Genomic DNA, 57671 nt, shown 5'->3' on the forward strand with positions numbered 1-57671 from the left:
ATGGCGGCATGGATAGTGGTAGTACTGCCCTGCTCTACGCCAAAAGCTCTATCGAGTACGCAAATCACAGGCACCAGGCAATTGGTGGTGCAGGAACCTGCCGCCACTATCCTGTCTGTTTCTGTGATTTCTGCTTCGTTAATACCGTAAACCACGGTGCGGTCGACATCAGATTCCGCTGGCTGGGAAAACAGCAACCTTTTGGCTCCGGCCTGAAGATGCAGCTCCGCCGTCGCTCTGTCTGAGTAGGCGCCGGAGCACTCCAGTACCAGATCAATATCCAGCTCTTTCCACGGCAGCTCTGCGGGGTCTGCATGGCGCAGCACCCGAACAGGGTCGCCGTTGATGATCAGGTCCTGCCCCTCCACCGCAATGCTTCCGGAGAACCGGCCGTGGGTGGAGTCGTAACGGGTCAGATGTGCAATCGTGTCGATATCAGAAAGCTCGTTAATCGCGACCACCTGCAGGTGATCGCGAAAACCGTTTTCGTACAGAGCACGCAACACACACTGGCCAATACGGCCGTACCCGTTGATGGCAATACGAAAAGGCGCGGAGGCTGTCATCAGGCGCCCAGCAGTTCCGCAGCCACTTCGAGAACGTTCTCGACGGTAAAGCCAAACTCTTTGAACAGTTCGCCGGCTGGTGCCGATTCACCGAAGGTGGTCATGCCCACAACGCGACCGTCGAGGCCGACGTACTTGTACCAGTAATCAGCAATCGCCGCTTCGACAGCAATGCGGTTGGTGACTTCCAGCGGCAACACCTGCTGCTTGTACTCGGCGCTCTGGGCATCGAATACGTCGGTAGACGGCATAGAAACAACGCGCACTTTCTTGCCCTGCTCCCGCAGTTTGGCGGCAGTGTCCTGAGCCAGGCCAACTTCAGAGCCGGTTGCAATCAGGATAAGGTCTGGAGTGCCTTCGCTGTCGGTCAGCACGTAGCCACCTTTGGCAACATCGGCCAATTGCTGTGCATCACGCACCTGAGCCGGCAAATTCTGACGGGAGAAGATCAAGGCACTCGGGCCATCTGTGCGCTCCAGGGCGGCTTTCCAGGCCACCGCAGATTCCACTGCGTCGGCCGGGCGCCAGGTGCTCATGTTCGGCGTGGTGCGCAAGCTGGCAAGCTGTTCGACCGGCTGGTGCGTCGGGCCGTCTTCGCCAAGGCCAATTGAATCGTGAGTAAACACATAAATGGCGCGCTGCTTCATCAGTGCGGCCATGCGCACGGCGTTGCGGCAGTATTCCATGAAGATCAGGAAGGTCGCGCCATAGGGCACGAAACCGCCGTGAAGGGCGATGCCGTTCATGATGGCGGCCATACCGAATTCGCGCACACCATAATTGATGTAATTGCCGCTGGCGTCTTCTTTGGTGACGGTGTTGCAGCCGCCCCAGACGGTCAGGTTGGAACCGGCCAGGTCGGCAGAACCGCCGAGCAATTCCGGCAGCATCGGGCCGTAGCTGTTCAGGCTGTTCTGGGATGCCTTGCGGCTGGCAATGGTCTCGCTTTTGTCCTGACACTCCTGAATGTAAGCCTGGGCTTTTTCGGAGAAGTCGGCAGGCAGGTCACCGGCCATGCGGCGCTTCAGCTCGGCGGCCAGTTCAGGCTCGGCTTTTTCATAGGCGGCAAAGGTTTCGTTCCAGGCGCTTTCGGCTTGCGCACCTTTCTCCTTGGCATCCCAGGCCTTGTAGATGTCGGCCGGAATCTCGAACGGACCATGTTCCCAACCCAGCGCTTCGCGGGTCAATGCAATTTCATCGTCGCCCAGAGGTGCGCCGTGGGAAGACTCACTGCCCTGCTTGTTGGGTGAGCCAAAACCAATCACGGTTTTGCAGCAGATCAGCGTTGGCCTGTCGGTGGTAGTGCGAGCCACTTCCAGCGCAGAGCTGATGGCGCCGGCATCGTGGCCGTCAACACCGGCAAGCACCTGCCAACCATAGGCAGCAAAACGCTGCGGGGTGTTATCAGTAAACCAGCCGTCTACCTTGCCATCAATGGAGATGCCATTGTCGTCGTAGATACAGATCAGCTTGCCCAGGCCCTGGGTGCCAGCCAACGAGGCAACTTCGTGGGAAATACCTTCCATCAGGCAGCCATCGCCTACAAAGGTATAGGTGTAGTGGTCAACAACCTTATGCCCGGGACGATTGAACTGCGCCGCCAGAGTTTTCTCGGCCAGTGCAAAACCAACGGCGTTTGCCAGACCCTGCCCCAGCGGGCCTGTGGTGGTTTCTACACCCGGAGTGTAACCGTATTCAGGGTGGCCCGGGGTTTTTGAATGCAGCTGGCGGAAGTTCTTGATGTCATCAATGGAAACGTCATAACCGCTCAGGTGAAGCAATGAATACTGCAGCATGGAACCGTGGCCATTGGAAAGCACAAAACGGTCGCGGTTGGCCCACTGCGGGTTGGCCGGGTTGTGGCTCAGGTATTCATTCCACAGCACCTCGGCGATGTCCGCCATGCCCATGGGCGCACCCGGGTGGCCGGATTTGGCTTTCTGAACCGCATCCATGCTCAGCGCGCGAACGGCGTTGGCGAGATCTTTACGAGAGGGCATTGACGTTTCTCCAGTGTCTTTTCAAGGAATTAGGAAGGTAATCCAGCGCTTTCAACGGGGCCAAAAAAAGCCGATCAAAAATATGGCGCGTATTTTCGCCGATTAGGGTGTGCCGGGGCAAATCGGCATGCAGCTTCTGTGTGAATATCCTGTCGGTGATTCCCGAAAGAGATTGATTTCAAAGAATGATAAATCTATATCAAAAAACTTTGATATGGCTATTGATTGAACACCTCAACCCACTTACACTCCGCAACCATGACAAGCTTCAATGCACACGCTAACCAAATATCCTCCGTGGATGTCCTTGCCCCGATCTTCAAGGCAAGCGGCGACCCGTTGCGCCTGGAAATATTGCGTGTGCTGCGCCGCGATACATTCGGTGTACTGGAACTGAGCCAGCTGTTCGATATGCGCCAATCCGGCATGAGCCATCACCTGAAGGTGATGCATAAGGCCGGGCTGGTAGAGCCGCAGCGTGAAGGTAATGCGATTTTTTATCGTCGTCCTCTGCACCTGGACAATGACAAGCCAACCGACCTGACCATTCGCCAGATTTTTGAAGCAGTTGACCGCGCACCTTTGCCCATACAACTGCAGGAAAAAATTGAATCCATCCGCAACCAGCGCGCGGACCAGTCACAGGCATTTTTTTCCCGGCACTCAGAGCAGTTCCGGGAGCAGCAGGAACTGATTGCCGCATTCGATCTGTATGCGGCGCCCGTGGCAGACATGATTCGTAAGCGCTCCCGCAAACGCCAATGGCAAACCGCGCTGGAAATTGGCCCGGGCGAAGGCGGCTTTCTGCCGGTGCTGTCGGAGTTGTGCGAACACGTTGTGGCGCTGGATAACAGCAGGGACATGCTCGCCAAGGCAACGCGTACCTGCATTGACGAGCGTCTTAACAATGTTGATCTGATAGAAGGAATAACCGACACATTGCTGGCCCGGGGCGATGCGTTTGACCTTGTTGTGGCCAATATGGTGTTGCACCACGTACCTAGCCCGGCGGACATTTTTCTGGATGCTGCGGCGCTGATGAACAACGGCGGCTGCCTGGTTGTCAGCGACCTGTGCAGGCACGACCAGAACTGGGCAAAAGACAACTGCGGCGATCTCTGGCTTGGCTTCGAACCGGAAGAGCTGACCGCCTGGGCGGTGGCAGCCGGCCTGAAGGCAGGAGAGCAACTGTTTATCGGTTTACGTAACGGGTTCCAGATTCAGGTTAGAGAATTCTGGAAAACCCAGTTGCCGCTGAGATGACCAAACCCTGATATGCCGGCCCTTGCAGGGCATATCAAAAATATTTGATATTGAAGTAAGTATTAACACCTACACGATAACCGACACGATTTCAAAACGCTCACAGAGGAGCAAACCTATGTCTGACTACAGCATCTTCACCTCCGAATCGGTTTCCGAAGGCCATCCGGATAAACTGGCTGACCAGATCTCCGACGCCGTTCTGGACTCCATTCTGACGAGCGACCCACACGCCCGGGTAGCCTGCGAAACCATGGTGAAAACCGGTGTAGCCATTGTAGGTGGTGAAGTAACAACCAGCGCCTGGGTAGATCTGGAAGACCTGGTACGCGGCGTGATCAAAGATATTGGTTACACCTCTTCGGATGTCGGCTTTGACGGCGACACCTGCGGCATTATCAACATCATCGGTAAACAGTCGGTAGATATTGCCCAGGGCGTTGACCGCCAGAAACCGGAAGACCAGGGCGCCGGTGACCAGGGCCTGATGTTCGGTTACGCCAGCAACGAAACCGAAGTACTGATGCCCGCGCCGATTACCTTTGCCCACCGTCTGGTAGAGCGCCAGGCCGAAGCTCGCAAAAACGGCATTCTGCCGTGGTTGCGCCCGGACGCGAAGAGCCAGGTAACCTGCCGCTATGAGGATGGCAAGGTTGTCGGTATCGACGCTGTTGTACTCTCCACCCAGCACGATCCAGACGTTTCGCAGGCAGATCTGCAGGAAGCGATCATGGAACTGGTGGTGAAAAACGTATTGCCGGCTGAGCTTCTGCACAAAGGCACGCAATACCACATCAACCCCACCGGTAAATTCGTTATCGGCGGACCGGTTGGCGACTGCGGCCTTACTGGCCGCAAAATCATTGTCGACACATACGGCGGCATGGCGCGCCACGGCGGCGGCGCCTTCTCCGGCAAAGACCCCTCAAAGGTTGACCGCTCGGCTGCCTACGCTGGCCGTTACGTTGCCAAAAACATTGTTGCTGCCGGCCTGGCCGACAAGTGCGAGATTCAGGTCTCTTACGCGATCGGGGTAGCACAGCCTACCTCCATCTCGGTGAACACATTCGGCACCGGCAAGATCAGCGATCAGAAGATCGTCGAGCTGGTGCGTCAGCACTTCGACCTGCGTCCCTATGCGATCACCAACATGCTCGACCTGCTGCACCCGATGTACCGGGCAACGGCGGCCTACGGCCACTTTGGTCGCGAGCCACAAGAGATAACTGTTGGCGGCGACACTTTCACCACGTTCCCGTGGGAAAAGACTGACCGTGCAGCCGCGCTTAAAGACGCTGCTGGTATCTAAATATTTTTCGGGCGTATTGATGACTTCAAACGCTTAAACAGAACTGAACGGAGAACACCGGAATGAGCAACTTCGAAGATTTCAAAGTACGCGATATCGACCTGGCAGGCTGGGGCCGCAAAGAAATCAACATCGCCGAAGGCGAAATGCCCGCCCTGATGGCACTGCGCGAGAAATACAAAGCAGAGCAGCCGCTGAAAGGCGCCAATATTATGGGCTGCATCCACATGACTATTCAGACCGCCGTTCTGATCGAAACTCTGATCGAACTGGGCGCCAACGTACGCTGGTCATCCTGTAACATCTTTTCCACACAGGATCAGGCTGCCGCCGCTATCGCAGCCAAGAACATCCCGGTATTTGCCTGGAAAGGCGAAACCGACGAAGAATACGACTGGTGCCTCGAACGCACCGTAGGCGCAGACGTAGAAGGCTGGGAACCCAACATGATCCTGGACGACGGCGGCGACCTCACCGCCCTGCTCCATGAAAAGTATCCGGAAGTATTGGCCAACTGCCACGGCGTTACCGAAGAAACCACCACCGGCGTGCACCGTCTGCAGGAAATGTTGCGCGATGGCGCGTTGAAAGTTCCGGCCATCAACGTAAACGATGCCGTAACCAAGGCAAAGAACGACAACAAATACGGTTGCCGCCACAGCCTTAACGATGCCATCAAGCGTGGAACCGACCACCTGATGTCCGGCAAAAAAGCGCTGGTAATTGGCTACGGCGATGTGGGCAAAGGCTCTGCAGCTTCCCTGCGCCAGGAAGGCATGATTGTAAAAGTCACTGAAGCTGATCCCATCTGCGCCATGCAGGCCTGCATGGACGGTTTTGAAGTGGTCTCCCCATACATCAATGGCGTGAACACCGGCACCGAAGCAGGTGTAGACCGCGCCCTGCTGCAGAACACCGACATACTGGTCACCACCACCGGCAACATGAACGTGTGTGACGCACACATGCTCAAGGCGCTAAAGAACGGTGCTGTTGTTTGCAACATCGGCCACTTCGACAACGAAATCGATACCGCCTTTATGCGCAAGAACTGGGAATGGGACGAAGTCAAGCCCCAGGTTCACGTGATCTATCGTGACAAGGCCACCAACGACCACCTGATCCTGCTCTCCGAAGGCCGTCTGGTGAACCTGGGCAACGCCACTGGTCACCCGTCACGGATTATGGACGGCTCCTTTGCTAACCAGGTTCTGGCACAGATGTATCTGTTTGAGCGCAAATTTGCAGACCTGCCGGAGGATGCACGCGCCAAGGGTGTGTATGTTCAGGTTCTGCCGAAGCACCTGGATGAGGAAGTTGCCCGTGCCATGGTAGAAGGTTTTGGTGGCGTGATCACCAAGATGACTCCGGAGCAGGCGCAATACATTGGAGTACCGGTCGAAGGCCCGTACAAGCCAGAAAGCTACAAGTACTGATCGGAAAAACAAGATGCAATCCCAGAAACAGTTCAAACGCCGCTTCAGCTTCGAGTTTTTCCCGCCCAAGACCGACCAGGGCAAGGAAAAGCTCCAGGTGGTGCGCGATCAGCTTGCCGAGGTAAATCCGGATTTTTTCTCGGTCACCTTCGGTGCGGGCGGTTCCACCCGGGATCGCACTATTGAAACCGTGCTCAACCTGCACCAGCAGGGCATTTCCACAGCACCACACCTCTCCTGCGTCGGTGGTACGCGGGCGGAGATTGCAGAGCTGCTGGATGTGTATAAAGAGAATGGCATCAACCGCATTGTCGCCCTTCGGGGTGACATGCCCTCAGGCATGGGCGCATCGGGTGAGATGCGTTACGCCAACGAGCTGGTTGCGTTCATCCGTGAACACAGTGGCGATCACTTCAACCTGGAAGTGGCGGCCTACCCCGAGTTTCACCCGCAGGCCCGCAACGCTGAAGAAGATCTGAAAAACTTCGCCCGTAAAGTGGAGGCTGGTGCCAATAGCGCCATTACCCAGTACTTCTTTAATCCGGAGAGCTACTTTTACTTCATCGACCGGCTGGAAAAGCTTGGAGTAACCATTCCGGTGGTGCCTGGCATCATGCCCATCGTGAACTTCTCCAGCCTGGTGCGGTTCTCCGACATGTGCGGTGCGGAAATACCGCGCTGGATTCGCAAGCAGCTTGAAGCTTATGGCGACGACACCGCAAGCATCCGCAAGTTCGGCGAAGAAGTAGTCACGGATATGTGTGAAAAGCTGTTGAAAGCCGGGGCTCCGGGGTTGCACTTCTATACCCTGAACCAAGCTGAGCCTAGTATCAGTATCTGGAAAAATCTCGGTATCAGCGATCGTGAAAAAATCGCATTCTAATGCGACGCTCCGGGAGCCAAGCATTTGATTTTGTGTGCGCTCCCGAGTAATAGTCTAAAGTGTACGTGATGCAGTTCCACTAATGCTCCTCGGGGATCACGGTCATCAGCAGTGAATTCCCCGGCTTGCCTTACCGGGCAAACGGAGCTTCATAAGAAAGAAAAGGAGAAAGCATGAGCACGAAATGGCTGAAAACACTGGGCACCGGCCTGGCACTCACCGTAGCTGCCGGAACCGTCAGCGCTGAAACTCTGCGGGTGGCGACAGACCCCAGCTTTGTTCCCTTCGAGATGCTGGACCAGGAAACCGGTGAAATGATCGGGTTCGACATGGAAATCATTGCCGAAGTCGCTCAGCGCGCAGGCTTTGATTACAAGCTTAACACCATGGACTTCAACGGCATTATACCGGCCCTGCAAACTGGCAACGTCGATATTGCCATTGCCGGCATCACCATTACCGAAGAGCGTGAAAAGATCGTTGATTTTTCCGACCCGTACTATGATTCCGGTCTGCGAATTCTGGTCCGCAACAACAACGATGACGTTACCGAACTATCCAACCTTGAGGGCCTGAAGATCGGTTCCAAGATTGGCAGCACCAGTTACGATTTCCTCAAGAAAAACCTTGATGAAAACGACGGTGTAACCCCGTATCCGGGCAGCTCGGATATGTATATGGCTCTGATGTCCGGTGCAGTAGACGCCGTGTTCTACGATGCTCCGAACGTTGGCTACTTCGCCCGCACCAAGGGTGAAGGCAAAGTCAAAACCGTTGGCAAACTTTACGAAGGCCAGCAGTACGGCATCGCGCTTAAAAACGGCAGCGAGTGGGTTGACGAGGTGAACGAAGCCCTCGCCGCAATGAAAGAAGATGGAACCTACAAAACCATCTACGAAAAGTGGTTTGGCCCGATGCCTGATGGCATGTAAAGGCTGAGAGGGCCGCCAGGTCCTTTCTTTTTTGTAGCGCCGGGGCTATTTGCCCCGGCGACTTCTGACCCCAACTCCTGCGGAGACGCACACTGTGGAATCCCAGTTCCAATTTGACTGGCAAGCAGCCATCGACTCTATCCCCTTCCTGATCAAGGGGATTCCCTACACCCTGATGATCTCATTTGGCGGCCTGATGATCGGTTTCGCTTTGGGCATCATTTTTGGTCTGCTGAGCATCAACAAACAATGGTTTCTGAAATGGCCCGCAACGGCCTATATCGAAATCTTCCGTGGCACCCCAATTCTCGTTCAGGTTCTGTTTATTTTTTACGGCCTGCCTGATCTGATTGGCGGCCCTATCGATCCTCTTACCGCGGGTATCGCCGCGATTGCGCTGAACTCGGGCGCTTACATCTCCGAAGTGGTACGTGGCGGCGTTCAGTCCATCGACAAGGGCCAGGCAGAAGCCGGGCTTTCATTAGGTCTCTCTCGCAATCAGACATTCTGGTCCATCATTTGGCCGCAGGCCTTCCGGCGCATGATTCCGCCACTTGGTAACCAGGCTATTGTCAGTATCAAGGACACCTCCCTGTTCTCGGTCATTGGCGTCGGCGAACTCGTGCGTCAGGGCCAGGTTTACATCGCCAGCACCTTCACCGCCTTTGAGGTGTATTTTGTGGTCGCGATTATGTACCTGGCCATCACCCTCTCACTGTCCCTGATTCTCCGCCTTGTTGAGCGGCGCGGACTGGCCTCTGTCTGAAGGAACCTGACCCATGACTCATATTGTAAAAATGAAGGGCATGAACAAGTACTTCGGCAAACTGCATGTCCTTAAAGATATCGATTTATCCGTAGAACAGGGCGAAGTGGTGGTTATTATCGGCGCCAGTGGTTCCGGTAAATCGACCCTGATCCGCTGCGTGAATGGCCTGGAGGAATTCGAATCCGGGCACTTGGAAGTAGAAGGTCAGGCTCTGGCACCGAAAGGCGGCAACCAGCAAGCCCTCTCGGAAATCCGAAAAGAAGTGGGCATGGTGTTCCAGCAGTTCAACCTGTTCCCTCACCTTACGGTGAAAAAGAACATCATGCTGGCGCCCCAGAAAGTCAAAAACACACCGCAAACGGTTGCGAACGCCACCGCTGAACGCCTTCTGGAACGAGTAGGTATCGGCAGCCAGGCCGACAAATACCCCAGCCATCTCTCCGGCGGCCAACAGCAACGCGTTGCCATTGCCCGTGCATTGGCCATGGAACCGCGCCTGATGCTGTTCGATGAACCCACCTCGGCGCTGGATCCGGAAATGATCGGTGAAGTGCTCGACGTAATGCGTGAACTGGCAAAAGAAGGCATGACAATGATGGTCGTCACCCACGAAATGGGCTTCGCCCGTGAAGTGGCCGACAGGGTAATCTACATCCACGAAGGCCAGATTGTGGAACAAGGCAAACCGGACGACGTGTTCGACAACCCTCAAAATGAACGCACTCAGGCGTTTCTCTCGCGGGTGCTGGCACACTGACAGCTTAACGGGCTTTGCATGCCGTTGCCTTAACCGAGCCCCTGTGAACTTATATAGCTCACAGGGGCTTTGTTTTTCACGCCCTATACCTGCCAGACAGAGCGCGACGTCGAGGACGCGGCACTTGGCGATTTATTGATCACACCGCCTTTTGATGCTATAAAAGATGCAGCTCGTCATCAAAATAGAAATCAGGAGAAGGCATGCGCACCACCGTGACAATCGACGAAGAGCTATACCAACAAGCACTGGACATGGCTGATCCAGCCATGGATAAGGCGGAACTCTTTCGGGAAGCAATCAAAACGTTTGTAAGAGTCCGCGCTGCCAAGCGCTTGGCAGCGTTGGGTGGCTCTACCCCCGACATGGAGACAATCCCCCGCCGCCATGAGGACGCCCCAGCGCAATGAATGTACTGGTTGATACATCAGTTTGGGTGGATCATTTCCGCAATCACAACACGGCGCTCACCAATCTATTGCTTTCTGACAGAGCACTAACCCATCCGATGGTGGTCGCCGAACTCGCCTGCGGCACACCACCTGCGCCACGTAAACAAACCTTGGGTGATATCAGTTTGCTTCAGCCGGCGACGCAGGCAAGCCTGGACGAAATCAGAGAGTTGATTGAGCGGGAAAAACTCTACGGCCTCGGCTGTGGCTTGATAGATATCGCGCTGTTGGCGTCCACACTGATCACACCCGATGCCCGGCTGTGGACCTTTGACAAACGACTGGCAAGCTTGGCGTTACGATTTGATGTGAGCTTTTGAGTCAGAAATGGCTGAATCGACGACCTGTCATTGATGAATAATCAAAACCCCTGTACAAAATTCGCCGCCGCTTTGTAGGTATGGCAAGCTCGGATTTCGTCATTCAAAATTCACAGAAAGGCCAACCGAAAAAAACACAATGCCGGAAAGCAAGAATACAATGTGCGGCAAAGTCGCCCACAACTTGAGGCTCAATGGAAGTGGCTCGAATTCATCACCGTAGCGTGCAGAGAGCTTTGAACCATATTTCGGGATTCTCCTATACGCAAAAAAAGCAAACACATGAAGCGACCGCATCCATCGCCCAATAGGTCCACCGCCGAAAGATGTTCTTACAGAATCAATCAGCTTTCCTGCCGTTCCAATTCGCAATTCCACATCGGCAATTTTGGGGAACGCAATCGTTACAATAAATATCACGGAGAGCAGTCCCATTGGCAGCGATATCATCAATGCATACTCCCAAAAGGTAACTGCGCTATTCTCCATCAGTAACGACCTTCCTCATCAAATTACCGGCGTTTCTCCCGGCCGTCCCGCCTAACTGTCCACCAACCGCCGAGCCAATTCCACCCACAATAATCACGCAGGCGACACCTCCTATCCCCGCAGAAGCTACACCAAGCAAGCCACAGCTGATTGCTGCGGTGGACCCTAACGCGCCCCCGAGTGCACTCCCTGAAAAACGTCCATACTCTTGATATCTAGCGACTTCACATTGCTCTTGGCTTCCAAATGTACAAACCTGCTCAAGCCTCTGATCCATAGCCCAATAGTCAAGCCCAAGAGCCACATAACCAGCGCCCTGTGCATATTTCGCAGCATTTGCCAGCTTCGCATAATGCGTTCCATAACCCGGAATCCCGCCAACTCCCGAAGCCTTCCACTCATGAACAATGCTCTTGGAAGATAACCCCAATGCCCGCTTGAGTTTCGCATTATCATCCAGCGACATCCCTTTCCTTGCCACTTTACCAAGCGCAAAATCCAGCTTGGTAAACAGTCGTTGCCGTCGCTCAAAAAACTCCGGGTGGCTAAGTGTTCCATGCTTCCGGAAGGTATCCTGATGGAGAGCTTCCAGCTCCTTCAACGTAGCGTTAATACTTTTGATCTGCTGGACAATCATGGTGGCCCCAACGCCAAGCCCCGTTGCGGCATTAGATGTCATCATTTCCAGCAGGTCGTAGTGGTCGACAACGAACTGCGCTTCATGCTCGCTGAGCTGCCGGACTTGCTGATTGACCTGTTGGGCTACCTGCATCAGGTCGTTTTCTTTACTGGTGCACTCCAAGCTGTTCGGATCTGCGATCACAATCATTTCGCCGGGCAATGCTCGGCTTCCCAAGCCTGGATTCAGGCGCTCGAAGTTATCCGGTTTGGCTGACGCATCGCCATAGAGCAACGTGAGTAATTCGTTTTTGCTCAGGGGCTGACGAGCAACGTGGAATCCCGGTCCGCTCAACGTCTGATCCAGCTTTTCTACAGGCTCGCCTGAAGCGTCCTCGACGGAACTCAAGCTCGCAAGAGAGACTGGTGGTTGCTGAAGCGCCGCTGGCTGGCTAAGAGCTTCCTGCGTTTCGGCAGCAGATGTTTGCTCCTGCCTGGACGAAGCCTGTCCAACTGCAGAAGCACTGCTGGCAGGTGATGCCATCGGCGACATTCCCGAAAACGCCACCGGCGAATGCGTATCACCAATAACTACAGACCCCGAACCAATTGTCACACCCCCACAGGAAATCGCGCTACCAGTCACTGCGGCCGGTACGCCATTAATCATCACGGTGCCAGAACCGGCTGCAATCACTCGTGGGTGCGAAGAATGCTTGGGTTTGGAGTGAGGCGCCAAAGGATCGCCCACGCGGGCTACAGGCTTGCCATCAATCAGTACATCGGGGGAGCCGGCAATCACCGGCGTAGGCGGGAAACCTTCGTGATCGGAGCCCAGGTCTCCGAGAAGCACTACTGCTTTACTCATGTCGCATCCTTTGCGTCGTGTTCTTCCTTGAAACCAAACCGCACATCTTCGAGCCAGCCAGGCTCTGTCGGTATGAGAAAGCATCTTATACCGAAGACGCGCAGAGGCCAAACCAGGCAAAACCTCAGTGGTCTGGCTGTGCCCGGCATCACAGTAGCCAGTCACCGCTGTTAACTGTATTATCAAAATAGGTTAACAGCCAATCTTTTTCATCACAGAACCAACGTCTTACCGGAGCTCCATTATGCGTAATGCCGACCTGGTCGCCCGCGGCCTCAAATCCGTGTGGCATCCCTGCACCCAGATGAAAGACCACGAAACTCTCCCTCTGGTCCCCATCAGGCGAGGCGAAGGCGTATGGCTGGAGGATTTTGAAAACAACCGGTTTATCGATGCCGTCAGCTCCTGGTGGGTAAACCTCTTCGGCCACGCCAACCCCAGAATCAACGCTGCGATCCAGAAGCAGATCGGCGAGCTGGAGCACGTCATTCTGGCCGGGTTCACCCACGAACCCGTGGTCAATTTGTCCGAGCGGCTCATCGAAGTGACTCCTGAAGGCCTCAACAAGTGCTTCTATGCCGACAATGGCTCGTCTGCAATTGAGGCAGCGCTCAAAATGAGCTTCCATTACTGGAAGAACGAGGGCAAACCCGGCAAAAAGAACTTCGTGAACCTGAGCAACAGTTACCACGGCGAAACACTGGGTGCGCTGGCATTGGGCGATGTCGCTTTATATAAAGACACCTATCAACCATTGCTTATGGAAGTGCTAACCGCACCCTCGCCGGACGCCTACAACAAAGAAGAAGGTGAAACCGACGAGGCTTATGCCCTGCGCCAGTTCGAGGCCATGGAAACACTGTTGGCAGAAAAACATGAAGAAATCTGCGCCGTTGTTGTGGAGCCGCTGATCCAGTGCGCCGGTGGCATGCGCATGCACCACCCTATTTACCATACCAAGCTGCGCGAAGCCTGTGATCGCTATGGCGTGCATCTGATTGCCGATGAAATAGCGGTCGGCTTTGGCCGCACCGGCACCCTGTTTGCCTGCGAGCAGTCGGGGATCACTCCGGATTTCATGTGTCTTTCCAAGGGGCTGACCGCCGGCTACCTGCCGTTATCCGTGGTGCTGACCACCGATAAGGTCTACAACGCCTTCTATGATGATTATGAAACCCTGAAAGCCTTTCTGCACAGCCACAGCTACACCGGCAACCCAATCGGCTGCGCCGTGGCGCTGGCGACTTTAGACATCTTCCGGGACGATAATGTTATTGAGAACAACCTCCGGCTTTCGGCCTGCATGGCTGAATCCGTCGGTCACCTTGCCGATCACCCAAATGTCGGGGATATCCGCCAGCATGGCATGACGCTCGCCGTGGAAATGGTGAAGAACAAAGCCTCAAAAACGCCTTTTCCCTGGCAGGAGCGCCGGGGTGTTCGCGTTTATCAGCACTCTCTCACGCGTCAGGCCTTGCTTCGACCCCTGGGTAATGTGGTTTACTTCATGCCGCCTTACGTCATCACCGAAGATCAGATTCGCCATCTGGCCCAGGTCGCGACCGAAGGCATCAACATAGCCGTTCGGGACTGATCAAGGTAAACACGCATGCGCATCCCAAGAATTTATACCGATTCGCCACTGAGCGAAGGAGCTCAGGCTGAGCTGGACGAAAACGCCGCCCAGCATGTTGGCCGGGTATTGCGCATGCAGCCAGGACAGGAGCTGAGACTGTTTAACGGCGACGGCAAGGACTACCCGGCCACCATTACTGAATCAGGCAAGAAGCGCGTGGAAGTTCTGGTGGGAGTGCCCGAGGCCAACAATACGGAATCGCCGCTGAAAATCATCCTTGGCCAGGCTCTGTCCAAAGGCGATCGCATGGATTACGCCGTGCAGAAAGCGGTGGAAATGGGCGTCAGCTGCATAGTGCCGATCACCACCGAGCGCTGTGAGGTAAAACTCAAAGGCGACCGCGAAGACAAGCGCTTGCGCCATTGGCAATCAATTGCAGTGAGCGCTGCAGAACAATGTGGCCGCGCCCGGGTGCCTGAAATCCTGCCGGTTATGACCATGAATCAATGGCTGAAACACAGCCACAACTGCGACCTGCGCCTGGTGCTACATCACCGCACAAAGCAATCACTGGAATCAATGGCCAAACCCGACAACATAGCCCTGATGATCGGACCGGAAGGCGGCCTGACCGCAGATGAAATTGCACAGGCAGAGAAAGACGGATTCATGCCTGTGGCACTCGGGCCCCGTGTTCTCAGGACAGAAACCGCGCCAGTCGCAGCCATAGCGCTTTGTCACTGGCTCTGGGGAGACATAGGTTACTAGGCCATATTGCCGGTTTGGAAGGGACTTGCGAGTCATTGACAGAGGCCAGCCTTCCGAACATGCTCCATCCCGCAGACCTAATCAAAAAAGTGAGTGCGAGCCCGGATGACAAGCCTGTTTAGCAACCCAGAATTCTGGCAATACCTCAGCATCCCCGTTATTGCGGCACTCATTGGCTGGACCACCAACTGGCTCGCCATCAAAATGACCTTCTTCCCCCTGGAGTTCGTTGGCAAGCCGCCGCTGTTAGGCTGGCAGGGCATCATTCCATCAAAAGCCCGGAAAATGGCTGCTATCAGCGTCGACGCAACTATTTCCAAAATCGGTACCGTGCGGGAGATTTTCCAGCAGATCGACCCCAGAGTCCTCGCCACTCATATTGTCCATTCTGTTGACCCCCGCATTGAAGAATACGTGGACGAAATCATGCTCAGAGAGCACCCCACGTTCTGGGAAAACCTCCCTGCATCCGCCCGAAAAATGGTCTACGACCGGGTGCGCAAATCCACTCCGAAGCTCGTTGACAATCTGGTAGACGATATATCCGACAATGTCGAAGACCTGCTTGATATCAAAGGCATGGTTATCGATCGGCTTGCGGTCGACAAACAACTGCTGAACCGCATTTTTCTGGAATGCGGCGAAGTCGAGTTCCGCTTTATTGTAAACTCCGGCCTTTACTTCGGCTTCCTGTTCGGCCTGATTCAGATGGCCGTCTGGTACTTTTACCAGAACTGGTGGGTACTGCCTGTTTTCGGGTTATTGGTAGGCTGGGCAACCAACTGGATTGCATTGAACGTCATCTTCCGGCCCCTGCATGCCAGAAAGATCGGCCCATTCCGTATTCAGGGTCTGTTCCTCAAGCGCCAGCCCGAGGTGGCAGAATCGTTCTGCCACATTGTGACGCACGAAATTCTTACCGTCGGGAATATCATCAACGCCATTCTGGAAGGTCCCAACGGCGGCCGCGCCCGCAACATGGTCAAAAAACACATCAAGCCGCTGGTGGATGAAACCGCGGGCATGGGTAAGGCACTGACCCAGATGGCGCTTGGCCCTACAGGCTTTGCCACACTCAAAAACCAGGTGGGCGAAAAAGCCATAGAAATATCGAAAACGTCCTTTAACAACCCGGTATTCGAAACCGACCGCGCCCGCGCCGTCGAGTCTATTATGGTAGAGCGAATGATTGCCCTGTCATCGGAAGAATTCCAGGACCTGCTGCGCCCCTGTTTTCAGGAAGATGAGATCAAACTGATTCTGGTAGGTGCTGCCCTCGGCTTTGCAGCAGGCATATGCCAGCTTGTCTTCGTATTTGGTGGCGTATTGATGTAAATAGCTTGCTGGCCGCAACGGATCTGGCCTGTTGCAAGCCTGCGGGGTACCTCTATACTGCGGGGGTATGAGTACGTACTCTTTAACGACTGATTGACCCGGAGGCAGTGGATGCCAGGCTTCTTTTCCTGGATTGCAGGCTTGTTCAAAACAGCAGAATCGTCACCCCCTCCGGTTTCTGAGGCCCGACTGTTTAATCCTGCGAAAACCACCGAACAAGGTGAAGTAACGGAAGATACTCAGGATCTCTCGCTGCAGCTTGAGGAAAACCTGTTCTGCTGGCTTCTGGACACGGGGCCTTCAAACCTGCGTTCAGAATCAAGCCGGTCGAACGCTGCACTTCAGGAACTTCACACCCGCCTTACAAGCAGCAAGATGGAAGAAGTGCCGAGGCGCCCCATGACGCTGCCGATGCTGATGAAAGCACTTTCAGATGAAGCGGCCGACCGTCACAAGCTGACACAGATTATTCTTGGCGATCCCGCTTTGACGGATCAGATCCTGCAGGTTGCCAACAGCCCTTATTTCCGTACCGGGGATCACACCATTGAATCTGTAGATCAGGCCGTATTTGTACTCGGCATGGACGGCATACGAAATGTGATCGCTGCTGCGGTTATGCGCCCGATGATGGCCGCCCGTAACAGCCGGGAAGCATTATTCGCCCAGAGGGCGTGGGTCTGGGGCCTTACCTGCGCTCGTGCTGCCGAGTTTATCGCCAGGCTTCGCAATGAAGATGCGAGCGCACTTTTTACCACCGGTTTGTTGCCAGCACTTTCCTATATAACGATTCGCAGAGAGCTTCAGCGCATTTGCCGGGCACAGCCCGGTGCCGAAGAACCTGACGCTGCGCTGATTCGCCAGGCGCTCACACGTTATCAATGGATTGCCTGCCAACTGATTGCCAGCGAGTGGAACCTGCCGCCCAAGTACCACGCTTACCTGATGTCGGCAGAGCGCCCTGCCCCCGAGCAGGAACAGACCACCCTGAGCGACGGCATGGTGATAGGCAGCCGCGAAGTGCTGCGCCATGCACACCAGAGAAACCTGCCCGAAGAAGACCTCGATAAAATCGTACGCCTTACTCCGGAGCAGACAGGTCGTGTGCGCGCGGCCCTGAAGGCGGCCCTCAGCGAGGGAGCTCGGGGCTAAGCTCCGGGCTCGCACCGTTTTTCAGCAGAGCTGCGAATGTCATGGATTCATTCTTGCGCTCGCCCTTGAGTAACTCGACAGGAAATACGGTAGGCAACCGATCAACAACCCGGTCCTCGTCGTGGCGTACCACCTGAAGCACATCACCCACCGTAATCAGATCCAGAGCCCGCCCGGGCACAAGCTGGTCGCCCTGCTTGCCTGCCAATGACAGCAAACCCGCGCGAATCAGCTTGTCGCTAACACCGCGTGTTACCTCCCCAGGCACCCTCAATGCTTGCTCCAGAGCTTCTTGTTGCGGCGCTTTGGCGCCCTCACTGAAAGGGCGCGACACGAGCCACATCATAGCCAGTGCTACCTTCTCCTGCAGTTCCGGTGCTAACTGAACATGAGTGCGCTTGGCAACGGCGCCGGGGTTTTGCAGGTAGAACGCCAGGCTTGCACCCAGAAGCAGAATCATCCAGTTCAGGTAAATCCAGATCAACATGATAATGCCGATCGCAAAACTGGAATAAATGGCGGCGTACTTGGCAGAACCGGCCACAAAAGACGCAAACAGCATTCCACCTGCCTGCCAGGAAACCCCGGCGACAAGGCCACCAATAAAGGCATACCGCAGCTTAACCCGGGTGTTAGGCATGAACACATAAACGAACGTGAAGGCACCCACTACTAAAAAGAACGGCGTAAAACGACTGGCTAACAGTATCACCGAGCCAAACGGCTCAATGGCAATCAGAGTCTGAACGATGGTTGAAGAGAAAATAGTTGCGCTGACGCCAATGGCAGAAACCATCAGTAGCGGGCCGACCATAATAACGCTGAGGTAATTGCTGAACCTCTGGGCTACCGAACGCATCTCCGGCACTCGCCAGATCATGTTGAATGACCGCTCGATTTTCTGCACCAGCGAAACCACGGTATAGACCAGCAAAGCAAGGCCTACAGAGCCCAGAACACCCACTTTCATGTTGTCCACAAAGCCGAGTATGCGCTCGGCCATTTCAACACCCTCCGGCCCCATGGGCTGGAAAAACTGGAACAGGAAAGGCTCCATGCGCTGGTGAACGCCCAATGCTTTCAACACCGAAAAACTCAGAGCCAGCAAAGGCACAATGCTGAGCAGCGTGGTGTAGACCAGACTCATGGCATGGAGGGTCAGCTGGCCGCTGATAACATCTCGTATCAGGGCGTAAGCCGAACGTCCTACTTTGTAGAGCCAGGTCCAGGGCCAGCTCTGCGGCGGGTTCGGGTTTGCAAGAATCCAGCTTTCCGCAGCCTGGAGTCGCTCTTTGAATTGGAAAGAAGCCACTTTAGGTCCTGTTGATCCTGTTTTATTCAGATTATCAGTTAGATATCCGATTCCCACCAAGTATGACTGATTAACAGCTTTTTGCGAGACACCCTGTTCAATATAACTATATCGATATTTGTTACTTCCGCTTATAACAAAAACTCTGTAAAAAAGCGGTCACAAACGATATGTCGCTCAACTGAATGGATTTTTACATGCGCATCAAAATTGCTCTGGGAACTTTAGCTCTCTCAACACTCTTCCCAACCGCCGCCCTGGCGACAAATGGCTACTTCAGCCACGGTTACGGTGCCATTAGCATGGGCATGGCCGGTGCTGGCTCAGCCTTGTCACAGGACAGTATGGCTGCCTCCACCAACCCGGCGGGCATGGCGTTTGTGGGCAATCGTATTGACGGTGGCATTGAGGTCTTTTCACCGCGTAGAGAATATTCCGTTGAAGGCCCGTTATCGCCTCCACCCGCATTTTCTCTTCAGCCGGGTACCTATGAAAGCAGCAAAAACGGTTTCGTGATTCCCCATTTCGGTTTCAACCGTCAACTCTCCGACACGACTGCCTTCGGTGTTTCAGTATTTGCCAACGGTGGCATGAACACGGACTATTCCGGTGAGAATGGCGGGGCATTCTATGGCGGCCGCACTGGAGTGAACCTTGAGCAGCTGTTTATTGCACCGACAGTGGCCTGGGAGTTTGCCGACAATCAAGCCATAGGTATTTCGCCAATAATTGCCTACCAGCGTTTTGCGGCAGAAGGTCTGCAAAGCTTTGCGCCATTTTCGTCCGATGCTGACGCACTTTCGAACAACGGTACCGACGACGCCTGGGGCTACGGCTACCAGATCGGCTGGCAGGGCGAAATTACCGACACGCTGCGCGGCGGTGTCAGCTGGCGCAATATCGTGAAAATGGGAGAGTTCGACAAGTATCGGGGGCTGTTTGCCGAGCAGGGTGACTTCGATATTCCACAAATGTTCAATGCAGGTATCGCCTGGTCAGGCGTTCAGAACCATTGGTTCCTGCTGGATATCCAGCACATTCGATACAGCGAAATTAACAGCGTCGGCAACCCTGTTATGCCCATCACACCCGGGTCTTTGGGCACTGATGACGGGGCGGGGTTCGGCTGGGACGACATGACCATCGTAAAGCTGGGATGGCAGTGGCAGCAGACTCCGGGCCACGCGTGGCGCGCTGGCGTGAGCTACGGCGAAAATCCGATCTCTGACGAAGATGTCTTGTTCAACATCCTCGCGCCGGGTGTGCAGGAGTGGCACTTCACGGGTGGCTTCACTCACAATTTCAGTGACAACCTGGAGCTGTCTGGAATGGCCTTTTTCTCGCCCACAAAAGAAGTCTCCGGCCCCAATCCACTGGCGCCCAACCAGACGATCAGCCTGGAAATGTACCAGGTTGGCGCCTCGGCCAGCCTGGGTTGGAACTTTTGATCACATCAGCTAACGCAATGGTGACAGCTCCTTTTCTGATTACCAGGAAACGGAGCTGTTAGGGCCACGCTTGATAATGGGCGTTTCTCCTTCCCAGATGGCCAGGCCTGATTCGAGATCTGTCAGGGACAACTGGATGTAGTACTCCACCTGTTGTTCTTTGCCGACCTTGTGATTGCGCTGCAGAATTTTTCCGGACAGGCTCAGATCAGGTGCCTGAAGCAGGCCTTTGCGCATCACGCCGGATTGATCAAACTCCTCTGAATCGCGCAACTCACGGGCTTTCATGTTCATTTCATCTTCAGCGCCATTGAGGCCGACGGCTGTAGTGGTGACAACCTTCCCGGATTGCAGCAGGGATACGCGGATTTTCTTGGTGAGCTGGTCGGTATCAATACGCTGCATGGTATCGTTGGTCACACGGCTGACCACCATGATGTAACGACTACCATCAGGGTTATTTACGGCACCACTGGCAAGCATGTCCTCAACAGCATCTGTGGCCGCCTTTTCAAAATCCCGATAGTCCATGGTCATAGCGACCGGGCCATCGTCAGCAGCCGGGTCAATATAGCGAGCAGGTGCGGCGCAGCCGGCGACAACAGCAAGGCTGACGGAAATGGCAAGAGCACGTATCAACATAGGGGATTCCTTTTATCTTGGTTCACGGAGATGCAACTGGTAACTGGTCGCTTTGGTATGAGGTGCAGTGGCATCGAAGTAGCGCACCTGGCCAGTCAGCAGGGTTGCTTTGCGGTAACCCTCACCAACGCTTTTAACAACCATGCCATTGTCATCAAACCAGATCACTGTCCATGCAAGCTCGGCGTCTGACCTTGCTTCCACCGCAAACTGCACTTGCAGCAGGCTGTCACCACTTGGTTGAGCCAGGCGCTTCTCAAAGAGCTCGGTTACCGTCATGGCGTAGCTGACTTCCGGGTCGACCTTCAGGTTTTCCCTCTCGCTCATTGAATGAGTTTCCGGCTGCGAGGCACAACCTGCCAGCCCGAAAATCAGCAGGCTGGCAAACAATAGTGTTTTCATAACATGATTCCTCATCTCACTCAGGCATTCGCCTTAATGTTGCTTCGGTTTTGCCCTGCAAATCCATGGTGATGACCGTGGCAGGGGCGTTCAATGTCGGACGTTTAACATACACCAGTGTGAATGCCTGGTGTGGAATTTCCAGCTCGCCCAGCACCTCTCCCCGGTTATCCAGTAGAGTCATGCTCCCGCTTTCAGGGCGATCGACACGTAAGGCCTCCCAGTGGTCAGGTAGTGCCTGCCAGCTGCGCAGGTCGGCCTGAGTTGTCGCAACCGAATATGCAGCTGCAAAAAGCTGGCCCCAGGGGCCAAACTGATCTGCCGCCTCGCTCTGAAGAACGGCTTTACTTATCGCGGATGCGACAGCCCGGGAGAGTATGCCCGGGAACCGCTCTTTCATCTCGGTACGGATAACCTTGCCCATGTCCGCAATTCGTTCTGTCTGCACCACCAGACCTGTCGCACCGACCACACCGAGACCACCGGGTAAAGCAGAGCGGTCAGTATACTCCGGCAAAGCCAAACCCACATAAGCGGGCGCCTGCTGGGTGCCGCGCACAATGAACAAGGGTACATCCAGGCGGGACTCTCTCAGAACTGGTCCCAACCCGTTTTCATACAAAATCCATACTTGCGGGGGCAACTCTTTCAGTGACTGCCGGCCAGATGCAAGGTCAGTGGCCAGGTCTGCATCGCTTTGCAGCACCCTGCTCCCGGGGCTCATTTGCGCAACACGGGAAAGCGAAGTGACCGCCCGCTCATAATCAGCGCCGTCTGCTGCATTCGCAAGAAAGTAAATGCCATGCAGATACGTACTTGAGGGCACAATGAATTCGGGAAAAACGGACCAGCTCGACGTCGCACCGTACTGGTTATCAACGGCTGACTGAAAGCGACTGTCTCCAAGGCTGCTGCGAACCATCGAAGCTTTCTGGTTGCCGCTCTGGGCCTCTCGCTTCAAGACAGCCTGCTGCTCAGCGATTTCCTTGCGGAAATAATCAACAGCGCGACGAGTTCGGTCGTCGGCCCGGTTAAATTCGACCCGGGCGTATTCGGTATTGCCCGCAGCCAGGAACGCCAGCCCTTTGTAGGTATTCACCAACACTGCCTCAGACATCAAGGCCTCATAGTCACGCGCTGAGTCGTTGACCATGACCGCTAAAAGTCCTTCCGTAGCGCTCGTCAGCAAGCCCTCGCTATCGAGGTATTTCATACCCTCCTCTGCCAGATCATAGGCTTTTACAGATTCGCCATAACGGCCTGTCAGGCGGTACATTTCGCCCTGGTGCAATAATTCGAGCAAGTGCTCCCTGGAATCAACTGGTTTCTTATCAGACTCACTGAAACTCATTGCCTTCAGTGCAGACGTATAATCACCGCTAACATAGGCTGAATTGAACGAAGCAAGCTGATCACGATGCTGGAACGACGAGCACCCTGAAAGCAAGGTCGCCAAAATCGTCGCCAAAAACACACTCCAGGTGCTTTTCAAACTACCACTCCTTGCAAACCATCATCCCCTTCCAGCCTTGCCCATTGATATGTCAGGAAATCGAGGCGAGATTTTGCGCCGTGATTTCGACAATCCTCTGCCGCGCTTCACGGCTGGCCCAGGCTGAATGTGGCGTAATGATCAGGTTTGGTATGTCACCTGCAAGCAGAGGATTGCCGTTGCGCGGAGGCTCTTCGGTCAACACATCAAACCCGGCACCGCCAATAACATGGTGTCGCAGCGCATGGGCCAGGGCGTCCTCGTCCACCAGTCCGCCACGGCTGGTATTAATCAGCAGTGCATCCGGCTTCATCATCTGCAACTCCCGGGCGCCAATCAGGTTCCGGGTTTCATCGGTGAGCAGGCAGTGAATCGAGAGAACATCCACTTGCGGGAGGAGCTCATCCAGAGGAATCCTGGGGTACCCGTCAACCTCTCCTGCAGCCTGTCCGGGTCGCGCACCCAGCAATATGTTCATACCGAAGGCTCTGGCCCGCTCGGCAACACCCTGCCCGAGATCCCCATAGCCGAGGATACCCAGAGTCCGACCCTCCAGCTCCATGATCGGATGGCCCATCAGGCAGAACATGTCGCTTTCAGCCCAGCGCCCTGCCCGCACATCGCGATCGTAATCCAGTAGCCGCGTTGCCAATGCCAGCATCAGCGCCATGGTGTGCTGCGCTACCGTAGAGCGGCCGTAGTTCGTCACGTTCAGCACCTGTATGCCATGCTCTCTGGCGGCTTCCACGTCAACATTGTTCAATCCGGTGGCGACCACGGCGATGGTTTTCAACTCCGGACAGTTTTCGAAATGCTCCCGCGTAAGCACAACCTTGTTGACAAGCACGGTATCAAAGCCGCGGATCCGTTCCCCTACCTGTGCGATTGTCGTGGAGGCATGCTTCACAATACTGCCGGCAACCCTTTCGAGGGGTGCAAGATCTACATCATGGCCAAGCGTGCTGGCATCAAGAAATACAGCTTTCATACTTTTCTCCATCATCAATACCGCTCGAGATTAAGGTAGACTGAGCCAAACGTCCAAATAAGAGACTGGAAATCATGGATCACGAATTCTGGCACGAGCGTTGGAGCAAAAAGGAAATCGGCTTCCACGAGGGCTCAGTCAATCAATTTCTTTACGACCACTGGCCAGAGCTCTCAGGCGCTGGTACTGAAGGTGTATTTGTTCCGCTGTGCGGCAAAGCCCACGATATGTGGTGGCTGCATGATCGGGGCCACTCGATTATTGGCGTGGAGCTGAGCGAAATCGCCTGCAAGGACTTCTTTGAAGAGGCCGGCGAGAAAGCTCAGGTACACCCCGGCAAGCCCTTTATAACCTTCCGCCATGAAAACCTTGAGCTATGGTGCGGTGATTTTTTCCAGATGACACCCGATGATCTCAAACATACCCGCCTGGTGTACGACCGTGCCGCCCTGATTGCCCTTCCTCAGTCTATGCGCAAACAATACGTTGAGCACCTTACGGCAATTATTCCCGACGGCACCAGAATCCTGCTTATTACCCTGGACTACAAAACCCGAATTACCCCGCCACCATTCAATGTGAGCGACGACGAAGTCCGGGAGCTCTATTCTGCTGACTACGACATCGAGCACATCCTCACCAATACGCTGCCCAGCGACCACATGTTTACCAAACGCAAAGGCCTGATTGGCGCCACAGAGAGCGTATTTCGCCTCACCAAGCGATAGTCTGTGAACTGCTGCGGTAACATAATTTAATGAACCTTAACCAATTACTGCCTGTCCAACCCCCTGAGCGTGAACTAAGCTCAGGTTGAACAGGCCGAAATCCGACACAGATCGTGACCGGCTGAAAATACCCTTTCCTTTCACCCACAACCAAACGAATCGCCGGCATGGCGACCGTAACTGCAACGGGGATATTGCGTGTACTGAAAGCTGAAGAACAGCGAGCGAGGGGCTACCCATGAGCATACTGCAGCAGTTTAAAAACCGGTATGAGAGCACCCAGGAAGAAGAGTACAGCCTTGAGGAATACCTCGAGATCTGTAAAAAGGACCCAACGGCCTATGCTTCGGCGGCCGAACGATTATTGATTGCGATCGGCGAACCCGAATTTGTCGATACTTCCCGTGATACCCGCCTGTCACGTATCTTTTCCAACAAAATCATCAAACGATACCCGGAATTTTCCGAATTCTACGGCATGGAAGAGGCTGTGGAGAATATCGTGTCCTTCTACAGGCATGCGGCTCAAGGCCTGGAAGAGAAGAAACAGATCCTTTACCTGCTGGGGCCGGTTGGCGGTGGTAAATCATCACTGGCGGAGAAGCTCAAGTACCTGATGCAGAAGGTGCCTTTCTATGCCATCAAGGATTCCCCGCTCAACGAATCGCCCCTGGGGCTTTTCGATCCGGCCGAGGATGCCGCTATTCTGGAAGAAGAGTTCGGCATTCCCTCCCGTTACCTGAAGAACATCATGTCGCCCTGGGCCGTGAAACGCCTGCATGAATACGGCGGCGATATCAGCAAGTTCCGTGTGGTGAAAAAGTATCCCTCTGTGCTGGATCAGATCGGTGTCTCCAAAACCGAACCGGGGGATGACAACAACCAGGATATTTCTGCGCTTGTCGGCAAGGTGAACATCCGCATGCTGGAAGATTACTCCCAGGATGACCCCGATGCCTACAGCTTCAGTGGCGGCCTGTGCAAAGCCAACCAGGGGCTGATGGAGTTTGTCGAGATGTTCAAGGCGCCCATCAAGGTTCTGCATCCGTTGCTTACCGCAACACAGGAAGGCAACTACAACACCACCGAGGGCATGGGCTCTGTACCTTTTGACGGGGTTATCCTTGCTCACTCCAACGAGTCGGAATGGCAGACTTTTCGCAACAACAAACACAACGAGGCCTTTCTTGACCGGGTGTATATCGTCAAGGTGCCCTATTGTGTGCGTGTGACGGAAGAGATCGAGATCTACAAAAAGCTTCTGAAAAACAGCTCTCTGGCCGGGGCACCCTGCGCGCCGGATACGCTGGACATGCTGGCGCAGTTTTCCGTGCTCTCACGCATCAAGGAGCCGGAAAACTCCAGTGTTTTTTCTAAGATGCGTGTCTACGACGGCCAGAACATCAAGGACACAGACCCCAAGGCAAAATCCATTCAGGAGTACCGCGATGCGGCGGGCGTTAACGAGGGCATGGACGGCCTTTCGACCCGGTTTGCGTTCAAGATTCTCTCCAAGGTATTCAACTTCGACACCACCGAAGTGGCCGCCAACCCGGTGCATCTGCTCTACGTGATTGAAAAGCAGATTGAACAGGAGCAGTTCGCGCCCGAGACCCACGAGCGCTACCTGCGCTTCATCAAGGAGTTCCTGGCTCCGCACTACGTTCAGTTTATCGGCAAGGAGATCCAGACGGCCTATCTGGAAAGCTACAGCGAATACGGTCAGAACCTGTTCGACCGCTACGTAACCTATGCCGACCTGTGGATTCAGGATCAGGAATTCCGGGATCCGGAAACCGGCGAGATTCTTGACCGTTCTTCCATCAATGAAGAACTGGAGAAAATCGAAAAGCCGGCAGGCATCAGCAATCCCAAGGATTTCCGCAACGAGGTGGTCAACTTTGTACTGCGGGCCCGGGCCAATAACCAGGGCCAGAACCCCTCCTGGCTCAGCTACGAGAAACTGCGCAGCGTGATCGAGAAGAAGATGTTCTCGAACACCGAAGACCTGTTGCCGGTTATTTCGTTTAACCCAAAAGCCAGCCAGGAAGATCAGAACAAGCACAAACAGTTCGTCGAACGCATGGTCGATCGGGGCTATACGGAGAAGCAGGTGCGCCTGCTGGCAGAGTGGTACCTGCGAGTTCGCAAGTCGCACTAGCAGTGATGGCGGGCTCGGAAAGCGAGCCTGCGATCTTTGCCCCGAACGTGTAAGTGGAGTGTGAATTATGGGTATGACCCACATTGTCGACCGACGGCTGAACGGCAAAAACAAGAGCGCGGTGAACCGGGAGCGGTTCTTGCGCCGCTACCGCCATCACATAAAGAAAGCAGTTTCTGATGCGGTGCATCGGCGCTCGATCACGGACATAGAGCGTGGGGAGAGTGTCAGCATCCCCACGCGGGATATCGACGAGCCCGTTTTCCATCATGGCCAGGGTGGCCATCGTGAAATGGTGCATCCGGGTAACCGGGAATTTGTAGCCGGAGACCGGCTGCCCAAACCAGAGGGCGGAGGCGGGCAAGGTCAGGGCCAGGGTCAGGCCAGCCCTGACGGCGAAGGCATGGATGAATTCGCCTTCCAGATCACCCAGGAAGAGTTTCTGAACTTTCTGTTTGATGATCTCGAACTTCCAAACCTTGTCCGTAAAAAGCTCAAGGATACGGAAACCTTCAATTATGTGCGCTCTGGCTTTAGCACTCAGGGTGTGCCTGCAAAGCTTGACGTTGTTCGATCACTGCGCGGTGCCCACGCCCGTCGCCTGGGCCTTGGCGGCGCCCGCAAAAAGAAGATTCGTGAACTGGAAGCCCAGCTTGCCGACCTGAAATCTGCTCCTGCCGATCTGGATGCAGCGTTCAGCCATGAAGATCAGATCAAGGTACTGGAAGACGAGATCGCCCGGCTGAAAGCCAATGTAAAGCGGATTCCCTTTATTGATGAAATCGACCTGCGTTATCGCCAGCACCTGAAGCAACCGAAACCGGCAACCAGCGCGGTCATGTTCTGCCTGATGGACGTATCCGGCTCCATGACCCAGATGCACAAGGACACCGCCAAGCGGTTTTTCATCCTGCTGTACCTGTTCCTGAAAAAGAATTACAAAAAGATTGATGTGGTGTTTATACGCCACCACACCAGTGCCAAGGAAGTGGATGAGGACGAGTTTTTCTATTCCCGGGAAACCGGTGGCACCATTGTATCCAGTGCGCTGAAGCTGATGCACAAGATCATCGAATCCCGCTATTCCCCGGCAGAATGGAACATCTACGCCGCCCAGGCGTCTGATGGCGACAACTGGAACGACGATTCCCCCGTGTGCGGCAAGCTGCTGACCGAAAGCATCCTGCCTCTGGTGCAGTATTTCGCCTACGTGGAGATTACGCCCCAGGACCACCAGATGCTCTGGTACGAATATGAGCGGGTGCAGGAGCGCTTCCCGGAGAGTTTCGCCCAGCAGCAAATTGCCGACCCCGGCGAGATCTACCCGGTCTTCCGCCGGCTTTTTGAGAGGAAAGCGGCATGAGCAATGCAATCGACCGACCCAACATGCCGGGCAATGAAAGCACGGAAATTCGCACCCCGGTTTCCACCGGTTCGGAATGGACCTTCGAGCTGATCCGGCAATACGATGAAGAAATTGCCAAGTGCGCCGCCGAGTTCGGTCTCGACACCTACCCCAACCAGGTTGAAGTGATCAGCGCCGAGCAGATGATGGACGCCTACAGCTCAGTTGGCATGCCGGTTGGCTACAATCACTGGTCGTTCGGCAAGCAGTTTCTCAGTACATCCAAAGGCTACCAGCGCGGGCAGATGGGTCTGGCCTATGAAATAGTGATCAACTCCAACCCCTGCATTGCTTACCTGATGGAGGAGAACACCCTGCCTATGCAGGCGCTGGTGATTGCCCATGCCTGTTATGGCCACAACTCGTTCTTCAAGGGCAACTATCTGTTTCGCACATGGACAGACGCCAGCGCCATTATTGATTATCTGGTGTTTGCCCGGAACTATGTGTCTGAATGCGAAGAGCGCTACGGCGTGGATGCGGTCGAGGAAATACTCGATTCCTGCCATGCCCTCATGAACCACGGCGTAGACCGCTATAAACGACCCGCCCCGATATCTGCTGCCGAGGAAGCCCTGCGCCAGGAAGAACGAGAGGACTACCTGCAGCGCCGGGTAAACGATCTGTGGCGCACCATCCCGAAAATGGAGGAGGATGAAGACCCGGTAAAACGCAAAAAACGCTATCCGGAAGAGCCTCAGGAAAACCTGTTGTACTTCATCGAGAAAAACGCGCCGCTGCTGGAAACCTGGCAGCGGGAGATTATCCGCATTGTGCGAAAACTGGCCCAGTATTTCTATCCGCAGCGCCAGACTCAAGTGATGAACGAAGGCTGGGCTACGTTCTGGCACTACACCCTGTTGAACCGGATGTACGAGAAGGGCCTGGTCACCGATGGCTTCATGCTGGAGTTCCTGCAAAGCCACACCGCGGTAGTGTATCAACCTCCGTTCAACAGCCCCTGGTATTCCGGTATCAACCCCTACACCCTCGGGTTCTCCATCTTCACTGACCTGCGGCGGATTTGTGAAGCGCCCACCGATGAGGATCGCGAATGGTTTCCAGACATCGCCGGCACCGACTGGCTTGAAACCCTGCATTTTGCCATGGCCAACTTCAAGGATGAGAGTTTCATACTGCAGTTCCTTTCGCCCAGGGTGATGCGCGATTTAAAGCTGTTTGCGATTGAGGATGATGATCTGGAAGACAGTTACATGGTAACCGCCATCCACGACGAGCCCGGCTATCGCGTGCTACGGGAGAAACTTGCCCGCCAGTACAACCTGAGTTATCGGGACCCCAACATTCAGGTGTGGAACGTGGATTTACGCGGCGACCGTTCGCTGATGCTCCGGCACGTGCCCGTAGACAGAGTGCCTTTGGGTACAGATACGGAAGAAGTGCTGCGTCATGCACACAGGCTCTGGGGCTTTGATGTGCATCTGGAAAGCGTGGAAGAAGGGATTGTGATGGAAGATTACCACTGCCCGCACGCGCCTCCGCTAGGCTCCTGATTTCAAATGTGTCAGAGGCAGAACCACCTCTGCCTGCAAGCCACCCTCAGGGCTGTTTTCCAGCCGGAGCTCGCCGCCGTGCAAAGCGGCAAGCTCCATAACAATGGCCAGCCCCAGGCCGGAGCCGGATTTTGTCTCATCCAGTCTGCCGCCCCGGCTCAGTGCCTGCTGACGCATTTCCGGCGACATGCCAGGCCCGTCGTCGGCGACGCTGAATACCAGCCACCCCCCGTCAACAGTGCCCGTCAGGCTTATGGCGCTTCCGGCCCAATTGATTGCATTTTCAACAAGGTTGCCAACAAGCTCCTGTAAATCCTGAGCATCAATCCGCACCTTAAGCCCCTGCGGCAAACTACTCTGAAACGCCAGGCCACGCCTGCCTGCCAGGCGCCGGACGCCCTCAATAACGGGCTCAAGTACCCTACCGATGTCCTGTTCAGCGCCCAGCGCCACCGGGCCAGCTGCAGAAGCACGGGTGAGGTGGTGCCTTACCGCTTCGTCCAGGCGTTTGAGCTCCGCACGCATTGCCATCTTCTGCTGCTCAGGCAACCGTTCAGCCAGGGTACCCAGCACAGCGACAGGAGTTTTCAAAGCATGGGCCAGATTACCCGCTGCGGTTCTACCCCGCTCCATCAAGCGCTGGTCTCTTTCCAGCACGGTGTTGATCGCATCTGCCAGCCGTGCCAGCTCCCTGGGCAGGTCGGTCTCAATGGATGGCTGCCGACCCTGCTCTACCGCCTTCAGGCTTCGCTCAATCCGCCGCAGGGGCGCAAGGCCCCAGCGGATCTGCAAACCAATCAGCACAATGAGAAGACCACCAAGGGTCGCCAGCGATAGCCACAGCAAAGTCTGGAAACGGGCAATCTGCGCTTCTACCTCATCAAGGTTGGCGGCCACCTGAACGTGCAGAATGTCGTTAAGGTTGGGAAGGCGTATGTCCCTCTCCAGCAATCGGAGCTGTTTGTCTCTGGGGCCGGTCACTGTGCGGTAGGCTATGCCGGGCTCATGTGAAACAGCAAACCGCTGATCCCACAATGATCGGGAAGTAAGCACCCGATCATTCTCATCACGAACTTGCCAGTACCAGCCTGAAAACACACGATCGAAACGGGAATCACCCAGTTGCCTGTTGGTTACAAGGGCATTTTGCCGGACATCGTAGCTGACCCCGGCAATCACCACATTGAGCAGACTTTCAAGGCGTTCGTTGAAGGCCGTATTCACTGCTTCCCGAAAGTTCCATGACAGCAAGGCGCCAGCGGCCGGTAATATCAGAACAACAAGAACCAGCGCTGAGACCAGCATTCGCGTAGCAATGGGAAGCCGACGCAGCCGGTCTGTCACAGTCATGATGCCTCGTTATCCGCAGCCATCCGGTAGCCCTGACCGCGCAGGGTTTCAATACTTTGGCTACCGAGTTTCCGCCGTAAGCGGCTCACCTGAACATCAATGACATTGGAGTCCGGCTCCGTATCGCCGTCATATACGTGCTCGGCCAACTCCGTACGGCTGACCACCCGGGGCGCGGCATGAACAAGGTGGGAAAGCAGCCTGAACTCCTGGGCCGTCAGGGGTACCGGCATGCCGGCGCGGCTTACCTGGGCACTGTGAGTGTCCAGGGAAATATCCCCGACCCGAATGACCGGGTGGGCATGGCCGTGAGCTCTGCGCACCAGAGCTCTCAACCGGAACAGAATTTCGGCCGTCTCGAAAGGCTTGGTAACGTAATCATCTGCACCAGCAGAAAAGCCAGCAGCTTTATCTGACCAGCGTTCTCTCGCGGTCAGAATAAGGACCGGCAGCTCAATACCCTGCTCGCGCCATCCGGACAACCACTGAACACCATTGCCATCGGGCAGCCCGAGATCCAGAATAACTGCATCGTAGCGTTCCGTACTAATCAGGAAATCCGCAGTGCGGCCATCGCCTGCGATTTCCACCAGAAGGCCCGCATCCTCAAGCGAAGCTGCAAGCCCCCGGGCCAGTGGCTGATCATCCTCTACCAGCAAAATTTTCATTAGCGCTTCATTCCGTTGATGTTGGTGCCCTCAATGCCGATAAGCTCCCCGGTTACCGCATCCACTTCGAACTCAACCACCTGGCCGTCAGGGCCCAGAAGTTCGATTTCATAAAGCTTTTTACCATCGTCCTGCTCAAACTCCACATCAATTACCTGCCCGTTCCAGTCGCGCAGCAGGCTATCCAGAATTTCACCAAGGGATTTTATCTTACCCGCCTGCACGTCTTCATGAAGCTTGCGCCAATCCTCATCCGCGGATGCCGACGCTGGGTCGGCCAGAAATAAGACAACGGCAAACGCCGCAGCAATGAACGCCGTGGTGGGAATGATCAGTTTCAGCATGTAGAAGGGTAGATGTTTCATGCTTTCATTCTGTCAGAGTCAACATGAATGAACCATGAACAAAACACTCACTCTCCTGCAAGCAGCCTTTACCTAAGATACCCTCAACGTTCAGGAGGACCTCCCACAGGAGGCGCTACCGGGAGCGCATTCAGGCAAACACTGTAACGCACCATTAACAGATACATTGTGACCAACGAGTCAGGAGAAATGCCATGAAAACACTTATCGCAACCGCACTTGCCGCCAGCCTTGTTGCAGCACCTCAGGCTTTCGCATCCGGAACCATTGATGACGCCAAGCGAGCCATCCAGATCGGATCAGACTATGGCATTTCGCACTTCCACAGCATTGAACTGGAAGATGACCGTAATGACGATGGCAGCATGGAAATCGAAGGCTGGGTTGATAAAGACTGGTACGTGGAGATTGATGTAAACAACGACGGCTCTATCCGTAAAGAACAGCGCCGCAAGCGGGCCGACGGCCCCTGGGGCCTATCCGCCACCCAGGCTGCAGACTACATTGATGCCAGCGTGCAGCAGGGCATGAGCCGGATTGAGGAAATCAAAATCAACACCAAAGGCGATATTGAAGTGGAAGGAGATAACGCTGACGGTCAGGAGCTGGAAATTGATTATCGCAGCGGCAGCATGGAACCAATAAGGGTGGATAGAGACGACCGCTCTTAATCCCGCATAGTTACCGGCAAGGGACTGCCGGCATGCCCGGCAGCACGCCTTGATTTTTTTAGAACAGCGCCTGAATCCAGTCCACCATCCAGGGCACCACCAGCGCCGTTGCGAAGGCAGACAATGCCATTGCCAGCCCCGAAAACGCTCCCATCCGGTTGCTCACCTGAAACGCCCTCGCGGTTCCTATACCGTGGGCCGCAACGCCCATCGCAATGCCTTTCGCAGTGTCATCTTTTACGCCAATCCACTCAAACAGTTTGGTACCTAATACGGCCCCGGTAATACCAGTAATGACTACCAGAACCGCTGTCAGTGAAGGCAAACCACCGATTTTCTCGGATATGCCCATAGCCACAGGAGCGGTCGCGGATTTGGGCGCAAGGGACATCTGGATTTCCAATGAGCCGCCAAAAAGCCGAGCCAGCAGAACAGAACTACCCGCCGCGATTCCAACGCCACAGATCAGCGATACAAGTACCGGCAACCAAAGCTGTCGCAACCTCGAAAACTGCTGATAAAGCGGCACCGCCAGAGCTACTGTAGCGGGCCCCAACAGAAAGTGCACAAACTGTCCGCCTGCAAAATAGTCGTTGTAGGAGATGCCAGAAACCAGCAACAGAGCAATCAGCATGGCCACCGACGTAACCACCGGATTCGCCAGCGGGCTGGAGTTGGTTTTCAGATAAAACCGATACGCCAGGCCGTAGGCCACCAGAGTGACCGTAAGCCCCAGCAAGGGAGTCGCTGACAGATAGACCCAGATATCCTTCAGCCCGGGATTATTCATCGTTCTGCCCTTGTACCTGCGCTGGCTTTGTAAACCAGCGACTGGTGTGCTGCATGATCAACGCTGTGGCCACCATGGTAATAACCGTGCTGAGAAGCAACGCGAGCGTAATGGGCAGCCATTCGTCCGCAATCCGGCCAAAGTGCGTGATCATGCCAACACCGGCAGGGACAAACAGTAATGAAAGATGACTGAGTAGCGCGGTAGAAGCCTGTTCAACGGACTCGGGCGCCCGCCCACGAACCATCATGGTGACAAATAGCATAACCATACCGAGCACGGGCCCCGGAATAGGCACGCCGAGCATACGCACGATTATTTCTCCTGCCAGCTGATAGACCAGCAGCAGGGTAATACCATTAAGAAACTGCACGGCCCTGTCCTCCGATTACTCAACAATGCCCGGGATGGTTTTAGGAATAATACGCCGACCGTATATAGCGAGCAGAAACCCGATCGGAAACATCAGCACTCCGTATACCGCAGCAGGTATGGACATGGAGCTGGATTCCAGCAGCGTGAGTGTGACCATCAGGGCAATGGTCCCGTTTTTAACGCCCAGTTCCACGGCCACCGCCAGGGACTCTCGCTGGGTCAACCCGGTGATACGACCGGCGAGCAGGCCGATAAAAATACCCACCACGTTCAACAGAATGGTTGCTGGCCCCGCCTGCTTCAGCAGCTCCCAGATCTGATCCCGAACTCCGTAAACGAGCACCACGATCAACAGGGCCAGCACAACACCGCCAAACACGCTGACGATGCTTTCCGCTTTGCGCGCAACATCCGGCTTACGGGCCCGCACCAGCATGCCGATCGCTACGGGAAAGAGCACGATACCAATAAGCATGCCGATGGTTTTCCATACTGGCAGCACGATATTCTCTTCGGTGCCCATATAGAACTGAAGCGCGATATTGGCAAACAATGGCAGCGTGAGGATGGTGATCAGGCTGGCACTGACTGTCAGCACAATGGATAGCGCAATATTACCCCGCGCAAGCAGAACAAAAAGGTTCGAGGTTGTTCCGCCAGGACAGGCCGCTATTATCACCAGGCCAACCGCGATAGCCGGTGGTACCGCCAGCGCAGACGCCAGAGCGAAAGCCACCAGAGGCATCAACAGAATCTGGGCAACAGTGCCGACAATTATGCCTTTGGGATAAATCGCTACCTGCCGAAAATCTCGAAAGGTCAGTGTCATACCTATACCAATCATGATGATGAACAGTGCGATCGGCAGTCCTGCAGAGATAAGTGGGCTGGATTCCACAGTGCCTCCGGATGTCGTTGTTTTTATTAATTCATTATTTTGAAAGTAACACAACGGGCCAGCTTTCGGGAGCATGGCAATATCAACTCATAAAACCACCCTTACCTGCAGAACTGACATTTTTTTCACATCGAAGATCGTCTGCAAAGACAGTAACCCGTATACTTACAATCAACAATTATAAAGTCCCATTTTCACGCCCGGACAGGGCAGAGGTGCACAAGGAATGAAACGTCTGGGAACGCTCGATGCCTCTTGGCTGGCTGTAGAATCTGAAGACACGCCGATGCATGTGGGTAACATGCAGATCTTTTCATTGCCGGAAGGCGCCACCGATACTTTCCTGCGCGACATGGTCACCAGCATGAAAGAAACCGGGGATATCGCCCCGCCCTGGTGCTACAAACTGGCATGGTCCGGCTTTCTCGGCAGGCTGCTGGCACCTTCCTGGAAGGTCGATAAAGATATCGATCTGGATTACCACGTGCGCCACTCTGCACTACCCAAACCCGGTGGTGAGCGGGAGCTCGGCATTCTGGTCTCACGCCTGCATTCCAACCCTCTCGATTTCGCCCGCCCGCTCTGGGAGTGTCATGTTATTGAGGGGTTGGAGAACAACCGCTTTGCGCTCTACACCAAGATGCACCATTCGATGATCGATGGCATCAGTGGCGTACGCCTGTTGCAGCGGGTTCTCAGTACTGACCCGAAAGAGCGGGATATGCTACCGCCCTGGTCGATGAGACCAGAGCGCCGGCGGGGCAATAAAAGCGATTCAGAAGCAAGCATCCCTGCGGCATTCTCACAGGCTCTGGATGCCATCAAGTTACAAGCCGATATGGCGCCTACGCTCTGGCAGGCAGGCACCCGGCTCGTGCACTCGGCGCGCCACCCCGAAGACGGCCTGACGCCACCATTCAGAGGGCCGGTTTCAAAGATCAATCACCGCGTGACCGGCCAGCGTCGATTTGCCACGCAGCATTACCAGCTTGATCGCCTTAAAGAGCTTGCCCACGCATCCGACTCGTCACTGAATGATATTGTGCTTTATCTTTGCGGTACGGCGCTGCGACGCTTCCTGCTGGAGCAGAATGATCTTCCTGATACTCCGCTGACCGCCGGCATTCCGGTAAATATCCGTCCGGCGGATGATCAGGGCACGGGCACCCAGATCAGTTTCATGATCGCTTCGCTTGCCACAGACGAGGCGGACCCTCTTACACGGTTGCAGAGCATCAAATCATCCAGCCGTCGGGCAAAAGAACACCTGCAGAAGCTTCCGAAAAGCGCTCTGAATCAGTACACCATGCTGTTAATGTCGCCGTACATCCTCCAGTTAATGTCAGGCCTTGGCGGGCGCATGCGCCCTGTGTTCAACGTGACCATCTCAAATGTTCCTGGCCCGCAGGAAAGCCTGTACTACGAAGGCGCAAAGCTGGAAGCCATGTATCCGGTTTCGCTGATTGCCCATGGCGGCGCGTTGAACATTACCTGCCTGAGCTATGCGGGGTCATTGAATTTCGGATTTACCGGCTGCCGTGACACATTGCCAAGCATGCAAAAACTGGCGGTGTTTACCGGAGAAGCGCTGGATGATCTGGAAAAACTGATTCTCCCGCCCAAGCCCAAAAGAGCGCGGGTGAACAAAAGCGGAAAGGCCTGAACATGGTGTGCGGCGCCCCGGTTCTCGGGCCGCCGTTCCCGGTTCGCCGCACCGATAAAGGTCAGGCGATCTGCAGCAGCCTTAATAATTGCGGCTTGTACTGATCCTTCACAATGTCTTGAAGAGTGTACTTATCGAGCACTGAAAGAAACGCCTGCAAGGCCTCGCCGAACATAGGCTTAAGGCCACAAACCGGGGTGATTTTGCAGGTGTTGTTTCCCGAGTAGCATTCAACGATGCTGAGGTCATGCTCGGTTTCACGCACCAGCACGCCCACGTTTATGTCTTCCGGCGCCATGTGCAGCCTCATACCGCCCTTTTTGCCTCTGACGGTCTCTATGTAACCTTTCTTGTTAAGCTGATGCACCACTTTCATCAGGTGATTCTTGGATATATCGTAGCTGTCTGCGATTTCCTGAATTGTCGTCAGGTGATCACCCTGCGCCGCCAGGTATATCAGCACTCGCAGTGAATAGTCGGTGTAGCGGGTAATGTGCATTCAACACTCCGGTCGTTCGGTGAAGGCGGTCAGTAAGAAGGTCGGGTCAGTAGATAACTAGCCACGCCCGCCATAAAAATACCTGATACAGCTAATATTGCCCCGGCGGCTCCCATAACGACGAGCAAACCCCAGCTCAGCATCATCATGCTGCATGCCAGCACCTTCGCTTTTAAAGGTATGACCCGGTTCCGGCGCCAGTCTCTGATGGCAGGCCCGAACGAAGGGTGTTCCTCAATCCAGCTGGCAAAAGCCGGAGAACCCTTGCTGGCAAAAAATGCCGCAAGCAGCACAAACGGTGTGGTAGGCAGTAAGGGCAAAACAACACCAACGGCCGCAAACCCTACCGATATGTACGCAAGAACTCTAAAACCGGCTTTACCGGATCGCCCTGCCATAGCGGACACCTCTAAACTGTTCAATCCTTCATCTATTATACCTCTAATCAGCGAACAGGTCTTCCGTGACGACTTAAAAAATACCAGCCGCCTTACCCCGCGAGGGGTATCGGATTCTCAGGGTGATTCTGCGATACTTGGTCTATACTCAATTCGTAAAAGCGCGACCAGCAGTTACAGGAAAGAAACAGATGTCCCAGAGCAAGCTGACAGACCGTTTTGGCAGAACCGTCAATTATGTTCGCCTGTCCGTTACCGACCGCTGCGATTTCCGTTGCGTATATTGCATGGCGGAAGAGATGACTTTTCTGCCCCGGCAACAGGTTCTGACGCTTGAGGAAATCGCCCGGGTGGCCAGAACCTTTGTTTCCCTGGGCACGGAAAAAATCCGGCTCACCGGCGGAGAACCACTGGTTCGCAAGGACATCCTCGAGCTGGTTCGCGAGATCGGCACCTACGGCCTGCACGACTTCGCCATGACCACCAATGGCAGCCAGCTGCCCACAATGGCAGAGCCCCTTCGCAAAGCGGGCCTGAAGCGTTTGAACATCAGCCTGGATTCACTGGATCCGATCAAGTTCGCGAGCATTACCCGTACTGGCAACCTGTCCCGGGTTCTCGATGGTATCGATGCCGCCAGAGAAGCCGGATTCAAGGGCATTAAACTGAATACCGTGGTAATGAAAGGCGGGAATGACCATGAGGTTCCTGACCTGATCGAGTTTGCCCGCAAGAAAAATGTCGATATTACCTTCATCGAAGAAATGCCCCTGGGGGAAATTTCCGAGCACGATCGTGGTCAGGCTCTGTGTACAAGTGATGAAGTGCGCGACATCGTCCGCCAACATCACGACCTCATTCCCACGCCGGAAGATTCCGGTGGGCCGGCCCGTTATTACCGAATGTCAGACAGCCCCATAAAGGTGGGGTTTATTTCTCCTCACTCCCACAATTTCTGCTCCACCTGCAACCGCGTAAGGGTGACGGTTGAGGGCAGGTTGTTACTATGCCTGGGTAACGAGCATTCGGTTGACTTGCGCCGAGTTCTGCGTGGCCACCCGGTAACCAACGACAAACTCCGGCAAACCATTATCGACTCCATGGATCTCAAGCCGGAGCGCCACCATTTCTCCAGCAATGGCGACGTTCAGATTCTGCGCTTCATGAATATGACAGGGGGCTGAGGCAGCGCGGCACTCGCCGCACACTCTGGAGAAAAGTCAGGCCTTAGTGCTCATCGCCATGTTTCATGTCAGGATGCATCTCTCCATGCTGCTCTCCAGACATATCTCCATGCATATCACCCATGGGCATATCTGTATTCAAGTGCTCAAGGGTGATCGCGCCAAACTGCAACACCTTACCGCCATGCTCCATCATGAAATCATGTGCCGCCGACTCGGTGGCGAAGGATGCCAGTGTCTGGCCCATGGCACCTTTGCGCTCTGATCCGACTACGAAGAAGGCTTCACGGGCGTCGATCAGGGCTGTGTCGTCCGGGCTGGCCCATTCTGTTTGGCTCATGTCGTGAACGTACAGGGTGTGCTTTCGCATTACGTTCTCTGGCTGCAGTACCCAGGCGAACATGTCTCGAGTGGAGCAGAATTTGCGAACTGCCTGCTCTTTCTCGGTAATGACTTCGCCTTTGGGCCCCGGAAAACGGGTGATAGCCATGCCGCATACGTGGCACTCATCGCCATCCTCAATATGCACCGGGGCGGGCTTTTCGGCGACCTTTTCCGCCTCACCAGAGCAACCGGCCAGGAACACCGCAAACATCAGCAAGGCGGGCAGACATTTAAAACCAGAAAATTTCATCAAGCTCTCCAGAATCGGGTTGGCCAACCATCACGTGGCCAGAGTCAGACTGACAAACGTCAGATACGACGGCGGCGGAACAATGCCCAAGCGCCGGTTAAGGGAATAACAAACCAGAGTACCAGTGCCAGCCAGAGCCCTGACGGACCAATGGGCAAGTCCGCACCAAGGCTGAGGACACCACTGAGCTGAGCGCCATCACTGAAGGCAACTATATTGAGCAAGCGATAAATGTCTGTAGGGTTAAGAAGCAGGAGCCAGGGCAACAGGTCCGGATTGAACTCGCCCTGACTGGCAACCAGTATACCCAGCAGCATCAGGTCGAAAACCAGCACGAAAAAGAACCAGATAGCCAGCGCCAGACCAGCGGCAACTGGCTTCTCACCTACCCGCACGCTTACCACATAAGCCAGTGCAATGAAGCCCCAACCAAGCAGTGTGGTCGAAACAATAAAGCGCAGCATGGCAACAGCGAGTGCGCCAACGCCAACGTCTTCCACCAGCAAAGCAATAGCCACACCGGCAACGCCAAAGCCAATCAGCGTAGCCAACGCCAGGGTGAGCCCATGCCCGAGAAACTTGCCGAACAGAAGCTGCCCGCGGCTCAGTGGATAAGTCATCAACAGCAACAACGTACCGCCCTCCTCTTCACCCACTATGGCGTCATAAGCCAGCAAAAGAGCGATAAGGGGAATCAGGAAAATGCCCAGGCTGGCGAGGCTGGCAATGGTTGCCGGTGTCGAAGCATAACCAACCTGGCCCGAAGCCGCTGCGCCAAACCAGGCGATGCCCAGAGCAAGGGTAGCGAAGACCAGAGCGATGGCAACCAGCCAGCGGTTTCTCATGCTGTCGCTGAGTTCCTTGCGGGCGATGGTCCAGATACTGTTCATTGGGCACCTCCGCGATGGGCAAGACCGCCGGAACCAATAAAGTGCACGTAGACATCTTCCAGTGTTGGTTGATAAATACCCAGGTCACGCAGTTCGCCCGATGCCACCAGGGTTCTGACCAGCGCCATTTTTTCCGACGACCTGACATCCACGTGCAACCGCCCGTTATCACGCCGCACCATCAGACCTGCAGACGCCTGTGCACCATTTATGACCGCTTCCAGCTCCGCCACACTGTTCTCCGGCTCCAGGGAAAGAGTTATCGGCATGTTTGCCTGCCGGCGCAGGGAATTGAGGTCTCCAACGGCCTTTAGAGATCCATCAGTCAGAATCGCCGCACGGTCTATGTAAGGTTCCACACCGGGGAGCACATGGGAGCAAAGAACAATGCCAGTACCTTCATCCCGCAGTTTGCGCAGCAAACGGTAAAGATCGGCTGTAGCTACCGGGTCCAGCCCCACTGTCGGCTCGTCCAGCATCAACAAACGCGGCTTACCAAGCAGGGCCTGAGCAAGCCCGAGACGCTGACGCATACCTTTGGAGTAGGTTTTAACCCGGGCATCCATGGCATCCTCAAGCCCCACCCGGCTCAGCAACTCAGGGACCTGGCGCAGATTTGCGCCCTTCAGCCGGGCAAAGTGCGCAAGGATTTCACGGCCGGTCAGCTGCGGATAAAACATCACGTTTTCCGGTAGATAACCGATGTACTGGCTGATTTTGGGGTCGCCCGCTTCGCCATCCAGCACCGATACCTTACCCTGAGACGGCGTCATCAAACCCAGTATCAGCTTAATACTTGTCGTTTTGCCGGCGCCGTTATGGCCAAAGAGCCCAAGGATTTCCCCGGGTTCAAGGCGCAGATCAACGCCGTTCAATACCAGCGCCTTATCGTACCGGTAGCTCACATTCTCAAGACGAAAACAGCTCATCAGGACTCCGGTTGTAACATTCTGGGCGGACTCATCAACGGGTGTGAATCAGTAACGCCCGCGGCTTTAACTACTGGAAACGCCTCCTGAACCCAGCGCAGAGTATCCACCGCCGGACTGAACATCAGGATCTTGGCCTCCGGATAGGTCCATAACAAACGGTCAACATTGTCGTTAGGCTCATAGGGCACATCGCCAACACCATCCTGATTGCGATCCCACCCCAGATAATCACTCCAGAAGTTGCCCTCGCCATCCTTCGACCACTCCTGGGTACGCAGCGCCACGTACTTCACCTGGCGCTGATTGTTGATAAAAGCATTACCAAAAACCTCGTTGTCTTCCGATCCTGCGGTCAAGTGAATACCCACGCCGCTATCCCGGAACACATTATTTTCAAAGGTATTGTACAAAGAGTTGTAAATAAACACGGCCTTACCTTCTGCGCCGGAAACCGACACACCGGCTGTCTGGCCTTGCGAAACCCCCGAAACCACATTCCCCTGCAAAACCGACTGGGTAATGAAGTTCATCAGAATGCCGTAATTCTCATCATTCTCGGACCGATTGTTGATCACCGTAAGCCGCTTACTCTGCATCAACGCATAACCTGTGCGGGTGCCACGGGTCACATTGCCTTCCAGGCGGTTATCCATCGAATACATATAGTGAATGCCGTAACGCAGATCCGACATAGTGTTATTGCGGATCTCATTCCCGTTAGCCGTCTCGATATAAATCGCATCCCGCGTCTCACGGATATCATTCCCTTCGATCAACGCTCCGGTTGTATTGAACAGGTGAATACCATTACCCCGATCATTCGGACGCACAGAAACATCGCCGCGAATGGTATTGTTCTTAACCGTCACATTCGGCGTAGCATCCAGCCAGACACCAAACGCCTGGCCCTGAAGATCGTTATTCTCCACGGTGGCACCACGGGCCTCCCGGTTGACAAACACCCCCGCATCCAACTCATTCAGATCCGTACCCCAATTACGGATACGACAGCCGGTGAGCGTTACACCCTCTGCCTGAATTTCAACCGCATTCCCCGAGCCGCCGCCGTCAATCAGTGTTTCCGGACGACAGGCCACAGTCACCCCTGGCACCTTGATAACCAACGGCGAAAGGTTTTCTGAAGGGAGTTCAAAGTTAGCACCCGGCTCCATAGCATCCAGCTGCTGCTGAATATCGGCACGGGCGGTCAGCGATAGCAAGGCGACTGTCAGGGCCACCCCTAAACGCAAAATGTGGTGCATCAAATAAGTTCTCGAACTAAGAGCTACTGCAAAATTCGGGCAAGAGACTGGAAGAGCGCTTTTCAAAACTGTGCGGAGCCAGGGATGGCGGAGCCAAGCGTACAAGGACGTATCCACAGCGTGTTTTGAAAAGCGCTCTTCCAGTATCTTGCTACTCCAAAGTCAAAAATACCGGAGCCCAATACAGGGCCCCGGATTTCATATCTAAATCAGGCCTTCTCTACCAACATCCGACCCGTCATCTCCATGTGCAGAGCGTGACAGAACCAGTTGCAGTAGTACCAGTTAACGCCCGGCTTATCCGCAATAAATGTAACCGAAGACGTCTGCTGTGGGCTGATTTCCATGCTCACACCATGGTTTACCATAGAGAACCCGTGAGTCACATCCTCAATGGTATCCTGATTGGTCACATACACCGTCACTTCATTGCCCTGCTTCACCTTGAACTCCGTCAAGCCGAACATAGGCGCAACCGACGTCATGTAAACGCGAACCTTGTTGCCATCGCGAATCACCTTGTTGTCGGTTTCCAGAGTAATACCATCCTTCTCTGCCTGCGCACGGGCACTGGCGAAGTACGGATCGTCACGCTTATAGACCTTCTGGGTCTTGATCTGATCACGGCGAACCATAATACAGTCGTGCGGCTCGGCGAACGCAGGGCCATCGTGAACCAGCTTCATCTCCTCGCCGGAAATATCGATCAACTGATCGTTCTCCGGGTGCAGCGGCCCAACCGGCAGGAAGCGGTCCTTCGAGAACTTGGACAACACAACAAGCCACTTGCCATCGGCATCGCGGGATTCCGTCAGCGACGCATGGTTGTGGCCCGGCTGATAATGCACATCCAGCTTCTGACGCAGGTAGTTAACCTTTTCACCGTTGTAGTGCTTGATGGCATCCGCGATGTTCCACTTGGCTACCTGGCTGTCGATAAACAGCGTGGTGTAAGCGTTGCCGCGGCCATCGTAGGTAGTATGCAGAGGCCCAAGACCCAATTCCGGCTCGGCAACAACAACATCACGAAGTTCGATTTTGTCGTCAAACACATCGTCCAACTTATCGATCGCGATTACCGTACAGGTAGGCGAAAGCTTACCGGCTGCGATGAAGTACTTACCGTCAGGTGAAGTGTTCACACCGTGCGGGTTCTTTGGCACAGGAATGTAACGGGTAAGCCTGGATTTTCCGCGGCCGTCGACCACAGGAACCTTGGAGTCGCCCAAGGTCTTGAAGTCGCCATTTTTAACCGCTTCCTCGATGCGCTCAACGTTGAACACCACCACCCAGTCGCGGTCGTTGCGCATGGTGCCGGCCAGATCCGTTGCTTTTTCCGAGTTATAGCAGGTAGAGGCTGCGTATTTACCTGTGTAGTCAGCGTCTGTGTTATCCAGGTTGCCGTCTACAATCACCTGCCAGGCTACTTCCATTGTTTCCGCATCCAGTGCGTTGAACATGGTGTAGCTGTTCTCCATGGAGAAATCGCTGCCATCGTTCGGGTGCGGAATCATATATTCGGCGTTGCAGAACACGTACTTGGTGTGTGGCACTTTCTGCAGGCGCAAACCGTGAATGGCCTGCACGTTAGGAATGTGGGTAATCTTGTCGCACTTCATGATATCCAGACGGATACGGGCTACGCGAGTGTTGGCTTTATCGTTGATGAACAGATATTTGCCATCGTAACGCCCGTCGGTCATGGAAACATGGGGGTGGTGACAGTCGCCGTTCAGGAACTTGTTGTCGTGACCAAGAACGTCCTTACTCTCGTTGGTAATACCCCAGCCGGTGGCTGAATCAACGTTAAAGACCGGTATCCGCATCAGCTCACGCATAGACGGGACGCCAAGAACGCGCACTTCGCCCTGATGACCACCGCTCCAAAAACCGTAGTACTCGTCCAGCTCGCCCGGCCCTACGTGAATCTTGTTCTGGGCTTCTTTCGCCGCAGCGGCAAAAGATTCACGAGTCATTACAGCACTGCCGAGGCCGGCAGCACCAACTGCACCAGCCAGAGCCGTAGCACCCAGGAAACGGCGACGGCTCAGGCCGCTTTCACCGCTTTCACCGCTTTCCGGCAGGTCCTTTTCAAACTCATCTGTCTTTTTCATAACATCCAACTCCGTTATTGGTAATGGCGGTTCTATTTCTTTTTTTCTGGTTTTTTTTGGTTTTTTGCTTTGCTAAGTCACCTGAACCACTGGAATCTCTTCCGGGTGGCCCGGTGCATTGTGACCACGACGCTTACCCCGGCGCTTGACGATCAACGGCGGGCATTTGTGGTCATCGAAATACGTCATCTGACAATCCAGACAGTAATGGCACTCCTGATAGTTAATAGTGCCATCAGGATGAATCGCCTGAACTTCGCACTCTTTGTCACAAAGGCGGCATGGGTTACCACATTCCTTGCGGCGCTTCAGCCAGTCGAAAACGCGCAGCTTGGTCGGCAGAGCCAGAGCCGCACCGAGTGGACACATATAGCGGCAGAACACCTTGCGAGTGAAAATGTTCACAACAAGCAGCAACACCGCGTAGGTTACGAAAGGCCAACTGCGATCAAAATGCAGGGTGATCGCGGTTTTGAAGGGCTCGATTTCCGCCATCTTCTCGGCGGTCGCCAGGGAGTCCAGCGATACCCCGAACAGCACCAACAGAATGATGTACTTAACAGCCCACAGGCGTTCATGAATGGGCCAGGGCACAGTGTACTGGGGCACCTTGAACTTGCGCGCAATTTCGTTAATCAGCTCCTGCAAAGCGCCGAACGGACACAGCCAACCGCAATAAACAGCCCGCCCCCAAAGCAATACAATGCCGGCCACTGCGGCCCAGAGCACGAAGACAATCGGGTCAATGAGGAATGTTTCCCAGGTAAAGCCGCTTACCAGGCTGTGCACGAAAGCCAGAACGTTAACAATGGATAGCTGCCCGAGTGCGTACCAGCCGATAAAGAACAGTGTGTAGGTAAGAAAGGCATGCCGGATCCAGCGGGTGATCTTCGGCTTTTTCACCAGCCAGTCCTGGAAGAACAGAATCAGCAGCAGCACACCAATACCAATGCCCAGCACAATCACCTGGAACTGACGTTGATACCACACCTGCACCCACAAAGGCTGCTCTTCAAGCCACTCTTCTTCCGTCAGAACAGGCTCTGCACGGGTGTAATACTGATCTGGCAACTGGTATTCAAGCGGAAACACCTGAAATTCGCTGTCCAGAGGGCCGGTCTGGCGCTTTACAGTCAGCTCCAAAGTCCATGGTGCGCCAGGATCAAAGTTATGCTGCTGCCGAATAATGAAAATCGCCATTTCTTTGAAATCCGGCATGCCCGCGGCATAGACATCGCTGAGTCGGTAAAAATCGAGATCGCGGAAATTGAAGGTGTCGCCGTATTGCCGGATTTGAACCCGATCGAAAATACCGCCACGAACATAGCCGGAACCTTTAAAGGAATACTCACCGCTGGCCATAACGGCAATGGCCTGCTCGCCTTCCTTCAACTCAGACATCAACCAGTCGTACTGGCTCTCGCCCAGTAGATTCCGGCCAATTGACGGTGCATCCAGATAAGCTGCATACAAATCGATCAGTGGCTCATCGCGTTCATCAGGTGCGGCTGTTTCGATACCCTCCGCTGCAGTGCCCTTGAAGGAGTCGTCTACCTGGCCTTTAGTGAGCAGCATGCGACGGATGGATCCATCACCGGTTAACTCTTCCCAGGTGCGAGGCTGGAACCCGTCTTCGGCAACTTCGGCCATCGGCGGGCGCTTGGTACCACTACCCTCAACCAACTCCAACTCAACACCCACACGGTGAGCGGTGCGCATGATAACTTCGTTGATCACCATTACGGTCACAGTGGCACCGGAGAGGCCGTCAACAGCGACTTTGCGCTCGGAAGAGGTACCGCCCACGGTTACGCGCTGGTCCGCTTTCAGGCCTGCGTACTGGTCGGTAAAGTCGTGCATTTTGCTTTCAGGGATGCCCACCAGAAGTATGGGCTCATCGTGATGGATCACTTTGGCGAGGCGGATAGTGCCTTCTGTATCCAGCACCACCATGGCATTCAGAGGTTTGCCGGAATAGGCAGGTGTCTGCACAAAATCGAGGGACTGGTAGGCATAACCTTTCAGCTCGTCACCGGCATACAGCTCTTGTATGGCACGGTTGCCTTCGCGTGGCTCCACCCGTGTAACTTCCGGAAAGGCTTTCTGGATAACCTGACGCCCTGCTGTCGGCTCGTATTGACCGACTGGTTCGGCCTGAACCAGGGGCACAGTTGACAGCAACAAGATAAAAAAACAAAGCACACTGCGGAAAATAAAGTTCAAAACCAGCCCCCGACAAGAACAGCGAAACATCTACACCTGAGTCAACCAGCCTAGGCATTCCAGAAATAAATCAAATACCTCTATATGGATATATTCCTGAAAAACCATAAAGATGGGCAGATTCAGCCGAGGTTGACAGCGTTTCCGTCTGTATCCAGCGGCAGGTAGTTGCTGACGTGCCCCATGCGGATTGACTCCACCATCATGGTCATGGGCTGCTGAGCTTCATCTGAGGACGGCGGGGTACCGCCCCTGCCAGACATGGCGGCAATAAAAACAACATCCCATGACTGGCCTGTGGTTCGGGATTCTTCGACCAACGCGGAAAAGTCCGAGACTTCTTGCGGTGCTTTATCAACACAGATAACCGGCGTAAGAGCACCGCCCTCACCACGATCGAATGCAGCCTTTTCTTGCGCCGAAGCATCATCCGGCAGTTCTGCGCGGCAAAAAACGAATAATAAGCGCTGAGGTTCGTGTTCACTTTCGGTTGCTTTGATCAGATCACTGTAACTGCTAATCATGAACGCAATATCCTTGGTTAAAACGGGTATCTGATGATTACGCCTGACGGGCGATCAATATTTGAGCGTCTCTGCGTCGGAGAACTTCGTCGCAGACCTCCTGCACGACCTCATCACTGTAACTCTGACCGTAGTGTTTTTTAAAGCCGAACTCGTAGAGGCGCACATGCTCATCCGCCTCCACGCCGATATTCTCAAGGCATGCTCGGGCACAATGCAAAGGGCAACCATCAATCACCGTGATCGCCCGCCCGGACCGTGCAGTTTTTACGAGAGCAGGCACTTTGCCACCAACGCCGGAAATGCAGGACATTTCAAATTCGCCGGCGTGATCCAACTTTACCGCCGAGTTGTTCGCAAGTTGCGCCACGTCGGAGCAACCGGAACAGGAATAGATCAATGGGCGCTGCTTTCTTGCTTTCACAATCCCTCCGTTGCGGAGCCTGGAGGCTTTTGAATGCTGACTGAATCAGAAATCAGCCAGCTTACTGGCTGATTTCTATCAATCGTTTGGGGTCGGAGATGAACAGTTTGCTTCGGTTGACCCGAACCAATCCGTTGGACTTGAGATCTGCCAGGATCCGGGAAAAAGTTTCCGGCTGCATCGCCAGCCGCGATGCGACCAGGCATTTCGGCAGCGGCAACTCTACTTCCCCACCTTCGGCCGCGCCGTTAGGTAGAAGGTCTATCAGGTACCGGATCAGCCGGTCGCGGGCATTCTGCACCGTCATGATTTCCAGATCATGGAATCTGGATACCGCACGCATAGCATAATGCCGGAGCGCTGCATGAGCGTATTCCGGCCTGGTTTCCAGCATTTCCTGATACGCTTTAACAGGAACCATCAGAACTTCGCTGGATTTCAACGCTTCAGCATAACAGGCGTAACGGGCAGGATCTGCATAGATCATAACCTCCGCAAAACAGTCGCCCGGGGCGATGCTGTCGAGCGTACGGTCAACCCCGGATGAGTCCAGGCGGTACAGCCGCAGGCGTCCTGATATAACGAAAAAGAAATGATGGGCGGGCATATCCTGCCGGTAAAGCAGCTGATGATGCCCAAGGCGAAGACGACGGGATTGCAGAATAAGGCTCTGCAGATCCGCGTCCGAGAACGTATTGAAAAGGGCGTGGTTGCGCAGTGGCTGCAGCCCGTTTTCATCGTCACTCAGCGTATTGATAGCCACCAGAACCGGTTTGGCGTAGCGGGTTTCCGCAGATTGCATCGCCACCATTGTCTTATCCTCTTTCATATCATGCATTCAAAATAATGTTTTATGATAATAGAAGGATGCGCCCGAAAAATCGCTCCCCCCATGGGGGTAGAATAGTGCATATTTCCGGAACATTGATCTAAATCAATAGATTTCATTGCTACCAATGTTCCAGTCAACACACATCAACGCAAAACCCTTTACTGCATTAACGGCGAGTCCGGTATCTCAAGATCCACGCCTTTCACACCCGTCTCAGCCGCCAACACCTGCAGATACTGACGGAATGCACGCCGGGTCACGCTCTCGCTGAGATACTGGCGAATTTTTGGTTTTACATGCTCATACGGTAGCTGCTCGCCATCAATACGCTGATCCACGCGCACAATATGCCAGCCGTAGCGGCTTTCGATCAGTTCCGGATTCAGCCCTTCTTTGAGCGTCAACACCGGTCGCTCAAACTCCTCGACCGTTTGCCCTTTGCTGATCTGTCCAAGGCTGCCGCCCTGATGACGCGACTCGCAGGCAGAATATTGCTTGGCGAGCAGTGCAAACTGGGCACGACCTTCGAGCAAAGAAGAAAGCAGCTGTTGCCCAACTTCTTCCTGGCGCATGCGCTCCTGCACATCATCCGGCGCGGCTGCCAAAAGGATATGGCTGACAGCCATCAGCGTCGGGCTGCGGAAACGGCCCGGATTCGAAGCATGAAAACGCTCGCAGTCTTCGTCGCTTGGCTGCGGTACATTCAGCTCCAGCTCAAGTACCCGGGCAATAGCATCTTCTTCATCAAACTCTTCTGGCAATTTCAGGACTTGAGCCTGCTGCAGAAGAAGTTCACGGATAACAAGACTTTTGGCCGCTTCATGCCAGGCTTCAGCAACTTCTTCGGCCGGATGATGCTGCATTTCTCTGGCAATATCCTCTTCGGATATCAGGGTTTCACCCACATACACGGGTGGAAACTGGTTTCTGGGTTTTTCGGGTTCACCGGTGGGGATCAGTTGCATGGCTATTACCTATAATAAAGTGGGGGTCAGGTTAACCAACCTGACCCCTGTTTCATTCAAATCACGCCCGCTTGCGTACCACCTGGTACTTCCGTCCAAAGTACTCCAGCGGCACACTCAGCATGTGCACCAGCCGGGTGAACGGAAAGAGCACAAAGATCGTCAGGCCCAGGAAAATATGGGTCTTGTAGATCCAGCTTACGCCCTCTATGTACTCAGCCGCCCCACCCTGGAAGGTGAAGATGCTCTGCGCCCAGCCGGCAAGAAGCAGCATGGTGCTGCCATCAAGGTGGCCGAGGGTTGGCAGAATGGTTGCCAGCCCGAGCACTACCTGAACCATCAGGATGATAATGATCATATTATCGGCAAAGGTGCTGCTGGCGCTGATCCGTGGATCTGTCAGCCGGCGATGGGCCAGCATGACGCCACCCACCAGGCACATCACCCCGGCAATCCCGCCAACCACAATCGCCAACACCTGCTTGGTGCCGGCAGTCATGAAAGGCTCATACACAAAGTGCGGTGTCAGCAAGCCAACCAGGTGGCCAAAGAAGATCACCAGAATGCCCACGTGGAACAGCACGCTGGCCAGGACCATGTTTTTCTTGCGCAGTATCTGGCTGGAGTGTGCTTTCCAGGTGAACTGTCCATGGTCGTAGCGCGCCCAGGTGCCCACAATCATCACCACCAGGGCGATGTACGGATAAATGCCGAAAATCAATGTATTAAGATAAGACATCATCTTGGTCTCCTCCTGCGCCGTCAGGCGTCTCTCGCGGCGGCACGCGCCTGAGCGGGCGTTACATCCGTCATCAGATGATCACTGAGGTGAATGGTCTGGGTCTGCTCCATCTCACGGCGGCGCTGGCCAACAACGCCACCTGTATTACAGGAACTGCCCTGATCATCCACAAACTTGACCATTTCCTCTTCCCAAACCTTATCCAGAGCTTCTGCCGTGTCATCGCGCTCTTCCGAGGCGACGATCTGGGCCAGTTCCTGGCGGTCCGTCTTCCGGCCTGAAAGCTCCAGCAGGGAATCCATGGCTACGTGGTAAAAGCTCTCGCGCTGATACAACCTTTCACCCAGCAAGCCAAGAATGTGGTGAATGTCTTCCAGCCAGTTTTTGATTTCTTCCCAGGGCCGCGTTGACAGATACTCGAGGAACAGCGGGAGGTAATCCGGCAGTTCTTTGGCATCAATCTGCAGGCCGTTGGCGCGATACTGCTCCATCAGATCAACCATGGCCTGACCACGGTCACGGGATTCACCGTGCACGTGCTCAAACAACAGCAAAGAGGTTGCCCGACCCTTGTCGAAGGTGCCTGTGTAGGCTTCTTCAAGATCCAGCAGGTCCCCATCACACAGGCGGTCGATACATTGGAGCAATTGCTCCTTGTTTTTCCGTGGCAGACGGCTGTCCTCAAGGACAACCGCAACCATGGCATCTTTGGATGCCTGGAGTTCCGCTGAGGGATACTCCAGAATCCGTGCCAGTACTTTTAAAAGTTTCATAATGGCCTCGTTATTCCTGCAGCTGTTTCGGGTCGACCTGCTTCACCGTGGTCAGCTTCTGCACCATGGTGGAGGTATTTTTACGACCGCCAAACATGCTGAATTCACTGTCTCCACCGCTGCAGCCGTCGCCGAAGCTGAAACCGCAACCACCGCGCTCACCGTGTGCGTCCGGGAAGGCTTCCTTGGCCAACTCGCGATGACTGGTGGGGATCACGAAGCGATCCTCGTAATCTGCAATGGCCAGATAGCGATACATTTCGTCGGCCTGGGCCTTGGTCAGGCCAGCCTCTTCCAGTGCCCGCAGGTCTTCAACGCCGTCTACGGTTTCTGCGCGCTTGTAAAGGCGCATGGCCATGATGCGTTTTAGCGCACGAACGATTGGTTTCTCATCACCCGCGGTCAGCAGGTTGGCGAGATACTTCACCGGAATGCGCAGGCTCTCGATCTTCGGCAGTACACCGTCAAACTCAACCTTGCCAGCTTCGGCCGCAGACTGGATCGGGCTCAGAGGCGGCACGTACCAGACCATGGGCAGAGTGCGGTATTCCGGGTGCAGGGGCAGAGCCAGCTTCCAATCAACCGCCATTTTGTAAACCGGGCTGCGCTGAGCGGCCTGGATAACGTTCATGGGGATGCCATCTTTGGTTGCTTGCTCAATAACCTTCGGATCGTTCGGATCCAGGAAGATTTCCAGCTGCTTTTCGTAAAGCTCGTGCTCGCCCGGAGTGCTGGCCACTTCTTCGATGCGATCGGCATCGTACAACAGCACCCCCAGATAGCGGATACGGCCTACGCAGGTCTCGGAGCACACGGTCGGCATACCGGCTTCAATACGCGGGTAGCAGAAGATGCACTTTTCAGACTTGCCGGTTTTCCAGTTGAAATAGATCTTCTTGTACGGGCAGCCGGAGACACACATCCGCCAGCCGCGGCACTTGTCCTGATCGATCAGCACGATGCCGTCTTCTTCCCGCTTGTAGATAGCGCCACTGGGGCAACTGGCCACACAGGTGGGGTTCAGACAATGCTCGCACAGGCGCGGCAGGTACATCATGAACGTGCTTTCAAACTGGCCGTATATATCAGCCTGAATCTGATCGAAGTTCTTGTCCTTGCGGCGCTTGGCGAACTCGGTACCCAGGATTTCTTCCCAGTTCGGGCCCCACTCGATTTTCTGCATGCGCTTGCCGGAGATCAGCGAGCGTGGCCGGGCGACCGGCTGGTGCTTGCTGTCGCCTGCGGTGTGCAGGTGCTGATAATCGAAATCAAACGGCTCGTAATAGTCGTCAATTTCCGGAAGGTCCGGGTTGGCGAAAATATTCGCCAATACCCGGAAGCGACCACCGATGCGGGGGCGAATCTTGCCACTGGCGTCACGCATCCAGCCGCCTTTCCACTTATCCTGGTTTTCCCATTCTTTGGGGTAACCAATGCCCGGCTTGGTCTCAACGTTGTTGAACCAGGCGTATTCCATGCCTTCCCGGCTGGTCCATACGTTTTTGCATGTCACTGAACAGGTATGGCAACCAATGCACTTGTCCAGGTTCAGCACCATGCCTACTTGGGAACGGATCTTCATTTTACAGCCTCCTGAACAGTGTCGTTGCCTTCGCCGTCAAGCCAGTCAACGTTCTTCATTTTGCGCACCACCACAAACTCGTCGCGGTTGGAACCCACGGTTCCGTAGTAGTTAAAGCCGTAAGAGAACTGCGCGTAGCCGCCAATCATATGAGTAGGCTTCGGGCAGGCCCGGGTAACCGAGTTGTGAATACCACCGCGGCTTCCGGTCACTTCCGATCCGGGAATGTTCACAATCCGTTCCTGAGCGTGGTACATCATCATCATGCCCGGCATAACCCGCTGGCTGACTACGGCCCGCGCGGCAAGTGCGCCGTTGGCGTTAAATACTTCTACCCAATCGTTATCTTCCACACCCACGTCGCGGGCGTCGTCCTCGCTCAGCCACACAATGGGGCCGCCGCGAGACAGGGTCAGCATCAACAGGTTGTCGCTGTAAGTACTGTGGATACCCCACTTCTGGTGCGGCGTCAGGAAGTTCAACGCTTTCTCAGGGTTGCCGTTAGGCTTGGCATTCAGCAGAGGTGCAGCCGCTTTGGTATTGATGGGCGGGCGATACACCAGCAGGCTTTCACCGAAGGCACGCATCCACTCATGGTCCATGTAAAACTGCTGGCGACCGGTCAGTGTGCGCCAGGGAATCAGCTCATGAACGTTGGTGTAACCGGCGTTGTAGGAAACGTGATCGTCTTCCAGACCAGACCAGGTCGGGCTGGAGATGATCTTGCGCGGCTGTGCCACTATGTCACGGAAACGAATCGCTTCGTGCTCCTTGCCCACCGCCAGGTGGCTGTGGTCAAGACCGGTAAACTCCGACAGCGCTGCCCAGGCTTTAACAGCCACGTGACCGTTGGTTTCCGGTGCCAGAGACAGAATCACTTCTGCTGCATCGATGGCACTTTCAATTTTCGGCCGGCCTGCGTTGGCGCCTTCAATGTGCTTGTAGTTGAGATCACCCAGGAACTTCACTTCGTCTTCAGTGTTCCAGTTAATCCCCTTGCCGCCGTTACCCAGCTTGTCCATCAATGGCCCAAGCGACGTAAAGCGAGCATAGGTATTCGGGTAATCACGCTCTACTGTGATGAAATTCGGCGCTGTTTTGCCGGGGATCAGCTCGCACTCGCCTTTTTTCCAGTCTTTCACATCAAATGGCTGGCCCAGTTCCGCTGCGGCATCGTGCATCAGCGGCATGGTTACCACGTCTTTTTCGACACCCAGGTGGCCTTCCGCAGCCTTGGAGAAGGACTTGGCGATGCCTTTGTAGATTTCCCAGTCACTGCGAGATTCCCACGCAGGGTCGGTAGCTGCGGTGAGTGGGTGAATGAACGGATGCATATCCGAGGTATTCAGGTCGTTCTTTTCGTACCAGGTTGCGGTCGGTAGAACGATGTCTGAGTACAGGCACGTTGTGGACATGCGGAAGTCCAGAGTCACCAGCAGATCGAGCTTGCCTTCAGGCGCTTCGTCGTGCCACTTCACTTCCACAGGCTTGACGCCGCCATTATGGCCAAGGTCTTTGCCCTGCACGCCGCTGGTGGTACCCAGCAGATACTTGAGCATGTACTCGTGGCCCTTACCGGAAGAGCCAAGCAGGTTGGAGCGCCAGATGAACATGTTGCGCGGGTGGTTTTGTGCCGCTTCCGGATCTTCCGACGCAAAGGCCAGTGAGCCGTCCTTCATGGACTGGGTAACGTAGGCAGGTACGTCCATACCGGCTTTTTCAGCCTCAGCGGCAATACCCAGCGGGTTGCGATTAAGCTGAGGCGCAGACGGCAACCAACCCATGCGCTCGGCGCGCACGTTGTAGTCAATCAGGCTGCCGCCGTATTTGGACTTGTCAGCCAGGGGTGACAGGATTTCGCTGACATCCAGCTTCTCGTAGCGCCACTGCCCGGAGTGGGCGTAGAAGAACGAGGTGCCGTTCATCTGGCGTGGTGGGCGCTGCCAGTCCAGGCCAAAGGCCAGCGGCTGCCAGCCAGTTTGCGGGCGCAACTTTTCCTGGCCAACATAGTGAGCCCAGCCACCACCGCTCTGACCGATACAGCCACACATAACCAGCATGTTGATCAGTGCGCGGTAATTCATGTCCATGTGATACCAGTGGTTCATACCGGCACCGACGATGATCATGGAACGGCCCTTGGTTTTGTGGGCGTTCTCACCAAATTCACGGGCAATGCGAATCACTTTTTCGGCAGGTACGCCAGTGATTTTCTCCTGCCAGGCCGGGGTGTACGGCTTGACTTCATCGTAGGAGGTGGCGCTGTCGTCGTCGCCCAGGCCACGGCTGATGCCGTAGTTGGCCATCATCAGGTCGTACACGGTGACCACAAGGGCTTCGCCGCCATCGGCCAGCTCGATCTTGCGGCTGCCCAGCTTGTGGGTCAGGGTGTCGCTGATTTCAACGGACTTGAAGTGTTCGTGCTTGATGCCACCAAAGTAAGGGAAAGCCACGTCAACAACTTCATCGTGCTTTTCAACCAGTGACAACTGCAGGCTCACATCATCTGCTTTCGCGGTCTGCTTCAGGTTCCACTTGCCTTTTTCGCCCCAGCGATAGCCGATAGAACCGTTAGGCGCTGTCAGTTGGTTGCTGGCTTCGTCAATGGCAATGGTTTTCCATTCCGGGTTGTTCTCTTCACCCAGACCGCCCACCAGATCACTGGCACGCAGGAATCGGCCAGGCACGTAACGGCCATCTTCGGTTTTGTCCAGCTTCACCAGATACGGCATGTCGGTGTAGCGGCGCACGTAGTCAGTAAAGTATTCGCTGGGGTTGTCGAGGTGGAACTCTTTCAGAATGACATGACCCATGGCCATGCCCAGAGCCGCGTCTGTACCCTGCTTGGGGTTGAGCCACTCGTCAGACAGCTTGGAAACTTCTGCGTAATCCGGGGTAATGGCAACGGTTTTGGTGCCTTTGTAACGCACTTCGGTAAAGAAGTGGGCGTCCGGAGTACGGGTTTGCGGTACGTTGGAACCCCAGGCAATGATGTAACCGGAGTTGTACCAGTCTGCAGATTCGGGAACGTCGGTCTGCTCACCCCAGACTTGCGGCGAGGCCGGTGGCAAATCGCAGTACCAGTCGTAGAAGCTCAGGCATACGCCGCCAATCATCGAGAGGTAACGGCTACCCGATGCATAGGACACCATGGACATGGCCGGAATTGGCGAGAAACCGATAATACGATCCGGACCCACTTTTTTGGTGGTGTAAACGTTGGCCGCGCCAATCAATTCGTTGACTTCATCCCAGCTGGAACGGACAAACCCGCCCATACCGCGACGAGGCTTGTACTCGGCGGTTTTCTTGGGGTCTTCAACAATCGAAGCCCAGGCTTCAACCGGATCATTGAACTGCATACGGGCTGCACGCCAGAGCTTCATCAGATGCTTGCGCATCAACGGGTACTTCAGGCGGTTGGCACTGTACATGTACCAGGAATAGCTCGCGCCACGGGGACAGCCACGGGGCTCATGGTTAGGCAGGTCCGCGCGGGTACGGGGATAGTCGGTTTGCTGGGTTTCCCAGGTCACCAGACCATTTTTGACGTAGATTTTCCAACTGCAGGAGCCTGTGCAGTTTACGCCGTGGGTAGAGCGCACAACCTTGTCGTGCTGCCAACGCTGGCGATAGCTGTCTTCCCAGTCACGATTCACATCGTGGGTTTCGCCGTGGCCGTTCGCGAAAGATTCGCGCTTTTTGCTGAAGTAACTCAGCTTATCGATCAAATGACTCATGGTCTCTCTCTCCATCAACCCGTGGTCTGCCGGATCATCTTTCCAATTTGGAACCATTGTGTGGGAGAGCTGCCCTGAAATCTGCGTGGTTACTACCACATAACCCGCCTCTACCACTGAGGGGGTAGAGGGCTTATAACCCGGGCTGGAGAAGAGCGTGCCGCTCATGGCGGCGACTAAAGCGGGAAAACATGAACTGACAAAGACCCAGCAGCAAAAACAGGATCATGAACACGGCACTGCGAACACCCAGCCAGTGATTGACCGCACCGAAAATCACCGGCAACAGAAAAGCCACAGAACAGGCGCTGACCAGCAGCAACCCCGCAACAAACGCAGCATTCTGGCGACTTTCTATGATAACCAATCTTTGCAAACTACCCATGGCGCACCCAAGCGCCACTCCGAGTACCACCACGAAGATGCTTTCAACGTTCATCGGCAACGCGAATTCGACCTTGATCGTTGCGTCCACGCCCCGGATAAACAACGTCATAGGCGGGTAGGATAGTACCAATAGTGCCACCAGACCGATGAGAAGTGACCGGCCTACGACTCTGGGGCTGCCAAAGCGATCAGACAGGCCACCACCCAGAATCTGGGCCAGCGCCCCGGGAATAATAAACCATTGTGCGAGCCTGGCACCGGACTCCACCTGCAGTTCAAACTGCGAGGAAAGATAATCCGGAAGCCAAAGCGCCAGGGCGAAAAAACTTCCTGCAATGACACCGAAATATGCCCCATGCTGCCAGACACCGTGTCGCCGGAAGCGCTTGAACAGTATCCTGATGGAGGTTTCGGTTTCCGGATCTGCAACCGCATCTTCCGGATCTGTAAGCAGTATCAGAAGTGCAAGTACAAGCAGAAGAACAATCAGATAGGCCAGCGGAACGCCGTGCCAGGAGAAAGCTTCGTGAAACAAGGGGACAAGATAATAGGTAAAACCTGCGCCGGTAACGCCTGCGCCAAAAACACCAAGGACAAGGCCGAGCTGATGCAGCTGGCATTTGCTGGTTACAAACTGCAAGCCTGCGCTGTAAAATCCACCGGCCAACCCAAGCCCACCCGCCGCCAGAAGGTAACCGGGAAAGGTATCCGTCGTCAGCAGGATTACCATGCAAACGGCAAGCCCGGCGAGGCAGATGAGCATAATGCGGCGCGCACCAAATTTCCGTGCTGCAAGCCCTGCGGGAACCGCCAACACAGCGCTGACCGCCATGGGCATAGCAAGCAGAAGCCCGAATTGCAGATCGCTGAGACTTAATTCGGCCCGCAGGTGGATCCCGGCTACCGCAAATAGCGTCCAGCAACCTGCCGCGATAACAAAGCCCGTCACCGCAAGCGGCAGAATAACGGCAAGCGACGCCAGCCGTTCGTCCTCCTGATCCGCCTCTGACTTCATCTGTCAACGCCCTTGTGAACATTCTTTTACGTCGCTTTTCAGTTTCTGCTTTTGCCCTGACGCAGGTCAAAGACTATGATGGCATACCAACTTTTGGGGTAATTGACTATCCTCAAGGAGGTATTCGTGCCCGGCGACTGCAAAGATGAGACTCAATGAAATCCAGAAGCCCCCTTGTTAATCGCA

The 57671-nt window shown here is 54.8% G+C and carries 54 protein-coding genes (2 of these 54 cut by a window edge); 22 read left to right on the forward strand and 32 right to left on the reverse strand.

What is annotated here, in order from left to right; translation table 11 throughout:
* Both ACN0RL_RS01675 and tkt read right to left on the reverse strand, forming a co-directional pair.
* A protein-coding gene (locus tag ACN0RL_RS01675; RefSeq protein WP_417513040.1) for a type I glyceraldehyde-3-phosphate dehydrogenase crosses the window boundary here: on the reverse strand, window positions 1–566 show its 5' portion. 466 nt of this gene lie to the left of the window's left edge; 566 of the gene's 1032 nt are visible here — the first part of the coding sequence; it begins with the start codon at window positions 564–566; its stop codon lies off the left edge, out of view.
* On the reverse strand, window positions 566–2566 hold the full coding sequence (gene tkt / locus ACN0RL_RS01680; protein ID WP_417513042.1) for a transketolase: 2001 nt from the start codon (window positions 2564–2566) through the stop codon (window positions 566–568). The genes ACN0RL_RS01675 and tkt overlap by 1 nt, the downstream gene beginning before the upstream one ends.
* 258 nt (window positions 2567–2824) lie before the next feature.
* Between tkt and ACN0RL_RS01685 the strand changes: the two genes are divergently transcribed.
* The 9 genes from ACN0RL_RS01685 (at window position 2825) to ACN0RL_RS01725 (ending at window position 10687) form a co-directional block, all read left to right on the forward strand.
* Window positions 2825–3829 (forward strand): metalloregulator ArsR/SmtB family transcription factor, encoded by a 1005-nt coding sequence (locus ACN0RL_RS01685; RefSeq protein WP_417513446.1) that lies wholly within the window; start codon window positions 2825–2827, stop codon window positions 3827–3829.
* Between the two features lie 118 nt (window positions 3830–3947).
* Window positions 3948–5138: a methionine adenosyltransferase gene (gene metK / locus ACN0RL_RS01690; protein WP_417513044.1), complete on the forward strand. Its 1191-nt coding sequence runs from the start codon at window positions 3948–3950 to the stop codon at window positions 5136–5138.
* Window positions 5139–5200: 62 nt separating this feature from the next.
* A complete protein-coding gene (gene ahcY, locus ACN0RL_RS01695; protein WP_417513046.1) occupies window positions 5201–6574 on the forward strand; it encodes an adenosylhomocysteinase in 1374 nt (457 codons plus the stop codon).
* Between the two features lie 13 nt (window positions 6575–6587).
* Window positions 6588–7457, forward strand: a complete 870-nt coding sequence (gene metF, locus ACN0RL_RS01700) for a methylenetetrahydrofolate reductase [NAD(P)H] (protein ID WP_417513048.1) — start codon at window positions 6588–6590, stop codon at window positions 7455–7457.
* Window positions 7458–7630: 173 nt separating this feature from the next.
* The gene (locus ACN0RL_RS01705; protein WP_417513050.1) at window positions 7631–8389 is read left to right on the forward strand and encodes a transporter substrate-binding domain-containing protein; all 759 of its coding nucleotides are present in this window, start codon (window positions 7631–7633) and stop codon (window positions 8387–8389) included.
* 94 nt (window positions 8390–8483) lie between these two features.
* Window positions 8484–9155, forward strand: coding sequence for an amino acid ABC transporter permease (locus ACN0RL_RS01710; protein ID WP_417513052.1), 672 nt, complete (start codon window positions 8484–8486; stop codon window positions 9153–9155).
* Window positions 9156–9168: 13 nt separating this feature from the next.
* The gene (locus tag ACN0RL_RS01715; RefSeq protein ID WP_417513054.1) at window positions 9169–9915 is read left to right on the forward strand and encodes an amino acid ABC transporter ATP-binding protein; all 747 of its coding nucleotides are present in this window, start codon (window positions 9169–9171) and stop codon (window positions 9913–9915) included.
* Window positions 9916–10118: 203 nt separating this feature from the next.
* The gene (locus tag ACN0RL_RS01720) at window positions 10119–10325 is read left to right on the forward strand and encodes a type II toxin-antitoxin system VapB family antitoxin (protein WP_417513056.1); all 207 of its coding nucleotides are present in this window, start codon (window positions 10119–10121) and stop codon (window positions 10323–10325) included.
* Window positions 10322–10687, forward strand: coding sequence for a type II toxin-antitoxin system VapC family toxin (locus tag ACN0RL_RS01725; protein WP_417513058.1), 366 nt, complete (start codon window positions 10322–10324; stop codon window positions 10685–10687). Before ACN0RL_RS01720 ends, ACN0RL_RS01725 begins: the two co-directional genes overlap by 4 nt.
* A 99-nt stretch (window positions 10688–10786) precedes the next feature.
* Here ACN0RL_RS01725 and ACN0RL_RS01730 read toward each other — a convergent pair whose 3' ends face one another.
* Both ACN0RL_RS01730 and ACN0RL_RS01735 read right to left on the reverse strand, forming a co-directional pair.
* Window positions 10787–11176, reverse strand: coding sequence for a hypothetical protein (locus tag ACN0RL_RS01730; protein WP_417513060.1), 390 nt, complete (start codon window positions 11174–11176; stop codon window positions 10787–10789).
* On the reverse strand, window positions 11166–12662 hold the full coding sequence (locus tag ACN0RL_RS01735) for a type VI secretion system PAAR protein (RefSeq protein WP_417513062.1): 1497 nt from the start codon (window positions 12660–12662) through the stop codon (window positions 11166–11168). Before ACN0RL_RS01735 ends, ACN0RL_RS01730 begins: the two co-directional genes overlap by 11 nt.
* A 244-nt stretch (window positions 12663–12906) precedes the next feature.
* Here ACN0RL_RS01735 and ACN0RL_RS01740 point away from each other — a divergent pair, with 244 nt between their 5' ends.
* From ACN0RL_RS01740 to ACN0RL_RS01755, 4 genes are all read left to right on the forward strand, one after another.
* Window positions 12907–14256: an adenosylmethionine--8-amino-7-oxononanoate transaminase gene (locus ACN0RL_RS01740; RefSeq protein WP_417513064.1), complete on the forward strand. Its 1350-nt coding sequence runs from the start codon at window positions 12907–12909 to the stop codon at window positions 14254–14256.
* A gap of 15 nt (window positions 14257–14271) precedes the next feature.
* Entirely contained in the window at window positions 14272–15006 is a 735-nt protein-coding gene (locus ACN0RL_RS01745; RefSeq protein WP_417513066.1) for a 16S rRNA (uracil(1498)-N(3))-methyltransferase, read from the forward strand.
* 105 nt (window positions 15007–15111) lie between these two features.
* Window positions 15112–16341, forward strand: a complete 1230-nt coding sequence (locus ACN0RL_RS01750) for a hypothetical protein (protein WP_417513068.1) — start codon at window positions 15112–15114, stop codon at window positions 16339–16341.
* A gap of 111 nt (window positions 16342–16452) precedes the next feature.
* Window positions 16453–17493, forward strand: a complete 1041-nt coding sequence (locus tag ACN0RL_RS01755) for an HDOD domain-containing protein (RefSeq protein ID WP_417513070.1) — start codon at window positions 16453–16455, stop codon at window positions 17491–17493.
* Here ACN0RL_RS01755 and ACN0RL_RS01760 read toward each other — a convergent pair.
* Window positions 17471–18805: a YihY/virulence factor BrkB family protein gene (locus tag ACN0RL_RS01760; RefSeq protein ID WP_417513072.1), complete on the reverse strand. Its 1335-nt coding sequence runs from the start codon at window positions 18803–18805 to the stop codon at window positions 17471–17473. The two genes, ACN0RL_RS01755 and ACN0RL_RS01760, sit on opposite strands and share 23 nt — an antisense overlap.
* A gap of 197 nt (window positions 18806–19002) precedes the next feature.
* Between ACN0RL_RS01760 and ACN0RL_RS01765 the strand changes: the two genes are divergently transcribed.
* A complete protein-coding gene (locus tag ACN0RL_RS01765; protein ID WP_417513074.1) occupies window positions 19003–20253 on the forward strand; it encodes an OmpP1/FadL family transporter in 1251 nt (416 codons plus the stop codon).
* A gap of 39 nt (window positions 20254–20292) precedes the next feature.
* Here ACN0RL_RS01765 and lpoB read toward each other — a convergent pair whose 3' ends face one another.
* Genes lpoB through ACN0RL_RS01785 form a run of 4 tightly spaced genes read right to left on the reverse strand, consistent with a single transcriptional unit; the run spans window position 20293 to window position 23777 of the window.
* Window positions 20293–20895 (reverse strand): penicillin-binding protein activator LpoB, encoded by a 603-nt coding sequence (gene lpoB / locus ACN0RL_RS01770; protein WP_417513076.1) that lies wholly within the window; start codon window positions 20893–20895, stop codon window positions 20293–20295.
* A 12-nt stretch (window positions 20896–20907) separates the two neighbouring features.
* Window positions 20908–21297, reverse strand: coding sequence for a YcfL family protein (locus ACN0RL_RS01775; protein ID WP_417513078.1), 390 nt, complete (start codon window positions 21295–21297; stop codon window positions 20908–20910).
* Between the two features lie 16 nt (window positions 21298–21313).
* Entirely contained in the window at window positions 21314–22789 is a 1476-nt protein-coding gene (locus tag ACN0RL_RS01780) for a COG3014 family protein (RefSeq protein ID WP_417513080.1), read from the reverse strand.
* Window positions 22790–22841: 52 nt separating this feature from the next.
* Complete coding sequence (locus ACN0RL_RS01785) at window positions 22842–23777, reverse strand: D-2-hydroxyacid dehydrogenase (protein ID WP_417513082.1); 936 nt, start codon at window positions 23775–23777, stop codon at window positions 22842–22844.
* A 74-nt stretch (window positions 23778–23851) separates the two neighbouring features.
* On the opposite strand from ACN0RL_RS01785, the gene tmpT reads away from it, so the two are divergent.
* The 4 genes from tmpT (at window position 23852) to ACN0RL_RS01805 (ending at window position 29585) form a co-directional block, all read left to right on the forward strand.
* Window positions 23852–24505: a thiopurine S-methyltransferase gene (gene tmpT / locus ACN0RL_RS01790; RefSeq protein ID WP_417513084.1), complete on the forward strand. Its 654-nt coding sequence runs from the start codon at window positions 23852–23854 to the stop codon at window positions 24503–24505.
* Window positions 24506–24743: 238 nt separating this feature from the next.
* On the forward strand, window positions 24744–26666 hold the full coding sequence (locus ACN0RL_RS01795; RefSeq protein WP_417513086.1) for a PrkA family serine protein kinase: 1923 nt from the start codon (window positions 24744–24746) through the stop codon (window positions 26664–26666).
* 67 nt (window positions 26667–26733) lie between these two features.
* Window positions 26734–28029 carry a YeaH/YhbH family protein gene (locus tag ACN0RL_RS01800; protein WP_417513088.1) on the forward strand — a complete coding sequence of 432 codons (1296 nt, stop codon included), beginning with the start codon at window positions 26734–26736 and terminating at the stop codon, window positions 28027–28029.
* The gene (locus tag ACN0RL_RS01805) at window positions 28026–29585 is read left to right on the forward strand and encodes a SpoVR family protein (RefSeq protein ID WP_417513090.1); all 1560 of its coding nucleotides are present in this window, start codon (window positions 28026–28028) and stop codon (window positions 29583–29585) included. Before ACN0RL_RS01800 ends, ACN0RL_RS01805 begins: the two co-directional genes overlap by 4 nt.
* Here ACN0RL_RS01805 and ACN0RL_RS01810 read toward each other — a convergent pair.
* From ACN0RL_RS01810 to ACN0RL_RS01820, 3 genes are read right to left on the reverse strand one after another with little or no spacing between them, the layout of a single operon-like run.
* Window positions 29574–30935 (reverse strand): sensor histidine kinase, encoded by a 1362-nt coding sequence (locus ACN0RL_RS01810; RefSeq protein ID WP_417513092.1) that lies wholly within the window; start codon window positions 30933–30935, stop codon window positions 29574–29576. The two genes, ACN0RL_RS01805 and ACN0RL_RS01810, sit on opposite strands and share 12 nt — an antisense overlap.
* On the reverse strand, window positions 30932–31603 hold the full coding sequence (locus tag ACN0RL_RS01815) for a winged helix-turn-helix domain-containing protein (RefSeq protein ID WP_417513094.1): 672 nt from the start codon (window positions 31601–31603) through the stop codon (window positions 30932–30934). Before ACN0RL_RS01815 ends, ACN0RL_RS01810 begins: the two co-directional genes overlap by 4 nt.
* The gene (locus ACN0RL_RS01820; RefSeq protein ID WP_417513096.1) at window positions 31603–31968 is read right to left on the reverse strand and encodes a PepSY domain-containing protein; all 366 of its coding nucleotides are present in this window, start codon (window positions 31966–31968) and stop codon (window positions 31603–31605) included. The genes ACN0RL_RS01815 and ACN0RL_RS01820 overlap by 1 nt, the downstream gene beginning before the upstream one ends.
* A gap of 194 nt (window positions 31969–32162) precedes the next feature.
* On the opposite strand from ACN0RL_RS01820, the gene ACN0RL_RS01825 reads away from it, so the two are divergent.
* On the forward strand, window positions 32163–32639 hold the full coding sequence (locus tag ACN0RL_RS01825) for a hypothetical protein (RefSeq protein WP_417513098.1): 477 nt from the start codon (window positions 32163–32165) through the stop codon (window positions 32637–32639).
* Window positions 32640–32697: 58 nt separating this feature from the next.
* On the opposite strand, the gene ACN0RL_RS01830 is transcribed toward ACN0RL_RS01825, so the two are convergent.
* Genes ACN0RL_RS01830 through ACN0RL_RS01840 form a run of 3 tightly spaced genes read right to left on the reverse strand, consistent with a single transcriptional unit; the run spans window position 32698 to window position 34702 of the window.
* Window positions 32698–33429, reverse strand: coding sequence for an LrgB family protein (locus ACN0RL_RS01830; RefSeq protein WP_417513100.1), 732 nt, complete (start codon window positions 33427–33429; stop codon window positions 32698–32700).
* A complete protein-coding gene (locus ACN0RL_RS01835; protein ID WP_417513102.1) occupies window positions 33422–33802 on the reverse strand; it encodes a CidA/LrgA family protein in 381 nt (126 codons plus the stop codon). The genes ACN0RL_RS01830 and ACN0RL_RS01835 overlap by 8 nt, the downstream gene beginning before the upstream one ends.
* Before the next feature lie 15 nt (window positions 33803–33817).
* The gene (locus ACN0RL_RS01840) at window positions 33818–34702 is read right to left on the reverse strand and encodes a bile acid:sodium symporter family protein (RefSeq protein ID WP_417513104.1); all 885 of its coding nucleotides are present in this window, start codon (window positions 34700–34702) and stop codon (window positions 33818–33820) included.
* Window positions 34703–34928: 226 nt separating this feature from the next.
* Between ACN0RL_RS01840 and ACN0RL_RS01845 the strand changes: the two genes are divergently transcribed.
* Window positions 34929–36365 carry a WS/DGAT/MGAT family O-acyltransferase gene (locus ACN0RL_RS01845; RefSeq protein ID WP_417513106.1) on the forward strand — a complete coding sequence of 479 codons (1437 nt, stop codon included), beginning with the start codon at window positions 34929–34931 and terminating at the stop codon, window positions 36363–36365.
* A gap of 61 nt (window positions 36366–36426) precedes the next feature.
* Here ACN0RL_RS01845 and ACN0RL_RS01850 read toward each other — a convergent pair whose 3' ends face one another.
* On the reverse strand, window positions 36427–36864 hold the full coding sequence (locus tag ACN0RL_RS01850; RefSeq protein ID WP_417513108.1) for an RrF2 family transcriptional regulator: 438 nt from the start codon (window positions 36862–36864) through the stop codon (window positions 36427–36429).
* Window positions 36865–36893: 29 nt separating this feature from the next.
* The gene (locus ACN0RL_RS01855) at window positions 36894–37262 is read right to left on the reverse strand and encodes a YbaN family protein (protein ID WP_417513110.1); all 369 of its coding nucleotides are present in this window, start codon (window positions 37260–37262) and stop codon (window positions 36894–36896) included.
* A 191-nt stretch (window positions 37263–37453) separates the two neighbouring features.
* Between ACN0RL_RS01855 and moaA the strand changes: the two genes are divergently transcribed.
* Window positions 37454–38446: a GTP 3',8-cyclase MoaA gene (gene moaA / locus ACN0RL_RS01860; RefSeq protein ID WP_417513112.1), complete on the forward strand. Its 993-nt coding sequence runs from the start codon at window positions 37454–37456 to the stop codon at window positions 38444–38446.
* A 43-nt stretch (window positions 38447–38489) separates the two neighbouring features.
* Here the strand turns inward: moaA and ACN0RL_RS01865 are convergent, their stop codons facing one another.
* The 15 genes from ACN0RL_RS01865 to ACN0RL_RS01935 form a co-directional block, all read right to left on the reverse strand.
* Window positions 38490–39080: a nitrous oxide reductase accessory protein NosL gene (locus ACN0RL_RS01865; protein ID WP_417513114.1), complete on the reverse strand. Its 591-nt coding sequence runs from the start codon at window positions 39078–39080 to the stop codon at window positions 38490–38492.
* A gap of 59 nt (window positions 39081–39139) precedes the next feature.
* Complete coding sequence (locus ACN0RL_RS01870) at window positions 39140–39970, reverse strand: ABC transporter permease (RefSeq protein WP_417513116.1); 831 nt, start codon at window positions 39968–39970, stop codon at window positions 39140–39142.
* A complete protein-coding gene (locus ACN0RL_RS01875; protein WP_417513118.1) occupies window positions 39967–40899 on the reverse strand; it encodes an ATP-binding cassette domain-containing protein in 933 nt (310 codons plus the stop codon). The genes ACN0RL_RS01870 and ACN0RL_RS01875 overlap by 4 nt, the downstream gene beginning before the upstream one ends.
* Window positions 40899–42164, reverse strand: a complete 1266-nt coding sequence (locus tag ACN0RL_RS01880) for a nitrous oxide reductase family maturation protein NosD (RefSeq protein ID WP_417513120.1) — start codon at window positions 42162–42164, stop codon at window positions 40899–40901. Before ACN0RL_RS01880 ends, ACN0RL_RS01875 begins: the two co-directional genes overlap by 1 nt.
* A 209-nt stretch (window positions 42165–42373) precedes the next feature.
* The gene (gene nosZ, locus ACN0RL_RS01885) at window positions 42374–44278 is read right to left on the reverse strand and encodes a TAT-dependent nitrous-oxide reductase (RefSeq protein ID WP_417513122.1); all 1905 of its coding nucleotides are present in this window, start codon (window positions 44276–44278) and stop codon (window positions 42374–42376) included.
* Between the two features lie 72 nt (window positions 44279–44350).
* Window positions 44351–46492 (reverse strand): transcriptional regulator NosR, encoded by a 2142-nt coding sequence (nosR, locus tag ACN0RL_RS01890; RefSeq protein WP_417513448.1) that lies wholly within the window; start codon window positions 46490–46492, stop codon window positions 44351–44353.
* A 131-nt stretch (window positions 46493–46623) separates the two neighbouring features.
* Window positions 46624–47025, reverse strand: a complete 402-nt coding sequence (locus tag ACN0RL_RS01895) for a ribonucleotide reductase subunit alpha (RefSeq protein ID WP_417513124.1) — start codon at window positions 47023–47025, stop codon at window positions 46624–46626.
* 37 nt (window positions 47026–47062) lie between these two features.
* Window positions 47063–47449: a putative zinc-binding protein gene (locus ACN0RL_RS01900; protein ID WP_417513126.1), complete on the reverse strand. Its 387-nt coding sequence runs from the start codon at window positions 47447–47449 to the stop codon at window positions 47063–47065.
* Window positions 47450–47510: 61 nt separating this feature from the next.
* On the reverse strand, window positions 47511–48260 hold the full coding sequence (locus ACN0RL_RS01905; RefSeq protein WP_417513128.1) for a Crp/Fnr family transcriptional regulator: 750 nt from the start codon (window positions 48258–48260) through the stop codon (window positions 47511–47513).
* Window positions 48261–48439: 179 nt separating this feature from the next.
* Window positions 48440–49246: a peptidylprolyl isomerase gene (locus tag ACN0RL_RS01910; protein ID WP_417513130.1), complete on the reverse strand. Its 807-nt coding sequence runs from the start codon at window positions 49244–49246 to the stop codon at window positions 48440–48442.
* Between the two features lie 61 nt (window positions 49247–49307).
* The gene (gene narI / locus ACN0RL_RS01915) at window positions 49308–49985 is read right to left on the reverse strand and encodes a respiratory nitrate reductase subunit gamma (RefSeq protein WP_417513450.1); all 678 of its coding nucleotides are present in this window, start codon (window positions 49983–49985) and stop codon (window positions 49308–49310) included.
* A 23-nt stretch (window positions 49986–50008) separates the two neighbouring features.
* Window positions 50009–50761 (reverse strand): nitrate reductase molybdenum cofactor assembly chaperone, encoded by a 753-nt coding sequence (gene narJ, locus ACN0RL_RS01920; protein ID WP_417513132.1) that lies wholly within the window; start codon window positions 50759–50761, stop codon window positions 50009–50011.
* A gap of 10 nt (window positions 50762–50771) precedes the next feature.
* Window positions 50772–52343 (reverse strand): nitrate reductase subunit beta, encoded by a 1572-nt coding sequence (gene narH / locus ACN0RL_RS01925; protein WP_417513134.1) that lies wholly within the window; start codon window positions 52341–52343, stop codon window positions 50772–50774.
* Window positions 52340–56083, reverse strand: coding sequence for a nitrate reductase subunit alpha (locus ACN0RL_RS01930; protein WP_417513136.1), 3744 nt, complete (start codon window positions 56081–56083; stop codon window positions 52340–52342). Before ACN0RL_RS01930 ends, narH begins: the two co-directional genes overlap by 4 nt.
* Before the next feature lie 133 nt (window positions 56084–56216).
* A complete protein-coding gene (locus ACN0RL_RS01935) occupies window positions 56217–57485 on the reverse strand; it encodes an MFS transporter (protein WP_417513138.1) in 1269 nt (422 codons plus the stop codon).
* 155 nt (window positions 57486–57640) lie between these two features.
* On the opposite strand from ACN0RL_RS01935, the gene ACN0RL_RS01940 reads away from it, so the two are divergent.
* On the forward strand, window positions 57641–57671 hold the 5' portion of the coding sequence (locus ACN0RL_RS01940; protein WP_417513140.1) for a histidine kinase. 1829 nt of this gene lie beyond the right edge of the window; the window shows 31 of its 1860 coding nt (coding positions 1–31); it begins with the start codon at window positions 57641–57643; its stop codon lies off the right edge, out of view.

The sequence above is a fragment of the Marinobacter sp. genome (genome assembly GCF_048259445.1).
Lineage (GTDB): Bacteria > Pseudomonadota > Gammaproteobacteria > Pseudomonadales > Oleiphilaceae > Marinobacter.

What these genes read in the sequence shown, in the direction of transcription:
- ACN0RL_RS01855 (WP_417513110.1), bottom strand. Translation starts at nt 37,262, where the DNA reads ATGGCAGGGCGATCCGGTAAAGCCGGTTTTAGAGTTCTTGCGTACATA.
- ACN0RL_RS01735 (WP_417513062.1), bottom strand. Translation starts at nt 12,662, where the DNA reads ATGAGTAAAGCAGTAGTGCTTCTCGGAGACCTGGGCTCCGATCACGAA.
- ACN0RL_RS01720 (WP_417513056.1), top strand. Translation starts at nt 10,119, where the DNA reads ATGCGCACCACCGTGACAATCGACGAAGAGCTATACCAACAAGCACTG.
- ACN0RL_RS01815 (WP_417513094.1), bottom strand. Translation starts at nt 31,603, where the DNA reads ATGAAAATTTTGCTGGTAGAGGATGATCAGCCACTGGCCCGGGGGCTT.
- ACN0RL_RS01785 (WP_417513082.1), bottom strand. Translation starts at nt 23,777, where the DNA reads ATGAAAGCTGTATTTCTTGATGCCAGCACGCTTGGCCATGATGTAGAT.
- ACN0RL_RS01820 (WP_417513096.1), bottom strand. Translation starts at nt 31,968, where the DNA reads ATGAAACATCTACCCTTCTACATGCTGAAACTGATCATTCCCACCACG.
- ACN0RL_RS01740 (WP_417513064.1), top strand. Translation starts at nt 12,907, where the DNA reads ATGCGTAATGCCGACCTGGTCGCCCGCGGCCTCAAATCCGTGTGGCAT.
- narH (WP_417513134.1), bottom strand. Translation starts at nt 52,343, where the DNA reads ATGAAGATCCGTTCCCAAGTAGGCATGGTGCTGAACCTGGACAAGTGC.
- tmpT (WP_417513084.1), top strand. Translation starts at nt 23,852, where the DNA reads ATGGATCACGAATTCTGGCACGAGCGTTGGAGCAAAAAGGAAATCGGC.
- ACN0RL_RS01765 (WP_417513074.1), top strand. Translation starts at nt 19,003, where the DNA reads ATGCGCATCAAAATTGCTCTGGGAACTTTAGCTCTCTCAACACTCTTC.
- ACN0RL_RS01685 (WP_417513446.1), top strand. Translation starts at nt 2,825, where the DNA reads ATGACAAGCTTCAATGCACACGCTAACCAAATATCCTCCGTGGATGTC.
- ACN0RL_RS01805 (WP_417513090.1), top strand. Translation starts at nt 28,026, where the DNA reads ATGAGCAATGCAATCGACCGACCCAACATGCCGGGCAATGAAAGCACG.
- ACN0RL_RS01775 (WP_417513078.1), bottom strand. Translation starts at nt 21,297, where the DNA reads ATGAAAACACTATTGTTTGCCAGCCTGCTGATTTTCGGGCTGGCAGGT.
- ACN0RL_RS01800 (WP_417513088.1), top strand. Translation starts at nt 26,734, where the DNA reads ATGGGTATGACCCACATTGTCGACCGACGGCTGAACGGCAAAAACAAG.
- ACN0RL_RS01865 (WP_417513114.1), bottom strand. Translation starts at nt 39,080, where the DNA reads ATGAAATTTTCTGGTTTTAAATGTCTGCCCGCCTTGCTGATGTTTGCG.
- ACN0RL_RS01745 (WP_417513066.1), top strand. Translation starts at nt 14,272, where the DNA reads ATGCGCATCCCAAGAATTTATACCGATTCGCCACTGAGCGAAGGAGCT.
- ACN0RL_RS01895 (WP_417513124.1), bottom strand. Translation starts at nt 47,025, where the DNA reads ATGATTAGCAGTTACAGTGATCTGATCAAAGCAACCGAAAGTGAACAC.
- moaA (WP_417513112.1), top strand. Translation starts at nt 37,454, where the DNA reads ATGTCCCAGAGCAAGCTGACAGACCGTTTTGGCAGAACCGTCAATTAT.
- ACN0RL_RS01935 (WP_417513138.1), bottom strand. Translation starts at nt 57,485, where the DNA reads ATGAAGTCAGAGGCGGATCAGGAGGACGAACGGCTGGCGTCGCTTGCC.
- metK (WP_417513044.1), top strand. Translation starts at nt 3,948, where the DNA reads ATGTCTGACTACAGCATCTTCACCTCCGAATCGGTTTCCGAAGGCCAT.
- tkt (WP_417513042.1), bottom strand. Translation starts at nt 2,566, where the DNA reads ATGCCCTCTCGTAAAGATCTCGCCAACGCCGTTCGCGCGCTGAGCATG.
- ACN0RL_RS01730 (WP_417513060.1), bottom strand. Translation starts at nt 11,176, where the DNA reads ATGGAGAATAGCGCAGTTACCTTTTGGGAGTATGCATTGATGATATCG.
- ACN0RL_RS01715 (WP_417513054.1), top strand. Translation starts at nt 9,169, where the DNA reads ATGACTCATATTGTAAAAATGAAGGGCATGAACAAGTACTTCGGCAAA.
- ACN0RL_RS01870 (WP_417513116.1), bottom strand. Translation starts at nt 39,970, where the DNA reads ATGAACAGTATCTGGACCATCGCCCGCAAGGAACTCAGCGACAGCATG.
- ACN0RL_RS01755 (WP_417513070.1), top strand. Translation starts at nt 16,453, where the DNA reads ATGCCAGGCTTCTTTTCCTGGATTGCAGGCTTGTTCAAAACAGCAGAA.
- ACN0RL_RS01845 (WP_417513106.1), top strand. Translation starts at nt 34,929, where the DNA reads ATGAAACGTCTGGGAACGCTCGATGCCTCTTGGCTGGCTGTAGAATCT.
- ACN0RL_RS01795 (WP_417513086.1), top strand. Translation starts at nt 24,744, where the DNA reads ATGAGCATACTGCAGCAGTTTAAAAACCGGTATGAGAGCACCCAGGAA.
- ACN0RL_RS01705 (WP_417513050.1), top strand. Translation starts at nt 7,631, where the DNA reads ATGAGCACGAAATGGCTGAAAACACTGGGCACCGGCCTGGCACTCACC.
- ahcY (WP_417513046.1), top strand. Translation starts at nt 5,201, where the DNA reads ATGAGCAACTTCGAAGATTTCAAAGTACGCGATATCGACCTGGCAGGC.
- ACN0RL_RS01930 (WP_417513136.1), bottom strand. Translation starts at nt 56,083, where the DNA reads ATGAGTCATTTGATCGATAAGCTGAGTTACTTCAGCAAAAAGCGCGAA.
- metF (WP_417513048.1), top strand. Translation starts at nt 6,588, where the DNA reads ATGCAATCCCAGAAACAGTTCAAACGCCGCTTCAGCTTCGAGTTTTTC.
- ACN0RL_RS01905 (WP_417513128.1), bottom strand. Translation starts at nt 48,260, where the DNA reads ATGGTGGCGATGCAATCTGCGGAAACCCGCTACGCCAAACCGGTTCTG.
- lpoB (WP_417513076.1), bottom strand. Translation starts at nt 20,895, where the DNA reads ATGTTGATACGTGCTCTTGCCATTTCCGTCAGCCTTGCTGTTGTCGCC.
- ACN0RL_RS01850 (WP_417513108.1), bottom strand. Translation starts at nt 36,864, where the DNA reads ATGCACATTACCCGCTACACCGACTATTCACTGCGAGTGCTGATATAC.
- ACN0RL_RS01810 (WP_417513092.1), bottom strand. Translation starts at nt 30,935, where the DNA reads ATGACTGTGACAGACCGGCTGCGTCGGCTTCCCATTGCTACGCGAATG.
- ACN0RL_RS01830 (WP_417513100.1), bottom strand. Translation starts at nt 33,429, where the DNA reads ATGAATAATCCCGGGCTGAAGGATATCTGGGTCTATCTGTCAGCGACT.
- ACN0RL_RS01750 (WP_417513068.1), top strand. Translation starts at nt 15,112, where the DNA reads ATGACAAGCCTGTTTAGCAACCCAGAATTCTGGCAATACCTCAGCATC.
- ACN0RL_RS01875 (WP_417513118.1), bottom strand. Translation starts at nt 40,899, where the DNA reads ATGAGCTGTTTTCGTCTTGAGAATGTGAGCTACCGGTACGATAAGGCG.
- ACN0RL_RS01825 (WP_417513098.1), top strand. Translation starts at nt 32,163, where the DNA reads ATGAAAACACTTATCGCAACCGCACTTGCCGCCAGCCTTGTTGCAGCA.
- ACN0RL_RS01910 (WP_417513130.1), bottom strand. Translation starts at nt 49,246, where the DNA reads ATGCAACTGATCCCCACCGGTGAACCCGAAAAACCCAGAAACCAGTTT.
- nosZ (WP_417513122.1), bottom strand. Translation starts at nt 44,278, where the DNA reads ATGAAAAAGACAGATGAGTTTGAAAAGGACCTGCCGGAAAGCGGTGAA.
- narJ (WP_417513132.1), bottom strand. Translation starts at nt 50,761, where the DNA reads ATGAAACTTTTAAAAGTACTGGCACGGATTCTGGAGTATCCCTCAGCG.
- narI (WP_417513450.1), bottom strand. Translation starts at nt 49,985, where the DNA reads ATGTCTTATCTTAATACATTGATTTTCGGCATTTATCCGTACATCGCC.
- ACN0RL_RS01880 (WP_417513120.1), bottom strand. Translation starts at nt 42,164, where the DNA reads ATGCACCACATTTTGCGTTTAGGGGTGGCCCTGACAGTCGCCTTGCTA.
- ACN0RL_RS01725 (WP_417513058.1), top strand. Translation starts at nt 10,322, where the DNA reads ATGAATGTACTGGTTGATACATCAGTTTGGGTGGATCATTTCCGCAAT.